At 69.8% G+C, this 57,671-nt stretch carries 52 protein-coding genes and 1 riboswitch (1 of these 53 running past the window's edge); of the genes, 37 read left to right on the top strand and 15 right to left on the bottom strand.

Annotated features, from left to right (window positions below; genetic code table 11):
• The 8 genes from ABZX02_RS40530 to ABZX02_RS40495 form a co-directional block, all read left to right on the top strand.
• A protein-coding gene (locus ABZX02_RS40530) for a DUF3558 domain-containing protein (RefSeq protein WP_355306866.1) crosses the window boundary here: on the top strand, positions 1-222 show its 3' end. 384 nt of this gene lie to the left of the window's left edge; the window shows 222 of its 606 coding nt (coding positions 385-606); its start codon lies beyond the left edge, outside the window; it ends in the stop codon at positions 220-222.
• Positions 219-1,508: a PPE domain-containing protein gene (locus tag ABZX02_RS40525; protein ID WP_355306864.1), complete on the top strand. Its 1,290-nt coding sequence runs from the start codon at positions 219-221 to the stop codon at positions 1,506-1,508. The genes ABZX02_RS40530 and ABZX02_RS40525 overlap by 4 nt, the downstream gene beginning before the upstream one ends.
• A gap of 3 nt (positions 1,509-1,511) precedes the next feature.
• On the top strand, positions 1,512-2,210 hold the full coding sequence (locus tag ABZX02_RS40520; RefSeq protein WP_355306862.1) for an ESX secretion-associated protein EspG: 699 nt from the start codon (positions 1,512-1,514) through the stop codon (positions 2,208-2,210).
• An 83-nt stretch (positions 2,211-2,293) separates the two neighbouring features.
• On the top strand, positions 2,294-3,802 hold the full coding sequence (locus ABZX02_RS40515) for an alkaline phosphatase D family protein (protein ID WP_355306860.1): 1,509 nt from the start codon (positions 2,294-2,296) through the stop codon (positions 3,800-3,802).
• Between the two features lie 21 nt (positions 3,803-3,823).
• Positions 3,824-5,059, top strand: coding sequence for a hypothetical protein (locus tag ABZX02_RS40510; RefSeq protein WP_355306858.1), 1,236 nt, complete (start codon positions 3,824-3,826; stop codon positions 5,057-5,059).
• A 103-nt stretch (positions 5,060-5,162) separates the two neighbouring features.
• Positions 5,163-10,562 carry a pullulanase-type alpha-1,6-glucosidase gene (pulA, locus tag ABZX02_RS40505; protein WP_355306856.1) on the top strand — a complete coding sequence of 1,800 codons (5,400 nt, stop codon included), beginning with the start codon at positions 5,163-5,165 and terminating at the stop codon, positions 10,560-10,562.
• A gap of 49 nt (positions 10,563-10,611) precedes the next feature.
• Positions 10,612-11,094: a MarR family winged helix-turn-helix transcriptional regulator gene (locus ABZX02_RS40500; RefSeq protein ID WP_355306855.1), complete on the top strand. Its 483-nt coding sequence runs from the start codon at positions 10,612-10,614 to the stop codon at positions 11,092-11,094.
• 40 nt (positions 11,095-11,134) lie between these two features.
• Complete coding sequence (locus ABZX02_RS40495) at positions 11,135-12,580, top strand: DHA2 family efflux MFS transporter permease subunit (protein WP_355306853.1); 1,446 nt, start codon at positions 11,135-11,137, stop codon at positions 12,578-12,580.
• A 46-nt stretch (positions 12,581-12,626) separates the two neighbouring features.
• Here the strand turns inward: ABZX02_RS40495 and ABZX02_RS40490 are convergent, their stop codons facing one another.
• On the bottom strand, positions 12,627-13,028 hold the full coding sequence (locus tag ABZX02_RS40490) for a hypothetical protein (RefSeq protein ID WP_355306851.1): 402 nt from the start codon (positions 13,026-13,028) through the stop codon (positions 12,627-12,629).
• A 115-nt stretch (positions 13,029-13,143) separates the two neighbouring features.
• The gene (locus ABZX02_RS40485; protein WP_355306849.1) at positions 13,144-13,761 is read right to left on the bottom strand and encodes a hypothetical protein; all 618 of its coding nucleotides are present in this window, start codon (positions 13,759-13,761) and stop codon (positions 13,144-13,146) included.
• Between the two features lie 135 nt (positions 13,762-13,896).
• Between ABZX02_RS40485 and ndk the strand changes: the two genes are divergently transcribed.
• Positions 13,897-14,307: a nucleoside-diphosphate kinase gene (gene ndk / locus ABZX02_RS40480; RefSeq protein WP_355306847.1), complete on the top strand. Its 411-nt coding sequence runs from the start codon at positions 13,897-13,899 to the stop codon at positions 14,305-14,307.
• A 62-nt stretch (positions 14,308-14,369) separates the two neighbouring features.
• On the opposite strand, the gene ABZX02_RS40475 is transcribed toward ndk, so the two are convergent.
• Positions 14,370-14,951, bottom strand: coding sequence for a GNAT family N-acetyltransferase (locus tag ABZX02_RS40475; protein ID WP_355306846.1), 582 nt, complete (start codon positions 14,949-14,951; stop codon positions 14,370-14,372).
• A 55-nt stretch (positions 14,952-15,006) separates the two neighbouring features.
• On the opposite strand from ABZX02_RS40475, the gene ABZX02_RS40470 reads away from it, so the two are divergent.
• Genes ABZX02_RS40470 through ABZX02_RS40450 form a run of 5 tightly spaced genes read left to right on the top strand, consistent with a single transcriptional unit; the run spans position 15,007 to position 19,977 of the window.
• The gene (locus tag ABZX02_RS40470) at positions 15,007-15,921 is read left to right on the top strand and encodes an ABC transporter ATP-binding protein (RefSeq protein ID WP_355306844.1); all 915 of its coding nucleotides are present in this window, start codon (positions 15,007-15,009) and stop codon (positions 15,919-15,921) included.
• Positions 15,921-16,694 (top strand): ABC transporter permease, encoded by a 774-nt coding sequence (locus ABZX02_RS40465; protein WP_355306842.1) that lies wholly within the window; start codon positions 15,921-15,923, stop codon positions 16,692-16,694. Before ABZX02_RS40470 ends, ABZX02_RS40465 begins: the two co-directional genes overlap by 1 nt.
• The gene (locus tag ABZX02_RS40460) at positions 16,691-17,533 is read left to right on the top strand and encodes an ABC transporter permease (RefSeq protein WP_355306841.1); all 843 of its coding nucleotides are present in this window, start codon (positions 16,691-16,693) and stop codon (positions 17,531-17,533) included. Before ABZX02_RS40465 ends, ABZX02_RS40460 begins: the two co-directional genes overlap by 4 nt.
• Before the next feature lie 45 nt (positions 17,534-17,578).
• Positions 17,579-19,540 (top strand): TIGR03960 family B12-binding radical SAM protein, encoded by a 1,962-nt coding sequence (locus tag ABZX02_RS40455; RefSeq protein ID WP_355306839.1) that lies wholly within the window; start codon positions 17,579-17,581, stop codon positions 19,538-19,540.
• Positions 19,537-19,977 (top strand): hypothetical protein, encoded by a 441-nt coding sequence (locus ABZX02_RS40450; protein WP_355306837.1) that lies wholly within the window; start codon positions 19,537-19,539, stop codon positions 19,975-19,977. Before ABZX02_RS40455 ends, ABZX02_RS40450 begins: the two co-directional genes overlap by 4 nt.
• A gap of 6 nt (positions 19,978-19,983) precedes the next feature.
• Here the strand turns inward: ABZX02_RS40450 and ABZX02_RS40445 are convergent, their stop codons facing one another.
• Complete coding sequence (locus ABZX02_RS40445; protein WP_355306836.1) at positions 19,984-21,414, bottom strand: S8 family serine peptidase; 1,431 nt, start codon at positions 21,412-21,414, stop codon at positions 19,984-19,986.
• A gap of 205 nt (positions 21,415-21,619) precedes the next feature.
• On the opposite strand from ABZX02_RS40445, the gene ABZX02_RS40440 reads away from it, so the two are divergent.
• From ABZX02_RS40440 to ABZX02_RS40410, 7 genes are all read left to right on the top strand, one after another.
• The gene (locus ABZX02_RS40440; protein ID WP_355306834.1) at positions 21,620-22,345 is read left to right on the top strand and encodes a TIGR03936 family radical SAM-associated protein; all 726 of its coding nucleotides are present in this window, start codon (positions 21,620-21,622) and stop codon (positions 22,343-22,345) included.
• A 212-nt stretch (positions 22,346-22,557) separates the two neighbouring features.
• On the top strand, positions 22,558-25,578 hold the full coding sequence (locus tag ABZX02_RS40435; RefSeq protein ID WP_355306833.1) for a translation initiation factor IF-2 N-terminal domain-containing protein: 3,021 nt from the start codon (positions 22,558-22,560) through the stop codon (positions 25,576-25,578).
• 255 nt (positions 25,579-25,833) lie between these two features.
• A complete protein-coding gene (rplU, locus tag ABZX02_RS40430) occupies positions 25,834-26,145 on the top strand; it encodes a 50S ribosomal protein L21 (protein WP_030479431.1) in 312 nt (103 codons plus the stop codon).
• Positions 26,146-26,159: 14 nt separating this feature from the next.
• Positions 26,160-26,417 (top strand): 50S ribosomal protein L27, encoded by a 258-nt coding sequence (gene rpmA, locus ABZX02_RS40425; RefSeq protein ID WP_053735607.1) that lies wholly within the window; start codon positions 26,160-26,162, stop codon positions 26,415-26,417.
• Between the two features lie 147 nt (positions 26,418-26,564).
• Entirely contained in the window at positions 26,565-28,022 is a 1,458-nt protein-coding gene (obgE, locus tag ABZX02_RS40420; RefSeq protein ID WP_355306832.1) for a GTPase ObgE, read from the top strand.
• Positions 28,023-28,025: 3 nt separating this feature from the next.
• Positions 28,026-29,153 (top strand): glutamate 5-kinase, encoded by a 1,128-nt coding sequence (gene proB, locus ABZX02_RS40415; RefSeq protein ID WP_355306831.1) that lies wholly within the window; start codon positions 28,026-28,028, stop codon positions 29,151-29,153.
• A 10-nt stretch (positions 29,154-29,163) separates the two neighbouring features.
• On the top strand, positions 29,164-29,562 hold the full coding sequence (locus ABZX02_RS40410; protein ID WP_355306829.1) for a VOC family protein: 399 nt from the start codon (positions 29,164-29,166) through the stop codon (positions 29,560-29,562).
• Here ABZX02_RS40410 and ABZX02_RS40405 read toward each other — a convergent pair.
• Together ABZX02_RS40405 and ABZX02_RS40400 are read right to left on the bottom strand one after the other, a co-directional pair.
• Complete coding sequence (locus ABZX02_RS40405) at positions 29,525-30,790, bottom strand: MFS transporter (RefSeq protein WP_355306827.1); 1,266 nt, start codon at positions 30,788-30,790, stop codon at positions 29,525-29,527. The two genes, ABZX02_RS40410 and ABZX02_RS40405, sit on opposite strands and share 38 nt — an antisense overlap.
• Positions 30,791-30,802: 12 nt before the next feature.
• A complete protein-coding gene (locus ABZX02_RS40400; protein WP_355306825.1) occupies positions 30,803-31,387 on the bottom strand; it encodes an alpha/beta hydrolase in 585 nt (194 codons plus the stop codon).
• A gap of 38 nt (positions 31,388-31,425) precedes the next feature.
• Between ABZX02_RS40400 and ABZX02_RS40395 the strand changes: the two genes are divergently transcribed.
• Positions 31,426-31,809: a VOC family protein gene (locus tag ABZX02_RS40395; RefSeq protein WP_355306824.1), complete on the top strand. Its 384-nt coding sequence runs from the start codon at positions 31,426-31,428 to the stop codon at positions 31,807-31,809.
• Here ABZX02_RS40395 and ABZX02_RS40390 read toward each other — a convergent pair.
• Entirely contained in the window at positions 31,791-32,690 is a 900-nt protein-coding gene (locus tag ABZX02_RS40390; RefSeq protein ID WP_355306822.1) for an AraC family transcriptional regulator, read from the bottom strand. The two genes, ABZX02_RS40395 and ABZX02_RS40390, sit on opposite strands and share 19 nt — an antisense overlap.
• Before the next feature lie 81 nt (positions 32,691-32,771).
• Between ABZX02_RS40390 and ABZX02_RS40385 the strand changes: the two genes are divergently transcribed.
• Complete coding sequence (locus ABZX02_RS40385) at positions 32,772-33,182, top strand: anthrone oxygenase family protein (RefSeq protein WP_355306820.1); 411 nt, start codon at positions 32,772-32,774, stop codon at positions 33,180-33,182.
• On the opposite strand, the gene ABZX02_RS40380 is transcribed toward ABZX02_RS40385, so the two are convergent.
• On the bottom strand, positions 33,160-34,344 hold the full coding sequence (locus ABZX02_RS40380) for a cytochrome P450 (protein ID WP_355306818.1): 1,185 nt from the start codon (positions 34,342-34,344) through the stop codon (positions 33,160-33,162). The two genes, ABZX02_RS40385 and ABZX02_RS40380, sit on opposite strands and share 23 nt — an antisense overlap.
• Positions 34,345-34,380: 36 nt before the next feature.
• Positions 34,381-36,465, bottom strand: coding sequence for a RecQ family ATP-dependent DNA helicase (locus tag ABZX02_RS40375; RefSeq protein ID WP_355306816.1), 2,085 nt, complete (start codon positions 36,463-36,465; stop codon positions 34,381-34,383).
• Between ABZX02_RS40375 and ABZX02_RS40370 the strand changes: the two genes are divergently transcribed.
• From ABZX02_RS40370 to ABZX02_RS40325, 10 genes are all read left to right on the top strand, one after another.
• Positions 36,455-37,894, top strand: coding sequence for a glutamate-5-semialdehyde dehydrogenase (locus ABZX02_RS40370; protein WP_355306814.1), 1,440 nt, complete (start codon positions 36,455-36,457; stop codon positions 37,892-37,894). The genes ABZX02_RS40375 and ABZX02_RS40370 overlap by 11 nt on opposite strands.
• Positions 37,895-37,910: 16 nt before the next feature.
• A complete protein-coding gene (locus ABZX02_RS40365; RefSeq protein ID WP_355306813.1) occupies positions 37,911-39,080 on the top strand; it encodes a cytochrome P450 in 1,170 nt (389 codons plus the stop codon).
• A 182-nt stretch (positions 39,081-39,262) separates the two neighbouring features.
• Positions 39,263-39,844, top strand: a complete 582-nt coding sequence (gene nadD, locus ABZX02_RS40360) for a nicotinate-nucleotide adenylyltransferase (protein ID WP_355306811.1) — start codon at positions 39,263-39,265, stop codon at positions 39,842-39,844.
• Positions 39,845-39,929: 85 nt separating this feature from the next.
• Positions 39,930-40,133: a cold-shock protein gene (locus ABZX02_RS40355; RefSeq protein ID WP_030468099.1), complete on the top strand. Its 204-nt coding sequence runs from the start codon at positions 39,930-39,932 to the stop codon at positions 40,131-40,133.
• A gap of 141 nt (positions 40,134-40,274) precedes the next feature.
• Entirely contained in the window at positions 40,275-40,658 is a 384-nt protein-coding gene (gene rsfS, locus ABZX02_RS40350; protein ID WP_355306809.1) for a ribosome silencing factor, read from the top strand.
• A gap of 8 nt (positions 40,659-40,666) precedes the next feature.
• A complete protein-coding gene (locus ABZX02_RS40345) occupies positions 40,667-41,272 on the top strand; it encodes a histidine phosphatase family protein (RefSeq protein WP_355306807.1) in 606 nt (201 codons plus the stop codon).
• A complete protein-coding gene (gene octT / locus ABZX02_RS40340; RefSeq protein ID WP_355306805.1) occupies positions 41,269-41,982 on the top strand; it encodes a diglucosylglycerate octanoyltransferase in 714 nt (237 codons plus the stop codon). The genes ABZX02_RS40345 and octT overlap by 4 nt, the downstream gene beginning before the upstream one ends.
• A gap of 20 nt (positions 41,983-42,002) precedes the next feature.
• Positions 42,003-42,896 (top strand): DegV family protein, encoded by an 894-nt coding sequence (locus tag ABZX02_RS40335; protein ID WP_355306803.1) that lies wholly within the window; start codon positions 42,003-42,005, stop codon positions 42,894-42,896.
• 87 nt (positions 42,897-42,983) lie between these two features.
• Positions 42,984-43,682 carry a ComEA family DNA-binding protein gene (locus ABZX02_RS40330; protein ID WP_355306801.1) on the top strand — a complete coding sequence of 233 codons (699 nt, stop codon included), beginning with the start codon at positions 42,984-42,986 and terminating at the stop codon, positions 43,680-43,682.
• 888 nt (positions 43,683-44,570) lie between these two features.
• Entirely contained in the window at positions 44,571-47,315 is a 2,745-nt protein-coding gene (locus ABZX02_RS40325; protein ID WP_355306799.1) for a DNA internalization-related competence protein ComEC/Rec2, read from the top strand.
• 61 nt (positions 47,316-47,376) lie between these two features.
• On the opposite strand, the gene thrC is transcribed toward ABZX02_RS40325, so the two are convergent.
• Entirely contained in the window at positions 47,377-48,633 is a 1,257-nt protein-coding gene (gene thrC, locus ABZX02_RS40320; RefSeq protein WP_355306797.1) for a threonine synthase, read from the bottom strand.
• Between the two features lie 11 nt (positions 48,634-48,644).
• Positions 48,645-48,790: riboswitch (SAM riboswitch) on the bottom strand.
• 87 nt (positions 48,791-48,877) lie between these two features.
• Here thrC and holA point away from each other — a divergent pair.
• The gene (gene holA / locus ABZX02_RS40315) at positions 48,878-49,846 is read left to right on the top strand and encodes a DNA polymerase III subunit delta (protein WP_355306796.1); all 969 of its coding nucleotides are present in this window, start codon (positions 48,878-48,880) and stop codon (positions 49,844-49,846) included.
• Positions 49,847-49,858: 12 nt separating this feature from the next.
• Here the strand turns inward: holA and ABZX02_RS40310 are convergent, their stop codons facing one another.
• The 3 genes from ABZX02_RS40310 to ABZX02_RS40300 form a co-directional block, all read right to left on the bottom strand.
• Positions 49,859-50,665, bottom strand: a complete 807-nt coding sequence (locus ABZX02_RS40310; RefSeq protein WP_355306794.1) for a class I SAM-dependent methyltransferase — start codon at positions 50,663-50,665, stop codon at positions 49,859-49,861.
• 94 nt (positions 50,666-50,759) lie between these two features.
• The gene (gene rpsT, locus ABZX02_RS40305) at positions 50,760-51,026 is read right to left on the bottom strand and encodes a 30S ribosomal protein S20 (RefSeq protein ID WP_355306792.1); all 267 of its coding nucleotides are present in this window, start codon (positions 51,024-51,026) and stop codon (positions 50,760-50,762) included.
• 125 nt (positions 51,027-51,151) lie between these two features.
• Positions 51,152-53,416, bottom strand: coding sequence for a glycoside hydrolase family 3 N-terminal domain-containing protein (locus ABZX02_RS40300; RefSeq protein ID WP_355306790.1), 2,265 nt, complete (start codon positions 53,414-53,416; stop codon positions 51,152-51,154).
• Between the two features lie 151 nt (positions 53,417-53,567).
• Between ABZX02_RS40300 and ABZX02_RS40295 the strand changes: the two genes are divergently transcribed.
• Positions 53,568-54,302: a PIG-L deacetylase family protein gene (locus ABZX02_RS40295; RefSeq protein WP_355306789.1), complete on the top strand. Its 735-nt coding sequence runs from the start codon at positions 53,568-53,570 to the stop codon at positions 54,300-54,302.
• Between the two features lie 3 nt (positions 54,303-54,305).
• Here the strand turns inward: ABZX02_RS40295 and ABZX02_RS40290 are convergent, their stop codons facing one another.
• On the bottom strand, positions 54,306-54,524 hold the full coding sequence (locus tag ABZX02_RS40290) for a hypothetical protein (RefSeq protein WP_355306787.1): 219 nt from the start codon (positions 54,522-54,524) through the stop codon (positions 54,306-54,308).
• Positions 54,524-55,456 carry an SPFH domain-containing protein gene (locus ABZX02_RS40285; RefSeq protein ID WP_355306785.1) on the bottom strand — a complete coding sequence of 311 codons (933 nt, stop codon included), beginning with the start codon at positions 55,454-55,456 and terminating at the stop codon, positions 54,524-54,526. The genes ABZX02_RS40290 and ABZX02_RS40285 overlap by 1 nt, the downstream gene beginning before the upstream one ends.
• A gap of 74 nt (positions 55,457-55,530) precedes the next feature.
• Here ABZX02_RS40285 and ABZX02_RS40280 point away from each other — a divergent pair, with 74 nt between their 5' ends.
• Entirely contained in the window at positions 55,531-55,965 is a 435-nt protein-coding gene (locus ABZX02_RS40280) for an NUDIX hydrolase (RefSeq protein ID WP_355306783.1), read from the top strand.
• A gap of 43 nt (positions 55,966-56,008) precedes the next feature.
• The gene (locus ABZX02_RS40275) at positions 56,009-57,349 is read left to right on the top strand and encodes a polysaccharide lyase 6 family protein (RefSeq protein WP_355306782.1); all 1,341 of its coding nucleotides are present in this window, start codon (positions 56,009-56,011) and stop codon (positions 57,347-57,349) included.
• Positions 57,350-57,671 lie beyond the last annotated feature (322 nt).

Here is a 57,671-nt window from a genome sequence, read left to right as displayed (position 1 = left end):
GAGCAGCTGCCAGCTGTTCAGGGCTACCCGACCTACATGGCGTTGGTTGCGGACAACCGCAAGGACGGTTACTGCACGGCCGTCATGGGCGTGTCCAACGAAAAGGCGATGCTCTTCTCGTTCCAGAGTTCGGCAGGCAGCCCGAAGGCCGCTGACCCGTGTGGCGCGGTCACCGAGTTCGCGAATCTCGTCATCACCACGATCAAGGCAGGTGCGAAATGACACGGCCCGCGCCCAGCTGCTTCACCGAGGACAACTCGAGAGCCGAGGGGCTCTCCGGAGCCGAGATCTACTCGCAGATGCACGGCGGACCCGGCACGGGTTCGGCGCAGATCGCGGCGACCGCGGCCAAGGAACTGGAGCGCGGCTACGCGACCATCGAGGCGCGGCTCAAGAAGGTCGGCGAGACCCTCGGCGAGGCGTGGAGCGGGGCGAGTGCGGACGCGGCCCAGGCCGCCGCCAACCCCATCAACCGGGCCATGATCCAGATGCAGGACGCGCTGCGGCAGGCCGACCACTCGATCTCGAACCAGATCTACCAGTTCAACCTGAACAAGAACCAGCTCAAGAACGTGCCGGCGGCCAAGCCGGAGACGAACCTCTGGGACGACGCGACTCCGTGGGACACCGACACCGAGGACAAGGTCAACCAGTTCAACTCCGAACAGGAGTACAACCGCCGGGTCTACAAGGAGTTCCAGAGCGCCAGCAACACCAACCGCGGTGAGCTGCCCAAGGAGTTCCCCGGAGTCATGACCGACACGCTCGTGGTCGAGATCGCCAACACCGGCGGCGACAACGGTGAGGACAAGACGGCCAACACCACCACCTCGCGGTCCACCGGCACGCCGAGCACCTCGTCGTCCACCGGCACGCCGCAGACCAGCGTCGGCACGCCGTGGACGGCGCCCACCACCCACGGCGACCAGGCCACGACCACCCCCAGTTGGTCGGACACGTCGAACAACACGAACACGAGCAACACCAACAACACCGGCCGGCCCGAGCACCTCACGGGCAAGCAGCCGGTCGGCAGCGTCATCGACCGGCCGCAGAACACCGGACTCCCGCCCATCGGCGTGCCCGTCCGCCCGACCACCAGCGGTCCGACCGGCCCCGGTGGCGGTGGCCGCGGCATCGGCGGGCCAGGGTCAGGGGCAGGCGGCGGCAAGTTCGGTGGCGGTGCCGGTGGCGCGGGCAAGTTCGGCGGCGGACTGAGCGGCGTCGGCGGCACGGGTAGCGGCACCGCTGCTCAGCAGCCCGGTGGCAAGGCCGGGGTGTTCGGCGGCATGGGTGAGACCGCCGCCGGAGGTCGTGGCGGTCAAGCGGCCGGTGCGCAGGGACGTGCCGGTGCGGCCGGCATGGGTGGGATGGGTGGTCACGGCGCGAAGGGTCAGGGAGAGGACGACCTGGAGCACAAGTCCGCCGACTACCTGATCACCGAGGAGAACACCAACGAGATCATCGGCGACATGCCGATGGTCGCACCGCCGACGATCGGGGGGTGACGAGTGCTGCGGTCGTCGATCCAACTGTCCGACCTCGCCTTCGACGTGTTGTGGAAACAGGAGAAGCTGGGGGAGTACCACCCGGCCCTGAGTGTCGACTCGCCCGGTGAGACCGAGGACGAACGCGTGCTCATCGAGCGCGACGTCATCGGTGAGCTGCGCCGGGTCGGGCTCGACCACCCGGACGTCCGGGGCACGCTGCGCCTGATCGCCAACGCCGAGCACGACTACTCGGCGTGGATCGGGATCACGCCGAACGAGACCAAGCCGGTGGTGGTCGCGGCGAACGCGCAGCACGGGGTGCTCGCGTTGCACGACAACGGGTTCGTGCAGCTGCACCCGATCCGGCCGGAGAACGCGCCGGAGGTCCTCGCCATGCAGCTGCCGGACGTGCCGGCGGGGCGCGGGGCGTCGATCAACGTGCGCGCCACCGAGATCAACGTGCACCAGCCCGGCAAGGCGTCGCCGTCGATCTCGCTGCGCCAGCTGCTCGCCCAGCCCCGCAAGGGCACGGCGAAGCTGTACGCGGCGAAGCGCAACGGCGAGGGCCGGCAGCGCGCCAAGACCTTCCTCACCACGATCGACTTCGAGGACGGCCGCTGGCTCGTGGTCAAGTACACCGACCAGAACCAGCAGACGTGGGTGCACGCCACGCCCGCGTCACGCCAGATCATCACCGACTGGCTCAAGCGCCTGACCTGAGTCACCGCTCCACGGCTGCAGGGACCTGCTGAAGTTCACCTCGGGTTCGGCCCCCGGCCAGAACCGGCGACTAGAAACCGCGCATGACCTTCGACCGTCGTACGTTGTTCAAGGCGGGCGCCCTCGGCACGGCCGCCGCACTGGTGCCGAGTGGCGTCGGCCTCGCGAAGACCGACCGCCCGATCCTCACCCACGGCGTGCAGTCCGGCGACGTCACCTGGGACGGCGGCATCGTGTGGACGCGCGCCGACCGGCCCTCGCGGATGCTCGTCGAGGTGTCCCACGACCCGAAGTTCCGGCTTGCACGGCGCGTGCGCGGCCCGCTGCTGACCCCCGAGACGGGCGGCACCGGCCAGGTCCGGCTGAACGGCCTCGTGCCCGGCCGGACCGCCTACTACCGCGTCACGGCCGAGGACCTGCACGGACGCACGCGCAGCGAACCCGTCACCGGCAGCTTCAGCACCGCCCCGATCGGCCGCGACGAGGTGAGCTTCGTCTGGTCCGGGGACGTGGCGGGCCAGGGCTGGGGCATCAACCCCGACATCGGCGGCATGCCGATCTTCCGGGCGATGGCCGACCGCAGGCCGGACTTCTTCATCCACAGCGGCGACAGCGTCTACTCCGACAACCCGATGCAGGCGAGCGTCACGCTCCCGGACGGCCGGATCTGGCGCAACGTCGTCACGCCGGAGAAGTCCAAAGTGGCCGAGACGCTCGACGAGTACCGCGGCCAGTTCGCCTACAACTTCCTCGACGACAACGTGAAGCGCTTCGCCTCGCAGGTCCCGGTCTTCGCGCAGTGGGACGACCACGAGGTCACCAACAACTGGTACCCCGGCGAGATCCTCGACAACCCGGCCTACACCGAGAAGCGCGTGGACGTCCTGGCACAGCGGGCTTTCCAGGCCTTCCACGAGTGGATGCCCATCGACCAGACGCGCGCGGTGGACGGCCGCGTCCACCGGAAGTTCTCCTACGGCCGCAACGTCGAGATCTTCGTGCTCGACATGCGCACCTACAAGGACCGCAACACCTCCCCGAAGGACCAGCCGGGCGTGATTCTCGGGGCCCGGCAAGCGAAGTGGCTCGTCGACGGGCTCAGCCGCAGCACGGCCACGTGGAAGATCATCGCGGCCGACCTGCCCATCGGTTTGACCGTACCGGACGGCACCGACATCGAAGGGGTGGCGAACGGCCTGCCCGGCGCTCCCAACGGCCGCGAGCACGAGATCGCGTGGGTGCTGCGGGAGCTCAAGCGCCGCCGCGTCCGCAACACGGTCTGGCTCACGGCGGACGTCCACTACACCGCCGCCCACCACTACTCGCCCGACCGCGCGGCCGTGGGCGACTTCGACCCGTTCTGGGAGTTCGTGTCCGGCCCGCTGCACTCCGGCGCGTTCGGCCCGAACACGCTCGACCCGACGTTCGGCCCGCAGGCCGTGTTCGTGCACGCGCCACCCGCCGCCAACACCACGCCGCTCGACGGGTTCCAGCACTTCGGCGAGGTCAAGGCGACGCAGCACGAGCTCACGGTATGGCTGCGCGACGCGACAGGCGCCTCGCTCTGGTCCAAAACACTGAGGGCCGCCTGAACGGAGACGTAGTGTCGACGGGTGCCCATCTCGTTCGACACCACCGGCTTCCAGCAGCTCGACCAGCACACCTGGCAGCACCCCAGCGGGGACCAGGCCCAGCTGACCTACTACGGCCTGGTCCCCGACCTGCCCGCCGGACTGGACGACCTGCCGAAGCTCCGGCACGACCTCGCCCTGGTCCACGGTGAGACCGGGTGCCTGATCGAGGCGCACGTCGTGCAGCTCGGCGGGGAACCGGCGTTGCTGCGGATCATCAAGATGCCGCTGCCGAACCAGCCGAACGGCCAGGTGTTCGTCGCGTCCTTCACCATCCCGAAGGAACGCAGCAGCGCCGTGTTGCAGCTCGGCGCGGTGGAACGCGGCATGACGGGCGCGCGCGAGGCCGTGCTCGCCGCCGAGATCGGGTTCGAGAACTGGGTCAAGCAGCACCCGTACGCGCCGGAGTTGCAGAGCGTCCTGCCGTTCCACGCGGGCGACGACCCCCGCCACGACCCGAGGTTCCCCGACCACCCGTTGACGCGCGTGCGCGCGTGGGCGCACCACGTGGTCCGCACGGGACGGGTCGATCCCGGGTTCGCCTCGCTGCCGCCGTTCCGCCCGCAGGCCCCGGCGGCACCCGTCGAACCGGGGCAGACGCTCTCGACCGCGCTGCCGAGCCTGCCCGTCCGGGACTTCGTCGGCCTGCGGATCGGCGAGGAGACCACGTACTGGCGGGTGAGCGACCCGAAGCTCGGCGAGATGCTCGGCCGCGGCCTCATGGGGCGCTCGCCGCTCGCCGAGGGCCGGTTCCGTGACATGCTCATGATCGACGTCGAGACCGGCGACGCGATGATCCCCGACCGCTACACCACCAACGGTCAGATGACCGCGCACAGCACGAGGATGCAGCAGGTCACGCTGCAGGAGGCGGATGCGGCGCTGTCCGACGACGACGTCATGAACGCCTTCAAGTGGGCGGGCCGGATGTGCGGCGCGGCGGCGGAACGAGGGGAGTTCCTGTCCCTGGAGCCCATCGAGAACGACGGCGAGCAGGCCGATCCGCACATCCTCCTGGCCGTGCAGCCGCACGAGGGACAGCAGGTGGTGATCGCCCAGTTCTCGCCGCCACCAACCGAGGGACCGCTCGCGGGGGCGACGAGCCGCAACGCGCCCGCCACCGCCGAGTCGGTCGAGGGCATCGGCGTGCTCGCCGGCCTGGCGGTCAACGAGTGGCGCTCACATCCGCTGCGGATGGCGATCACCTACCGGCACTGACCAGGCGTGCTGCAAATATTTGCAGAGCCCGACGTATTGTTTCCCGCTGTTTGTCGTGGTTTCGTGCAGCAACTCTGCAAGAAGTTGCGACAAGGAGGTCGCGATGCGTCGGGTCGTCGCCGCGCTCGCTGCACTGGTTCTGCTACCCCTCACACCGGTCCAGGCCGTTGCCGCTCCACCGCAACGTCTTGCCGTGGGCGAGGTGGTGGACATAGCGCCCGGTGTGCGCGACGGGGACGCGAGGCTCGCCTTGCCGCCCAAGCGCGACGACCTGCGGGGCGAGCGGTTCTACTTCGTGATGCCGGACCGGTTCGCGAACGGCGACCCGGCCAACGACCGGGGCCGCTCGAAGGCCGCCGAGCACGGGTTCGACCCCGCTGACAAGGGCTTCTACCACGGCGGCGACCTCAAGGGGCTGCGTCAGAAGCTCGAGTACCTCGACGGCATGGGCATCACGGCGATCTGGATGACGCCGATGTTCCTCAACCGCTGGGTGCAGGGCGACTCCGCCGGCTACCACGGCTACTGGACGCTCGACTTCACCAAGCTCGACCCGCACTTCGGCACCACGCAGGAGATGCGCGACCTGATCCGCGACGCGCACCGGCGGGGCATCAAGGTCTTCTTCGACATCGTCGCGAACCACACCGCCGACGTGATCAAGTACGAGGAAGGCAAGACCCAGTACGTGTCCACGGGCGCCCAGCCGTACCTGGACGCGTCCGGAAAGCCGTTCGACATCGCCGACTACGCGGGCAAGAAGAACTTCCCGAAGCTCGACGCGCAGAAGTCGTTCCCGTACACCCCGGTGAAGGACGGCCCGACGAAGTTCCCGTTGTGGCTCAACGACTCCACGCTCTACCACAACCGCGGTGACTCGACGTTCTCCGGCGAGTCGAGCGAGCAGGGCGACTTCTCCGGCTTGGACGACCTCATGACCGAGCACCCGCGCGTGGTCAACGGCATGAAGGACATCTTCACCAGCTGGATCGACACGCTGGACATCGACGGCTACCGCGTCGACACGGTCAAGCACGTCAACCTGGAGTTCTGGCAGGCCCTCGCGCCGCACGTGAAGCAGTACGCGAACCGCAAGGGCAAGAAGGACTTCTTCGTGTTCGGCGAGGTCTTCGACTCCTCGCCCGAGAACACCTCGAAGTACACGACGGCCGGCAAGATGCAGGCCACGCTCGACTTCCCGTTCCAGAGCAGCGCGCTGAGCTTCCTGTCCGGCAAGGGTTCCCAGCGCCTCGGCGAGGTGCTGCTCGACGACGACCGCTACACCGACGCCGACTCCAACGCCTCGTCGCTGCCCACGTTCCTCGGCAACCACGACATGGGCCGGATCGCGTGGATGATCCGCAACGACCGGCCGGGCATCTCCGACGCCGAACTGCTGGAGCGCCTCAAGCTCGGCAACCAGCTCATGTACCTGTGGCGCGGCAACCCGGTCGTCTACTACGGCGACGAGCAGGGCTTCGCGGGCACAGGTGGCGACAAGCTCGCCCGTCAGGACATGTTCGCCTCGAAGACGCCCGAGTACGCGGCGGAGAAGCTCGTCGGCTCCGACCGCACGGGCGCCCAGGACAACTTCAACACCGAGCACCCGCTGTACCAGCAGCTCAAGGCGTTGGCGCAGCAGGTCGACAAGGACCCGGTGTGGCGCGACGGCAACCAGGTGCTCCGGTACGCCGACGGTGACGTGTTCGCCTTCAGCCGGATCCTCGGCCGCGAGCACCTGGTGGTCGCGAACGCGGGCACCTCGCCCGCGACCGTGACCGTGCCGGTCTCGTCGGCCGGGTTCGAGGGCGCCCAGGTCCAGAACGGCCGCGTCACGGTGACCGTGCCCGCGCTGTCCTCGGTGGTGCTCAAGGGGACCAGCGACGTCGCCAAGTCCAAGCCGGCGCCGACCCTGGTCGCCCCGGCCGCCGGAACTGTGCTGGACGAGCGCGTCGAGCTCCGCGCGGACGGCATCAGCGCGCCCAACGCCGCCGCCACGTTCGCGGCCCGTGTCGAGGGCACGCGCGACTGGACCGTGCTCGGCACCGACGACGCCGCGCCGTACCGCGTGTTCGCCGACCTGTCGGCACTGCCGGGTGCGGCGGTCGGCAAGCGCGTCGAACTGCGGGTGGTCGCGAAGTCGGGGGAGATCGGCGCGGACGGCGCGTTCGTGTCGCTCGTGGCCGCACCGCCGCTGCCCGACCCCGGCACGAAGAACCCGGACTGGCTGGTCGTGCACTACGCCCGCGACAACTACGACGGCTGGGGCCTGCACGTCTGGGGCGACGTCGAGACGCCCACCGAGTGGAGCGCTCCTCTGCCGTTCGCCGGAGAGGACACGTACGGGCGGTTCGCCTGGGTGAAGCTGAAGCCGGGAGCCAAGTCCGTCGGGATCATCGCGCACAAGGGCGACGAGAAGGACACCTCCGTCGACCGGATCGTCGATCCGAGCGTCACGCCCGAGGTGTGGCTGAAGCAGAACGACCCCGCCGTGCACCCGTCCGAGCAGGCGGCCACCGGCAAGGCGGTCGTGCACTACGTGGGTGACGCCGCGGGGGCGTTCGTGCGCGTGGCCGGACGGGGTGACGTGCCGTTCACGAACGGCGTCGCGGAACTGCCGCCGACCACCGACTTCTCCGTCGTGCGCGGCACGACCGTGGAGGCCTCCGGCAAGTTCGCCAGCGGTCACGCGTGGGTCGCGAACGGCAAGGTGCACGCGACGAAGGCGGCCGCCGAGAACCGTGCGGTGATCCACTACAACCGGCCAGACGGCGACTACACCGACTGGACGATGTACCACTGGACGGGCTCCGCCGAGCCGTCACCGGGCTGGAACCAGTCGCGGGTGCCGGACGGCCGGGACCAGTTCGGCGTGTACTGGTCGGTGCCGCTGGCCGCCGGCGCGGCGGGCCTGAGCTACATCATCCACCGCGGCGACACCAAGGACCCGGGCCCCGACCAGTTCCTCGACCTGGGCCAGAAGGGCAACGAGGTGTGGCAGTTGCAGGGGAACGAGACCTACCTGCTCCCGCCGAACGCCGGTCCGGCCGCCGACGACGACCTGACCAAGGCCAAGGCGATCTGGATCTCGAAGGACCGGGTCGTCTGGGACGTGCCGTCGGTGCAGTCCGACGGCTACCGGCTCGAGTACGGCGCCAAGGTGCTGCGCCTGTCGCCGACGACCGAGGCGGTGCCCGCGCAGTTCCCGCACCTGAAGGGCAAGCCGGTGTTCGCCGTGCGCGGGTTCGTGGACGAGGCGTTGCGGGACAAGCTGTCCGCGGTGCACGTCGACGCGGGTGGCGCGATCCGGCACCGCACCAGCGTGCAGATCGCGGGTGTGCTCGATGACCGCTATGCCGCCGCGGCGACGAAGCTGGCGTTCGGGCCGGCCTTCGACCGCGACCGCGCGTCGGTCCGGCTGTGGGCTCCGACGGCGCAGAACGTGAAGCTGCGCCTGTTCGACGAGCCGTCCGGCGAGCCGAAGAAGGTCGTGCAGCTCAAGCGCGACGACGCCTCGGGCTCGTGGACCGGTGACGGCAACTGGAAGTACAAGTACTACCAGTTCGAGGTCACTAACTGGCAGCGCACGGTCGTGGTCACCGACCCGTACTCCGTGGCGTTGTCGGTGAACTCGACGCACTCGCAGTTCGCCGACCTGAAGGACAGCCGGACGATGCCGTCCGGGTGGGCGAAGGACGTCGCGAAGGGCATGGGCGGCGCGATCACCGAGCTGCACGTGCGCGACTTCTCGATCAACGACCAGTCCGTCCCGGCGGCCGACCGCGGCACGTACAAGGCGTTCACGCACCGCGACTCGACCGGCATGAAGCACCTGAAGGCGCTGGCCGCGGCGGGCATGGACACCGTGCACCTGCTGCCGACGTTCGACATCGCCACGATTCCCGAGAAGCGGTCCGAGCAGGCCACCCCGGCCTGCGACCTGCCGTCGCTGCCCGCCGACTCCGACCAGCAGCAGGCCTGCGTGGGCGCGGTCGCGGCCAAGGACGGCTTCAACTGGGGCTACGACCCGTTCCACTACGACGTGCCCGAGGGCTCGTACGCCACGGCGGACGCGCAGAACGGCGCGGCCCGGTCGAAGCAGTACCGCGAGATGGTGAAGTCGTTGCACGACAACGGCAACCGCGTGGTCGTGGACGTCGTCTACAACCACACGGCCTCGTTCGGCGACGCGGCGACGTCCGTGCTCGACAAGGTCGTGCCCGGCTACTACCAGCGGCTCAACCTCGACGGGTCGGTGGCGAACTCCACGTGCTGCGCGAACACGGCGACCGAGAACGCCATGATGGGCAAGCTCGTCGTGGACTCCGTGGTGCGGTGGGCGCGCAACTACAAGGTGGACGGCTTCCGGTTCGACCTGATGGGCCACCACCCGAAGGCGAACATCCTGGCCGTGCGTGCCGCACTGGACGCACTGACCGTGGAACGCGACGGCGTGGACGGCCGCAAGATCGGTGTCTACGGCGAGGGCTGGGACTTCGGCGAGGTCGCCGGCAACGCCCGGTTCGAGCAGGCCACGCAGGCGAACATGGCGGACACGGGCGTCGGCACGTTCAGCGACCGGCTGCGGGACGCGGTGCGCGGTGGCGGGCCGTTCGACGACGACCCGCGCGTGCAGGGCATCGGCTCCGGCCTCGCCGGGGACGTGAACTCCTCGCCCGCCAACGGGAACGTGGCTCAGCGGCTGGAGAACTACAGCGACCTGGTGAAGCTGGGCATGGCGGGCAACATGGCCTCGTACCGCTTCCAGTCGACGGCCGGGCCGGTCGTGGCCGGTCGCGACGTGCAGTACAACGGCTCTCCCGCCGGGTACACCGGGCAGCCGTTGGAGGCCATCACGTACGTGGACGCGCACGACAACGAGGCGTTGTTCGACGCGTTGATGTACAAGCTGAAGCCCGAGACCTCGATGGCCGACCGCGTGAAGATGCAGACCGTCTCTCTCGCGCCGGCGTTGCTGGGGCAGGGGCGTCCGTTCGTGCACGCCGGCACGGAGTTCCTGCGCTCGAAGTCGTTGGACCGCAACAGCTACGACTCGGGGGACTGGTTCAACGCCTACGACCCGTCGTTGCGCGACAACGGGTTCGGTCGCGGCCTGCCGCCCAAGGCGGACAACGAGGCGAAGTGGCCGTACGCGAAGCCGCTGCTGGGCCTCGCGAAGCCGTCGTCGTCCGACATGAGGGCCTCGCTGGACGCGACGCTGGAGCTGCTGCGGATCCGCCAGTCGTCGCCGCTGTTCTCGCTGGGCGACGCGGCGCTGGTGCAGCAGAAGGTGTCGTTCCCGGCGGCACAGCCGGGTGTGATCGTCATGCACGTCGACGACACGGTCGGACCGGACGTCGATCCGGCCCGGCGCGGCCTGCTCGTGGTGATCAACCCGTACCCGACGGACCAGGGGGTCGCGCTGCCCGCCGGTGACTGGAAGCCGGTGACCAGCGAGAAGAAGGTGGGCGCCGCGCGGTCGGTCGTGGTGCTGGAGCGATAGTCTCGCTCAAAAATAGTTTTGTTCCAGATCAGTTGGTACCTTGGTGCTCATGGGCACGAAGGGGTGTACCGACCTGATGATGCTGCTGCATCGGACGAGTCACGCACTGGAGACCGAACTGACGGCGAGGCTCGCGGAGATCGGACTGACTCCGCGAGCCCGCTGCGTGTTGTCCACCGCGCTGGACGCCGAGCTCACGCAGACCGAGATCGCCGATCGGGTCGGCATCGACAAGACGACCATGGTCGTGACGATGGACTCCCTCGAGTCCGCCGGTCACGCCGAGCGCAAGCCGTCGCCGACGGACCGCCGTGCCCGCGTCGTCGTCGTGACCGAGTCGGGCCGCGCGACCGTGGCGAAGGCGGACGCCCTGTACGAGGAGGTCGTCGCGGGCGTGCTGGGCTCGCTGCCGGATGACGAGCGAAAAGGCCTGGTGGGTGGCCTGACTCGGCTGGTGGAAGGTCGTCTGGGCACGCCCGTTCCGTGTGAGAAGCCTCCGCGCAAGCGTGCCGTGCGTCATGTAGTTGGGTAAGAGATAGTCCCGTAAAAAACTATCTGCTACGGTCTCTCTCATGACTTCAGGGGGATCGAGAACCGACGCGCGCTGGCTCGCGCTGATCGTGCTGTGCGCGGGGATGTTGATGATCGTGCTGGACCAGACGATCGTGAACGTCGCGCTGCCCGCGATCGCGGAGGACCTGCGGTTCGGTCAGGCCGGGCTGGCCTGGGTGGTGAACGCGTACCTGATCGCCTACGGCGGTCTGCTCCTGCTCGCGGGTCGTCTGGGCGACCTGATCGGGCACAAGAAGGTGTTCCTGATCGGACTCGGCGTCTTCACGGTGGCGTCGCTGCTGTGCGGGCTGTCGTTCAGCGCCGAGATGCTGATCGTGTCGCGCTTCGTGCAGGGCGCGGGCGGTGCGCTGGCCACGTCCGTGACGCTCGGCATGGTCGTGACGATGTTCCCCGAGCCCAACGAGCAGAGGCGTGCCATCGGCATCTTCAGCTTCGTGGCGGCGGCGGGCGCGTCCCTCGGCCTGTTGCTCGGTGGCGTGCTCACGGACGCCATGTCGTGGCACTGGATCTTCTTCGTGAACATCCCCATCGGCCTCGTGGCCGCCGTTGCCGCCGTGCGTCTCGTGCCCGACTCGGTCGGCCTTGGGTTGCGTGAGGGCGCGGACGTCATCGGCGCGCTGTTGATCGTGGCCGCGGTGATGCTCGGCGTCTACACGATCGTCAAGGCGGAGCACTACGGCTTCGGCTCCACACACACGCTCGGCCTTGGCGCCGTGGCGGTGGCGTTGTTGGTGGGATTCGTGCTGCGCCAACGAACTGCCGCGAAACCGTTGCTGCCGTTGAGGGTCTTCAAGTCCCGCAACGTGACCGGCGCGAACCTGGTGCAGATCTCCATGGTGGCCGGCATGTTCGGCCTGTTCTTCCTCGGCACCCTCTACATGCAACTCGTGCTGCAGTACACGCCGTTGCAGATCGGCCTCGCGTTCATGCCCGTGGCGGGCGCCATCGCGGTGTTCTCGGTGTCGCTCTCAGCGCGCCTCAACGCCCGCTTCGGTGAACGCAACATGCTGATCGTGGGCCTGCTGTTCATGCTCACCGGCATGCTGGTCTTCACGCAGGTGCCGGTCGACGGCTCGTACGTGGCCCACATCCTGCCCGCCGTGGCACCGCTGGGCATCGGGCTCGGGTTGTCGTTCCCCGCCTTGATGACGCTGGCGATGTCGGGCGCCTCGCACGACGAGGCGGGGCTCGCGTCCGGTCTGGTCAACACGACCGCGCAGGTGGGCGGCGCGCTGGGGCTCGCCGTGCTGGCCACGACCTCGACCACCTACACGTCGTCGTTGCTCGCCTCGGGGGTCGAACGGTTGGAGGCGCTGACGTCGGGCTTCCACCTGGCGTTCTGGATCTCGGCCGTGCTCGTGGCGGTGGCGCTGGGGCTGGCGGTGTTCGTGCTGAGGCAGGTCTCGGTCGACCGTGCCGCGGAACAGCCCGTGCTGGTGCACTAGTGGCTCACGGGTCGGCAGGCGGACCGCCTGCCGACCCTGGGGCTCGTCACGCGGCCGCGGCGATCGTCTCCTGGTACGAAGTCCAGGCGAGAGCCACGGCGCGCAGCGTGTTCGACAGCGCGTGGACGTTGGAGAAGTCCATGTAGAACGCGCTTCTCAGGAACAGCGAGTCGTTCATGACGACGACCCCGACCGTCGCGAACGGCTGGACGGCACGCAGCGCCTCGACCAGGTGGTCCGTGTCGATCTGGACGAAGACCTGGAAGTAGATCTCGTTGATCCCGTTGTCCGCGAGCAGCTCCACCGGCGCGCCGCCCTCGACGGAGACCGTCACCTTCCAGAGCGCGGCCGGTCCTTCGATGCGCTCGAGCGCGACGACGTCGTTGTCGTGCCGCATGATGAAGTCGAGTTCCGACCGGCTGAGCCCGGCGGGGAATTCGCTGGCCACAGGCAGACCTCCGTTGTGTGGCGCGGTGCGTACAACGGGGTTGTTCGCCTGCCCGCGGCACCTCGTTACCGCCTGCGGGACTTTGTCCAGTGCGTGCGGAACCGCCTGTCCGCTTTCAGTGGTCGGCCAGCTCTTCTCGCTTCAGGACCTCGTCGGTGCGGAGGATCGCGAACTCGCGGTCCTCCGCCTTGAGGACCTTGAGGAAGCCCGGACTCGTCTCGAACACGTAGACCTCGTCCTTGTCGTTGATGCGCTCCTTGGGCACCCACGGCGTGCTGACGATCGCGGCGACCGCGAGCGCCGAACCCGCGAGGATCCACGCGAACCACTTGAGGAGCCAGCGGGCGTTGCGGAGGGCGAGCACCATGACCGCGCCGATCGCCACGGCCCCGGCGGACAGCCACCAGCGGTGGTAGGTCAGCGTGTGCGACACCATCAACGCCACCAGCACGATCAGCGTCAGGAGTGCCGTCGTGTGCGCGCGTTCCGGGTCCTTGCGGGTGCGCAGGTAGAAGAAGAACGTCGCCGGGGTCACGATCATCAGCAGCACCGTGCTGATGCGGTCGTCGGCCATGAACGTGCCGAGGAACAGGCCGGGCGCGTCGTCCAGTTCGAGCGTGTGCAGGAGGGCGAACGCGGTGTGCCAGTCGTAGTGGGCGACCGCGAGGAGCCTGAGCAGGACGAAGAGGACGGCGGCGCCCGTCAGCGCGGAACCCGTGTGCTTTGCACTCACGGGCGGAACTATGTCGCATCGGACCCCGATGAGATCTCGGAGTATCCCCGGTCACAGCCCTCCGGACGGCCGCCGCACGAGCGCGGTTACCCTTGTCCGCACATCCCGTACCTGTTTTCGAGGAGTCACACCGTCGTGTCCGAGCGCACCCTGGTTCTCGTTAAGCCCGATGGCGTCGCCCGTGGTCTCGTTGGCGAGGTGATCGCCCGCATCGAGCGCAAGGGCCTGAAGCTCGCCGCCCTCGAGCTGCGCACCGCCGACCGCGCCACCGCCGAGCAGCACTACGCGGAGCACGACGGCAAGCCGTTCTACGGCGACCTGGTCGACTTCATCACCGGTGGCCCGCTGGTCGCCATCGTGGTCGAGGGCGTGCGCGCGATCCCCGCGTTCCGCCAGCTGGCCGGCGGCACCGACCCGGTCGAGAAGGCCACCCCGGGCACGATCCGCGGCGACTTCGGCACCGAGGTCCAGTACAACCTGGTGCACGGCTCCGACTCGGCCGAGTCCGCCGAGCGCGAGATCAAGATCTGGTTCCCGAACCTCTGATCTTCGGCTCCACGGAACGGCCCCGGCGTGCGCGCCGGGGCCGTTCGTCGTTCCCGGCCGGTTCACCCCCGTCGAGGACTGCTCCCCAGCCCGCCCGGCGCGGCGCCGTTCAACGTCGTCCCCTCCGGATAACCGAGCGGCAGGTACATCCACACGTCGTCCCACCGCTCCGCCCCCACCGCGATCGCGTTGGGCATCCGCCCGCACTCCCGGAACCCGATGCGCTCGTACAGCTCGATGGCACCGTGGTTGTTCCCCCGCACCCCGAGCATCACGATCTCGATCCCGGCCTCGCGTGCGTGCGCGACCAACCCCTCCACCACGAGCTTGCCCAGCCCGAGCCCCCGCGCGGACGGGTGGGCCATGATCTGCTGCACCTCGGCCCGGTGCTGGAACACGGCGGTGGAACCCCGCCGCCACAACCCCACCGCGCGCACCAAACCGTCCACAACGGCCGTGCAGAACGCGGCGTCGCCGTCCCGCACCTGCTTCAGCACCCCGTCGAGCCAGGCGGAGATGCGGTCGTACGTCGGCGGTGAGTGGTAGCCGACCGCGCCACCTGCCGCGACCACGTCGTGCACGACCGCGTGGATCTCGGCGCGGAGGGTGTCGTCGGCTTCGGTCGGCCAGCGCAGCTCGGGCATGGGGCGATCGTAATTGCGTCGAGAATTGTCAGACCCCTTCGTTACCGTCGGGCGGGTGGACAACCTGGTGAAGGCCAAGGCCCTGACCAAGCACTTCGGGTCGTTCGAGGCCGTGAGAGGCATCGACGTCGAGGTGCGGCGGGGCGAGGCGTTCGGGTTCCTCGGGCCCAACGGGGCCGGGAAGTCGTCGACCATGCGGATGATCTCCTGCGTGTCGGGGCGGACCGGGGGTGACCTGTTGGTGCTCGGGATGGATCCCGGGACCGAGGGCCCCAAGATCCGGGCGCGGCTCGGGGTGGTGCCGCAGCTCGACAACCTCGACACCGAGCTCACGGTCCGGCAGAACCTGCAGATCTACGGGCGGTACTTCGGGATGTCCCGGCAGAGGTGCCGGGAGAAGGCCGCGGAGCTGCTGGAGTTCGCGCAGCTCGCGGACCGGGCCGAGCACGAGGTCGAGCCGCTCAGCGGGGGCATGAAGCGGCGGCTCACGATCGCGCGGTCACTGGTGAACGACCCGGAGCTGCTGCTGCTCGACGAACCGACGACCGGACTGGACCCGCAGGCGCGGCACCTGTTGTGGGACAGGTTGTTCCGGCTCAAGCAGGACGGCGTCACGCTCATCATCACCACCCACTACATGGACGAGGCCGAGCAGCTCTGCGACCGGCTCGTCGTGATGGACGGCGGGCGGATCGCGGCCGAGGGGTCGCCCAGCGAGCTGATCAACCGGTACAGCACCAGGGAGGTGCTGGAGCTGCGGTTCCAGCCCGGCGCGGAGAAACCGGACCTGGAGAGGTTCGCCGACCGCGTCGAGGTGCTGCCGGACCGGCTGCTGCTCTACACGCGCGACGGGGAGGCGGCGCTCAAGGCCGTGCACGAGCACGGGGTCCAACCCGTGCAGAGCCTGGTGCGGCGCAGTTCGCTGGAGGACGTGTTCCTGCGGCTCACCGGCCGGACGTTGGTGGACTGATGCAGACGTTGAGGGCTTCGTGGTTCGCGTTCGAGAAGACCTGGACGTGGTACCGGCGCAACTGGCGCGCCACCGCGGTGTCGGGCTTCCTCACGCCGGTGCTGTTCCTGCTGGCGCTCGGACTGGGGTTCGGCTCGCAGGTGCAGTCCACGGCGTTGATCGGCGGCGTGCCGTACCTGCAGTACCTCGCGCCCGCGCTGGTCGTGGTCACGGCGGTGCAGGGCGCCACGTTCGAGTCGACGTTCCCGGTCATGTCGCAGTTCATGTGGCAGAAGTCGTTCATCGCGATGGTGGCCACGCCGATCACGCCGGCACAGGTCCTCTACGCGCAGATGATGTGGGTCGGCTCGCAGCTGCTGCTCAGGGCGATCGTGTTCGTGGGTGTCGCCGCCGCGCTGGGGGCGGCCGCCGGGCCGGGCATCCTGCTCGCCATCCCCGTCGCGACGCTCGCGGGCCTCGCGTTCAGCGCGCCTCTCGTCGCCTACAGCGCGACGCTGGACAAACCGGACGCGTTCAACAACATCTTCCGGTTCGTGCTCATGCCGATGACGTTGTTCACCGGCGCGTTCTTCCCGGTCAGTCAGCTGCCGGACTGGTTGTTGCCGGTCGTGTGGCTCACCCCGGCGTGGCACGGCATCGAGCTCGCGCGTGGTGCCACGTTCGGCACGTTGGACCTCTTACCCGCGTTGGGCCACCTCGCGTACCTGGGCGCGTTGGTCGCCGTCGGGATCGCGCTCGGCGTGAAGCACTTCCACCGGAGGCTGGCGGTATGACGCAGACCCTGGACCGGGCACAGGCGAAACCCGCCAGTGTCGGACTGCTGTGGCGGATCATCCCGCCGGGCCTGTACGGCAGGCGGGCGAGCATGCTCGTCGAACGGTCCGCCGTGGTGAACCGGCGGGCGTGGTTCGTGCTGGTCGGCGGGGCTTTCGAGCCGATGCTCTTCCTGTGGTCGCTGGGCCTCGGGTTCGGGCAGATGGTCACGTCGGTCGCCGGGCCGGACGGGCGTCCGGTCAGCTACGCCGCGTTCGTGGCGCCCGCGCTGCTGGCGGCGAGCGCGATGAACGGCGCCGTGTACGACGCGACGTTCAACGTGTTCTTCAAGTTCAAGTACGCGAAGCTCTACGACGCGATGCTCACGACGCCGATGGGGCCGATGGACATCGCGATCGGCGAGATCTCCTGGGCGTTGCTGCGGGGCGGCCTGTACTCGGCGGGCTTCCTCGGCGTGATGCTCGGGATGGGCCTCATCTTCTCGCCGTGGGCCTTGCTGGCCTTGCCCGCGGCGCTGCTGGTCGCGTTCGCGTTCGCCGCGGTGGGCATGGCGGCGACCACGTTCATGAGGTCGTGGCAGGACTTCGACCTGGTGCAGCTCGCGGTGCTGCCGATGTTCCTGTTCTCGACGACGTTCTTCCCGCTGTCGGTCTACCCGGGCTGGTTGCAGGCCGTCGTCACGTGGACGCCGCTGTACCAGGCCATCGAGATGATGAGGGGCCTCACGCTGGGCGTGGTCGACTGGGGCATGCTCGGCCACGTCGCGTACTTCGCGGTGCTGGCGGCCTTCGGAACAGTGGTCGCGGCCAGGCGATTGGGGAGGTTGTTGCTGGACTGAACCCGCGATTCGGCCTCCGCCTGTGGGGGCCGTTACTCTGGTCGTGTGAGTGTCGAGTCTGTTTTCCCCAGGTTGGAGCCACTGCTGCCGCGGATCTCCAAGCCGGTGCAGTACGTCGGCGGGGAGCTCAACGCGACCGTCAAGGACTGGGACGCGGCGTCCGTGCGCTGGGCTTTGATGTACCCCGACGCGTACGAGGTCGGCCTGCCCAACCAGGGCGTCATGATCCTCTACGAGATCCTCAACGAGCTGCCGGACGTGCTCGCCGAGCGCACGTACGCCGTGTGGCCGGACCTCGAGGCGTTGATGCGCGAGCACGACGTCCCGCAGTTCACGGTCGACGGGCACCGCCCGCTCAAGGCGTTCGACCTGATGGGCATCAGCTTCGCGACGGAGCTGGGCTACACGAACATGCTGACGGCGCTGGACCTCGCCGGCATCCCGCTGCACGCGGCCGACCGCACCGAGGACGACCCCATCGTGGTCGCCGGCGGGCACGCGGCGTTCAACCCGGAGCCCATCGCGGACTTCGTGGACGCGGCGGTGCTCGGCGACGGCGAGGAGGCCGTCCTCGAGATCACCGAGATCGTCAAGAACTGGAAGGCCGAGGGCTGCCCCGGCGGCCGCGACGAGGTGCTCACGCGCCTCGCCGAGACCGGCGGCGTGTACATCCCGCGCTTCTACGACGTCGAGTACCTGCCGGACGGCCGCATCCAGCGCGTCGTGCCGAACCGCGACCGCGTCCCGTACCGCGTGTTCAAGCGCACCACGATGGACCTGGACGCGTGGCCGTACCCGAAGCAGCCGCTGGTGCCGCTCGCCGAGAGCGTCCACGAGCGGATGAGCGTCGAGATCTTCCGCGGCTGCACGCGCGGCTGCCGCTTCTGCCAGGCGGGCATGATCACCCGCCCGGTGCGCGAGCGGTCCATCGAGGGCATCGGCGCCATGGTCCAGAAGGGCCTCGAGGCCACCGGCTTCGAAGAGGTCGGGCTCCTCAGCTTGTCGAGCGCCGACCACAGCGAGATCGCCGAGATCACCAAGGGCCTCGCCGACCGCTACGAGGGCACCAACACGGGCCTGAGCCTGCCGAGCACCCGCGTCGACGCGTTCAACATCGACCTGGCCAACGAGCTGTCCCGCAACGGACGGCGCTCGGGCCTCACGTTCGCGCCCGAGGGCGGCAGCGAGCGGATGCGCCGCGTCATCAACAAGATGGTGTCCGAAGAGGACCTCATCCGGACGGTGTCGGCCGCGTTCTCCAACGGCTGGCGGCAGGTGAAGCTCTACTTCATGTGCGGCCTCCCGACCGAGGAGGACGAGGACGTCCTGCAGATCGCGGAGATGGCGAAGAACGTCATCCGCGCGGGCCGGCAGGCGAGCGGCCGCAACGACGTCCGCTGCACCATCTCGATCGGCGGGTTCGTGCCCAAGCCGCACACGCCGTTCCAGTGGGCCCCGCAGTGCGACCCGGACGTCGTCGACGACCGGCTGCGCAAGCTCCGCGAGGCCGTCAACGCCGACCGCAGCCTCGGCCGCAACATCGGCATGCGCTACCACGACGGCAAGCCGAGCCTCATCGAAGGCCTGCTCAGCCGGGGTGACCGCCGCATCGGCAAGGTCATCGAGGCCGTGTGGCGCGACGGCGGCCGGTTCGACGGCTGGAGCGAGCACTTCAGCTACGACCGGTGGACCGCCAAGGCCTCCGAGCAGCTCGAACCGCTCGGCGTCGACCTCGCCTGGTTCACCACCCGCGAGCGCGAGGAGCTGGAGGTCCTGCCCTGGGACCACCTCGACTCGGGTCTCGACAAGGAGTGGCTCTGGGCCGACTGGCAGGACGCGCTCGACGAGCGCGAGCAGGACGACTGCCGCTGGACCCCGTGCTTCGACTGCGGTGTCTGCCCGGCCATGGGCACGGACATCGAGGTCGGGCCGACGGGCCGCAAGCTGCTGCCGATCTCCCCGGTCGGCGTCGGCTCGCCCGTGAAGAACCCCTCCCTCACGCCTTGACCGACGCCGAGGTCCTGGACCAGGTGCTCGGCCTCCTCCGCTCCGACGTGGAGTGGACGGAAACCGGCCTGGCCAGGGCCGCGACGGACCTCGACCTCGGCGAGGTGACGTCGACCGTTGCCGACCACGACGGCACGATCGTCTGGGAGTTGACGTTCGAGCTATGGGAGCTGGACCTCGACGACGAGCGCCACAGCGACTACGAACGGCTGGAAGAGCTGGCCAGGCCGCGCCTGGACGCTCTGCGGGAGCTGTTCGAGCACCGAGCGGCCGGCTGGCTGCCCGGCGCGCTCCCCGTCCACGAGCTCGACGAGTGGTACCCGTACGGCTACGTCCGCGGCTGGCACTCCGGTGCGCGGTCCGTGCAGATCGGCTACCAGGTCCACGACAACGGCCTGCCGCTGATGGTCCAGCTCAGGGCCTACGCCACGCCCTGAGGCCGACTACTTCGTGACGGCGGCGAGCGCGTCCACGAGCCCGTGCCCGTAGAACGAGTTGTACTCCGAGTACCCCGTGCAGAACGCGTCCTGCACGCCCGTCCCGTTCAGGTCGTAGTCCTCGGGGCACGCCAGGGTCTGCGCCTGCGCGTTCAGCATCCGGCCGAGCGACACCGCGTCGGTGTCCGGGTGCGTCGACGCGATCAGCGCCGCCACCCCGGCCGCGTGCGGGGTCGCCATCGACGTGCCGCACGAGTGGTCGTAGCCGGTCGGCACGGTCGACAGCACGCACCCGTTGGGCGTCCGAGAGTCGCCGCCGGGAGCCGTCACGTCGATCGCGCCCAGTCCGTACGAGCTGTACCCGGACTTGGTCTTGGTCGAGTCGACCGCCGACACGCCCACCACGTTCTTGAGCTGCGCGGGCAGCACCACGCACGTCGAGTCGACCGGACGGGTCTGCGCCTCGCCGTTCGTCGGCGACTGCGAGTCGCGGCCCGGCCGGGACAGGTCCGCCGCCGCGTTGCCCGCCGCCGCGACCGTCAGCACGTTCCGCGAGGTCGCGTGGTCGACGGCTCGGCGCACCGCCTCGTAGACGACCCGCTGGCCCGGCGCGCTCTGGCACGTGAACAGGTACGGGTCGATGAAGTAGCTGTTGTTGGTGATCGTCATCTGCTGCGCGGCGGCCCACATGAAGCCGCACACGGCGTACTCGGGGTAGATGAAGCCGTCGTCGTCCACGACCTTCACGGACGCGATCCGCACGCCCGGTGCGACGCCCGTGGTGCCGCGGCCGTCGTCCGCCGCGGCGATGGTGCCGGCGACGTGCGTGCCGTGCGGCGACGTCGTCGGGGCCCACGCCGAGGGCGACGTGTCGGGTTTGCCGGTCAGGCAGCCCGCGGACAGCTCGGGGGCAACCGCCTGCGCCAGGTCGGGGTGGCGGGCGTCGACGCCGGAGTCCAGCACGCCGACCACGACGGACCTGGAACCCGTGGTGATCTCGTGCGCGGCCGGCGCGTTGATGAGATCCATGTCCCACTGCTCGGCCGAGCGGCCACCCGAGGGCCGGAACAGCTCCGTGTCGTCCTTCTTCCGCTTCACCGACCGCTTGGCGATGCTCTCGGCCTGGGCGCTGTACGCGCGCTGCGGGCCGATCCGCTCGAGGAAACCGGGGTCCGGCGAGGTGGCCACGGCGACCGAGATCTGCGGGTAGTAGACGGTCGTCAGACCGCACGCCCCGGCGATCTCGGAGTTGGCCGTCTCAGCGGGTGTGGCCTGCGGGAACACCACCAGGTACCGCAGCAGCGGACCCGGCTGGATGCACGCCGGGGCCTCCGGCGTGGCGACCGGTTCCGCGCCGGCGGGCAGGGACGCCGCCAAGCACCCGGTCACGAGCAACGCGGTCATCGCCGCCGCTCGCGCGCGGTGGGGCAGAGGCACCAGGGACCTCCAGGTAGGCAGGGCGTCCAGTCGACCGGACCGTAGCCACGCGCAACGATCTAGACAAGCTGAACGTTCTGTATCAGGTTCACGGTACCGTCCTCATGGACGAACAGCCTGCGCCGATGGGACCGCTCACCCGTCGGAACACCACTCGGGAGCACCACTGAGCCGCAACCTGCCCAACAACCCCTCCGCCGCGGCGGTGCAGAAACTGCGCCTCCGCTACACCAAGCGGGGGAGGCTGCGATTCACCTCGCACCGCGACATCGCTCGCACGTTCGAACGCGCGCTGCGCCGGGCAGGCGTACCCATGGCGTACTCCCAGGGGTTCAGCCCTCACCCGAAGGTGTCGTGGGTCGGCGCCGCGCCGACCGGCGTGGCCAGCGAGGCGGAGTACGTCGAGGTCTCGGTGGTCGAGAAGGTCGACCCGGTCGCGCTCAAGGCCGCGCTCGACGAGGCGTTGCCACCCGGCATCGACGTCGTCGACATCGTCCAGGCGCACGGGGGCAACCTCACCGAGCGCATCGACGCGAGCGAGTGGCGGATCGAGCTCGACGGGGTCTCCCCGGACGAGCTCGCGAAGGCGGTCGAGGTCTTCCTCGCGGCGGAGTCCGTCGAGGTCGAGCGGCTGACCAAGAGCGGGACGAAGATGCTCGACGTGCGGCCCGCCGTCGTGTCGGCGCTGGTCGAACCACGTTCGAGCGACGCCGGACACGATGAGGCCGCATTGTCACAACCGTGTGGGATACTCATGACGGTCGTGCGGCAGGTAACGCCTACCGTGCGACCCGACGACGTGCTGAATGCGCTTCGCGTCGTGGCCGATCTCGTACCGCCGGTACCTGCGAAAGCAACCCGGATGGCGCAGGGACGCCTCGACGGCGAGGGCAGGCTGGTCGACCCGCTCCAGCAGGACAGAGAGTCCTGACGAGCGCCGGACGCACAGCCGCGACGCGCAAACAGGAGGAGCGGCGCTGACAGCGGCGTCGTCGTGGGACCTGCGCAAGCGTGCGCCCGGTGAGGCGCCACGCCACTGCGCGCGAGGCAAGGATTCCCGCCGCGAGCAGCGGTGGAGAGACAAAAGAGAGGCCCCTGCGCGGCCGCGTCCTCACGGGACGCGCCCGGGGGTGGAGGAGCTGCATGTCGAACAAGGAACAGCCTGCCGGTGGGACCGGCGGGCAGGGCGTGGTTGCCGCACGCCCTGAACTGGCGGACCTGCCGGACAAGTTGCGGGTCCACGCGCTGGCGAAGCTGCTGGAGGTCAGCAGCAAGGACGTGATGACGGCGCTGGCCGACCTCGGCGAGGTCGCCCGCAGCGCGCAGTCGAGCGTCAGCCGCGACGTGGCGCTGAAGGTCGCCGAGACGCTCCTGGACTGGGACGACGTCGTCACCGGTGAGGTCACCGAGGACTACGAGGCGCCCGCGATCCCGGCGTTCGAGGCCCCGGCGCTCGCGCCGGTCTTCGCCGCGCCGAGCGCCGTCTTCCTGCCGCCGACGCCGGTCGAGCGCCCGAAGGCGCCCGTCTCGCCGTTCGTGGTCGAGGAGACCCCGGTCGTCGAGGAGAAGTCGGTCGGCGAGATCGCCGCGGACGAGCTCGACGCCACCGAGGCGGAGGCCGACGCGGACGCGGACGCCGATGGAGACGACGAGGGCGACAGCCGCCGTCGCCGCCGCCGGGGCCGTCGTGGCCGCGGTCGTGGCAAGGGCACCGACGCCGAGGCCGGCGACGAGTCCGACGAGGTCACCGGCGAGGAGGCCGCGGAGGGCACCGAGTCCGACGAGGCCGCGGAGGCCGAGGACGAGGGCGACGAGAGCTCGACCCGTCGTCGTCGCCGTCGCCGTCGCCGCAAGACCGGCGCCGACGAGGACGTGACGTCCGAGGACGACCCGCCGAACACCGTCGTGCACGTGCGCGACGCACGCGACGACAAGGCCGACTCCGAGGCCGCGCAGAGCGAGGTGCGCAGCATCCGCGGCTCCACGCGCCTGGAGGCCAAGCGCCAGCGCCGCCGCGACGGTCGCGAGGCCGGCCGCCGCCGTGCCCCGGTGCTGACCGAGGCCGAGTTCCTGGCCCGCCGCGAGGCCGTGGCCCGCACGATGGTCGTCCGCGAGCGCGGCGACCGCACCCAGATCGGCGTGCTGGAAGACGGCGTGCTGGTCGAGCACTTCGTCACGTCGTCGGGCTCCGGCTCGATCGTGGGCAACGTGTACCTCGGCCGCGTGCAGAACGTGCTGCCGAGCATGGAGGCCGCGTTCATCGACATCGGCCGCGGCCGCAACGCCGTGCTCTACGCCGGTGAGGTCGACTGGGACGCCGCCGGTCTCGAGGGCAAGTCCCGCAAGATCGAGCAGGCGCTCTCGAGCGGCGACTCGGTGCTCGTCCAGGTGACCAAGGATCCGGTCGGCCACAAGGGCGCCCGCCTGACCACCCAGATCAGCCTCCCCGGCCGCTTCCTGGTCTACGTGCCGGGCGGCGGTGCCACGGGCATCAGCCGCAAGCTGCCGGACAACGAGCGCAAGCGCCTCAAGGACATCCTGAAGAGGGTCGTCCCCGAGGACGCCGGCGTGATCATCCGCACCGCCTCGGAGGGCATCTCCGAGGAGGAGCTCGGCCGCGACGTCACGCGTCTGCAGGCCCAGTGGAAGGTCATCCGGGAGAAGGCCGACAGCACCTCCACCAAGGCGCCGACGCTGCTCTACGAAGAGCCGGACCTGCTGGTGAAGGTCGTCCGCGACCTGTTCACCGAGGACTTCGCGCAGCTCGTCGTCCAGGGCGACGAGGCGTGGGAGGTCATCGACTCGTACGTCCGCCACGTGGCGCCGGACCTGCAGGACCGCCTGAAGAAGCACGTCGGCAACAACGACGCGTTCGTCGAGTACCGCATCGACGAGCAGCTGCTCAAGGCGCTCGACCGCAAGGTCTGGCTGCCGTCGGGCGGCTACCTGATCATCGACCGCACCGAGGCGATGACGGTCATCGACGTCAACACCGGCAAGTTCACCGGGTCGGGCGGCAACCTCGAGGAGACCGTCACCCGCAACAACCTGGAGTCGGCGGAGGAGATCGTCCGCCAGCTCCGGCTGCGCGACATCGGCGGCATCATCGTCATCGACTTCATCGACATGGTGCTCGAGTCGAACCGCGACCTGGTGCTGCGCCGCCTGACCGAGTGCCTCGGCCGCGACCGCACGCGCCACCAGGTCGCCGAGGTCACCTCGCTGGGTCTCGTGCAGATGACCCGCAAGCGGGTCGGCACCGGCCTGCTCGAGGCGTTCAGCCAGACGTGTGAGCACTGCCGCGGCCGTGGCGTCGTCGTGTCCACCGAGCCCGTGCACTCGCACGGCGGCGGTGGCAACGGTGGCGGCCAGCAGCAGGCCCAGGGCAGCCGCAAGTCGCGCCGCAACAAGGGCGGTGCCGAGCAGGCGCCCGAGACCACCGAGGTCGTCGAGGCCGTCGTCGAGGCCCCCGAGGCGCCGGCGGAGCCCGTGGTCGTCGAGCCCGGCGAGCCGGAGGACGTCTCCGAGGACGCGGTCGCGGCCGACCAGGAGCACGAGGGCCACGGCCGTCGTCGCCGCCGTCGTCGTGGCCGCGACAAGGAGCCGCAGGCCGTCGTCGACGCGGTCGTCGTCGAGGAGCAGGCGGTCAACGGCCACGTGCCGCACGACGTCGCCGAGGACCCGGCGCCCGTCGAGCTCGAGCCCGTGATCGAGGAGTCGGTCGAGGAGCTCGTCGAGCCCGTGGCGCAGGAGCCGCCGGCCGAGATCGCGAAGCCCGCGCTCACCGGTCGCATCGGTTCCCAGCGGCCCGCCGTGACGGGACGCATCGGCGCTCAGCTGCCCGTGGAGCCCGCAGAGCCCGCTGAGGCGGTGCAGGAGACCGAGACGGCCCCGCAGCCGGTCTCGGCGCCCGAGCCCGTCGCGGAGGCCCCTGTGGCACCCGTGGAGGCCCCTGCGCCCGTCGTGGAACCGCCCGTCGCCCGTCCGCGGCGTCGTGCGGCCAAGCGCGCCGCTGGTGCCCCGGTCGCGACCGAGGCGCCCGCACCGGTCGTGGTCGACGTGCCGAAGCAGCCCGAGGTCCAGATGCCCGCACCGGTGGTCACCACCACCCGCAGGCGCCGCGCCGTGTCGCGGCCCGCGGGACCGCCGGTCCAGGAGGACTGACGCGAGGAAGTGAGACCGGGGCCGCCCTCTTGGGTGGCCCCGGTTTTGCGTTGTGGGCAACCGCACAGCCTGCGCAAACGTGTTCCGGGCACCCCAGTTTGCTCCTGCGGTACCCACTCCCGTAACCTTGACGACGGCCCGCCATCCGACGGGTCCTGTCGTGTGCCTCCTCTGGTGCCAAGTGGTGGAAACACCGTTCCCAGACTGGTTGGCGCATGGCCCGTCACCATCGAGTAGCAGGAGACTTCCGTCCTGATGTACGCGATCGTCAAGACCGGCGGCAAGCAGTACAAGGTCGCTGTCGGCGACATCGTCGAGGTCGAGAAGCTCGAGGGCGAGCCGGGCACCGAAATCTCCCTCCAGGCGCTGCTCGTGGTCGACGGCACCGACGTCACCGCTGACGCGGCCGCCCTGGCGAAGTTCTCGGTTACCGGCAAGCTGGTCGAGCACACCAAGGGCCCGAAGATTCGCATCCACAAGTTCAAGAACAAGACCGGCTACCACAAGCGACAGGGTCACCGTCAGAAGCTGACCCGCGTCGAGGTCACCGGCATCACCGGTAAGTGAGGACCTGACTTCTCATGGCACACAAAAAGGGTGCATCCAGTTCCCGCAACGGCCGTGACTCCAACCCCCAGTACCTGGGTGTGAAGCGGTTCGGCGGTCAGGTTGTCAAGGCCGGCGAGATCCTGATCCGCCAGCGCGGCACCAAGTTCCACCCCGGCGTCGGCGTCGGCATCGGCAAGGACGACACGCTGTTCGCCCTGCTGCCGGGTGCGGTGGAGTTCGGTACGAAGCGCGGTCGCAAGACCGTCAACATCGTCCCGGTCGCGGTCTGAGGACCGTTTCCGCGACGTAGTTAGACCTCTGCGAGGGGCGGAACCGGTCACCCGGCTCCGCCCCTCGTTTTTTGTCGCTAGACGCCGCTTTGCGCCGCTTTGCGCAAACCGGCCGCACACCTGCATCGCTTGAAAGGAAGTAGTTCCGTGGCCCGCTTCGTAGACCGGGTGGTGATCCACGCTGCCGCCGGCAACGGGGGCAACGGTTGTGCTTCAGTGCACCGCGAGAAGTTCAAGCCCCTCGGCGGCCCTGACGGCGGCAACGGCGGCAGTGGCGGCAACGTCATCCTCGTCGTCGACTCGCAGGTGCACACCCTGCTGGACTTCCACTTCCGCCCGCACGCCTCCGCCACCAACGGCAAGGCCGGTGCCGGCGCGCACCGCGACGGCGCCAACGGTGAAGACCTGATCCTGCGCGTCCCGGACGGCACGGTCGTGCTGACCGAGTCGGGCGAGATCGTCGCGGACCTCGTCGGCGAGGGCACCCAGCTGATCGCGGCGGCCGGTGGCCGTGGCGGCCTGGGCAACGCCTCGCTCGCGTCCAAGGCCCGCAAGGCGCCCGGTTTCGCGTTGCTCGGTGAGCCGGGCGAGACGCGCGACCTGGTGCTGGAGCTCAAGTCCGTCGCGGACGTCGGCCTGCTCGGCTTCCCGTCGGCCGGCAAGTCGTCGCTGATCTCCGTGCTCTCCGCCGCGAAGCCGAAGATCGCCGACTACCCGTTCACGACGCTCGTGCCGAACCTCGGCGTGATCACCGCGGGCGAGACCATCTTCACGATGGCGGACGTCCCCGGCCTGATCCCCGGCGCGTCGCAGGGCAAGGGCCTCGGCCTCGACTTCCTGCGCCACATCGAGCGCACCGCCGTGCTCGCCCACGTCGTCGACTGCGCGACGTACGAGCCGGGCCGCGACCCGATCGCGGACATCGACGCGCTGGAGAAGGAGCTCTCCGAGTACACCCCGGCGCTGGGCGGCAACTTCGAGGACCGCCCGCGCGTGGTGATCCTCAACAAGGTCGACATCCCGGACGCCCAGGACCTCGCCGACATCGTCCGCCCGGAGATCGAGGCCCGCGGCCTGCCGGTCTTCGAGGTGTCGACGGTGTCGCGACAGGGCCTGCGGGAGCTGTCGTTCAAGCTGGCCGAGGTCGTGCGCGAGTACCGCGCCGCCCAGCCGAAGAAGGAATCGACCCGAATCGTGCTGCGGCCGACCGCCGTGGACGACCAGGGCTTCACCGTGACCGAGGACCCCTCGGTCGAGGGTGGCTTCATCGTGAAGGGCGAACGCCCCGAGCGCTGGATCCGCCAGACCGACTTCTCCAACGACGAAGCCGTCGGTTACCTCGCGGACCGCCTCAACAGGCTGGGCGTCGAGGACAAGCTCGTGAAGATGGGCGCCATCCCCGGCTGCCAGGTCACCATCGGCGACCTGGTCTTCGACTGGGAGCCGACCACCCCGGCGGGCATCGCGATGACGATGTCGCCGACCGGCCGTGGCACGGACGCCCGCCTCGAGCGCAACGACCGCATCGGCGCCCACGAGCGCAAGGCCCTGAAGAAGGCCCGCCGCGCGCCCGGTGACTACGGCGACGACTTCGACGAGGAGTAAGACGTGACGGCCCCCGCGGTCTCACAGGCTCGACAGGCGGTCGCTTCGGCGCACCGCATCGTGGTCAAGGTCGGTTCTTCTTCTTTGACCACCGCGGAAGGTGGCCTCGACCCGGCGCGTCTCGACGCGCTGGTCGACGCCCTCGCCGCCCGTGCGGCGGCCGGCAGCCAGGTCGTGCTCGTGTCGTCGGGTGCGATCGCCGCCGGCCTCGCGCCGTTGAAGATCTCCCGCCGCCCGCGCGACCTCGCGACCCAGCAGGCCGCCGCGAGCGTCGGGCAGCTCACGCTCGCGCACGCCTACGCGAACTCGTTCGGGCGGTACGCGCTGACGGTCGGCCAGGTCCTGCTGACCGCCGACGACGTGGTGCGCCGCTCGCACTACCGCAACGCGCAGCGCACGTTCGACCGCCTGCTCGCCCTCGGCGCGGTGCCGGTCGTGAACGAGAACGACACCGTTGCCACGGAGGAGATCCGCTTCGGCGACAACGACCGCCTAGCCGCTCTGGTGGCGCACCTGGTCGGTGCCGACGCGCTATTCCTGCTGTCCGACGTGGACGCGCTCTACTCGGGCGACCCGCGCAAGCCGGGGTCCGTCCGCATCGCCGAGGTCGCATCGGCGTCCGATGTGGACGGTGTGAACGCCAGTGCGCCCGGCGCCTCGGGTCTGGGCACCGGCGGCATGGCCTCGAAGCTCGCCGCCGCCCGCCTGGCCTCCTCCGCGGGCATCCCGGTGCTGCTCACCAGCGCCACCGAGGCGGGTCGCGCCCTCACCACGGCCGACGTCGGCACCGCCTTCGCCGCCACGGGGTCGCGCCTCACCGCCCGCCGGTTCTGGCTCGGGTACGCGACCGACGCCAACGGCCGCCTGCACCTCGACGACGGCGCGGTCGCCGCGGTCGTCGGCCGGCGCCGGTCGCTGCTGGCCGCCGGGATCACCGGCGTCGACGGCGACTTCGAGGCCGGTGACGTCGTCGAACTGCTCAGCCTGGCCGGCGAGGTCGTCGCCCGCGGCGTGGTCGGGTACGACTCGGCCGAACTGCCGTCGCTGATCGGACGCAAGAGCCACGACCTTCCGGAGGAACAGCGCCGCGAGGTCGTGCACGCCGACGATCTGGTGCCGCTGCACCGCTAATGTCGGGTGCATGGCCCGGATGCACGACGTCGTCATCGACTGCGCCCATCCCGCGTCGCTCGCCCGGTTCTGGGCTCAGGCGCTGGACGACCACGAGATAGCGCCGTACGACGACGCCGAGCTCACGCGGCTGCGGGCGATGGGGATCGACGACCCGGAGGACGACCCGTCGGTGTTGCTCGACGGGTCGCCGCGGTTCTTCTTCAACCGCGTGCCGGAGTCGAAGACCGTGAAGAACCGGGTGCACGTCGACCTGTGGTGCGACGACGTCGAGGCCGAGGTGGCCCGGCTGGTCGCTCTCGGGGCCTCGGTGCAGAGCCGTGACGGCGTCTGGTTCGTGCTGGCCGACCCCGAGGGCAACGAGTTCTGCCTCAGCTCAACCGCACACCCTTTGTCTCCGGAAGCGTGAGCACCACGAGGAACGTGATCACCGCGCTGACCGCGACGTACCAGAAGAAGACCGTGCCGCCGACGGCCTGGATGACCAGCGGGGCCGTGCCGCCGAACACCGCGACGGTCAGGTTGTACCAGGCACCGATGCCGAGCCCGCGCAGTTCGGTCGGGAACAGTTCGCTCATGATCGCCGGTGCGATCGACGTGACCGCCGTGTAGAGCCCGAGCCCCACGGCGAACACCACCACGAGGTTCGCGAGCCCCGGTTTCACCAGCGCCGACAGCGGCACCACGAGCAGCGCCATCGCCCCGGCCCACACGAGCATCTGCGGCTTGCGCCCGTACCGGTCGGCCATCCAGCCCATCGGGTACTGCAGCGCGATGAACACCACCGTGCCGATCGACAACGCCAGGAACACGTCGATGTCGTTGGCGCCCTTGGACTTCACCGCGAACGGCGTCAGCGCGCTGAAGAACGTGTAGAAGCTCAGGGTCGACAGCAACGTGACGCCGATGAGCTGGCCGACCGCCTTCGGGTGCTCTTTGAGCGTCATCATCAACGGGTTCTTCAGCTTCTCGGCCTTGGCCCTGTTGTCCTCGAACTGCTCGGTCTCCTTGAGCTCGCGCCGCAGCCACAGGCCGATGAGCCCGAGCACGCCGCCGATCAGGAACGGCACACGCCAGCCGTACGAGGCCATGGCGGCCTTGTCGAGGTTGCGGGACAGGAAGAACCCGAGCAGCGACGCGATCAGCACCGCCGCGCCCGTGGAGATGTAGAAGAACGACGAGTACCGGCCGCGGTGGCTCGCGGGCGCGATCTCCGCGAGGTACGCGGACGCGTTCGACACCTCACCGCCGAGCGCCATGCCCTGCGCGATGCGCGCGAGCACCAGCAGGACCGGGGAGAGCCAGCCGACCTGGTCGAACGTCGGCAGCAACCCGATCGCGACCGAGCCACCGGACATCAGCACGATAGTCAGCAGCATCGCGGTCCGGCGGCCCTTGAGGTCCGCGAACCGGCCGAGCAGGTAGCCGCCGAGCGGGCGGAAGAAGAAGGCGAGCGCGAACGTCGCGAACGTGCTCAGCAGCGCGGCTGTCTCGTTGCCGGACGGGAAGATCTGCGTGGCGAAGTAGATGCTGAACGCGGTGTAGATCCCCCAGTCGAACCACTCCACGGCGTTGCCGGCGCTGGACGCGACGAGAGTGCGCACGGGCAGTCGATGCGTTTCCGATGTAACCGCCATGGACGCACCCTGTCACATACGGCGACGAATCGGTGCGTATGTCTCGACCGGTCCGTTGGACAGGAAGTCGACGATCATCGTGTTGCACAGCGCGGGCTTCTCGTGCAGCAGGCCGTGGGAGGTGCCGGGAACGACCGCGAGCTCGGCGTTCGGCAGTGCCCGGTACATGCTCGTGGCGTGCTCCAGGGTCACCTCGTCGTCGTCGCCGATCATGATGAGCGTGCGGTTCTGGAGCTTGGTGAGGTCCGTGGTCGTGAGTGACGGCGAACGGCGGTGCATCGGCGTCAGTTCCGTGGCCGGGTCCCAGCCGTCGTGGTGATAGACGCCGCACACGACCACAAGGCGGTGCACGAGATCAGGTCTGAGCACGGCGGTGAGGAGTGCGACCGTGGCGCCGTCGCTGCAGCCGAGCAGGTGGGACGGTCCGATCCGGTCGAGGAACTCGATGGTCTCGTGCGCCATCTCCGTGTGGTCCTGAGTGGCCTGGTTCGTCCGGTGCGGTGCGTGCAGGGCGAAATCGGCGAGGGCGTCGAGCTGTGGTCCGAACGCCGAGGGGTCCGCGCCGCCGGGGTGCAGGAGCACGAGTGAGTCAGCCATGTGGGAGTGGACCTCTCTCGTCGTCGATACTCATCGCCGTGCGATCAATTGGTTTGGTGACGTTGGTGGTCCGCGACTACGACGAGGCGATCCGCTTCTACGTGGAGGGACTCGGGTTCACGCTGGTCGAGGACCTGCCTCAGGGCGAGAAGCGCTGGGTCGTCGTGTCGGCGGGGGAGGGGACGTCGTTGCTGCTGGCACAGGCTGACACAGGACAGCAGCAGGCACGAGTGGGCGACCAGACCGGTGGCCGCGTCGGGTTCTTCCTGAACACCGACGACTTCGACCGCGACCACGCCCGCATGACCGCCTACGGCGTGCACTTCCGGGAGGAGCCGCGCGACGAGGTCTACGGCCGCGTGGCCGTGTTCGAGGACCTCTACGGCAACCGCTGGGACCTGCTTCAGCCCGCCCGCGCCTGACCCGGCGACACCCCGACGATCCGCTTGAACGCCCGGCTGAACGCCGCCTCCGACTCGTAGCCGAGGCCGCGGGCGATCTCGCTGACCGTGGTGTCGCGGTCCTTGAGACGGTTCATCGCGACGTGCATGCGCCACCGCGTGACGTACCGCATGGCCGGCTCACCGACGAGCTCGGTGAACCGAGCCGCGAACGCCGACCGTGACATGGCGATCTGCTGCGCGAGCCGTTCGACCGTCCACGGCTGCGCGGGGTCGCGGTGGATCAGCGCGAGCGCCTGCCCGATCTGCTGGTCCTGCAACGCGCCGAGCCAGCCGGTGCGCGCGGCCGGGTCGTTGGCGAGCCACGAGCGGATGGTCTGGATCACCAGCACGTCGGCGAGCCGGGTCACGACCGCCTCGCCGCCGGGACGCACAGCCTGCGACTCGATGGCCAGCAGGGCGATCGTCGCGCGCAGGTCGTCGGCGCGCCGCACGTACAGCACGTTCGGCAACACGCTGACGAGGTGCTTCGCCGCCGGGTGGTCGAACCGGACCGCACCGCACACGAGGTGCGTCACCGCGCCACCGCCACCGTGCCGCAGGATCGCGTAGTTCTCGGTCTCGAACTCGTGCGGCAGCGTCGTGACGAGCGGCGTCTCCGCCTCGCCGTGGAACAGCCGGTGCCGCTGCCCACCCGGCACGAGCAGCACGTCGCCGGGTTCGAGCGAGGTGACCTGGCCGTCGACCTCGACGTCGCAGCTGCCGCTGGTCAGCACGTGGAACCACAGGCAGTCGCCCATGTCGGGCATCGTCGCGCCCCACGGCGCCGTGAGCTCGTTGCGGCAGTAGAACGTGCCGGACATCCTCAACAGGTGCAGCGCTTCGCCTAACGCGTCCGTCATGTCACCAGTCTGGACGAATGAGCAAGCCTGCGCGATGAATTGTCATTGAGAGTCCGTGGCGGACCGGTCAGAGTTGGCGCCATGGGGATACTCACGCTGACCACGATCATCGCGACCGGCCTGATGGCGGGCCTGTTCTTCGCGTTCTCCGTCGCCGTCATGCCCGGCCTCGCCGACCTGCCGCCCGAGAACGCCCGCGGCGCGATGCGCCGGATCAACGCGCGCATCCAGAACCCGGTGTTCCTGCTGGTGTTCCTCGGCACCGCCGTGCTGTGCGTCGTCGTCGCCTTCCAGGGCAGGATCGTCGGCGGCCTGCTCTACCTCGTCGGCTGCCTCCTCGTGACGATGGCCGTCAACGTGCCGATGAACAACCGCCTGGAAAGCTCCAGTGACTCCTACTGGCCGGAGTACCTGCGCAACTGGACGCTCTGGAACCACGTCCGCACCGTCGCCTGCACCGCGTCGACGGTCATCCTGCTGCTCGGATTCTGAGGCCGTTCCTCGGACGCATCGCGGCGAGACCGGTCGGCGTCAGGAGCTGGGGGAGCAGCTCGGGTTTCGGCCGCTCCAGCAACACCTTCAGCATCACGGTCAGCTCGGTCGTGGCGAGCCCGGCACCGACGCACCGGTGCGGACCACCACCGAACGGCAGGAACTCGTGCGGCCCCGGCTTGGACTCCCACCGGTCCGGGTCGAACCGGAGCGGGTCCGGGAACACCTCGGCCAGCCGATGCGTGACGTACGGGCTGTACAGCAGGAACGTGCCCTGCCGGATCTTCTTCCCGGCGAACTCGAACTCCCGCGCCGCCACCCGTGCCGACACGACCGCGGGCGGGTAGAGCCGCAACGTCTCGCTGACGACGTTCGCGAGGAAGTCGTCGTCCTCCCGCGCTCGTTCCCAGACCCCGTTGTGCCGCAACAGGTTGAACACGGCCCACGCCATCGCGCCGCTGGTCGTCTCGTACCCGGCCGCGATCAGCGTGACGATCTGGTCGCGCACCTCCAGGTCGCTCAACCCGTCACCCTGCACCAGAGCCGTGAGCACGTCACCGGCCGTGCTCCCCTGACGCGTCTCCTCGATCGCCCGGTACACCCGAGCGTCCACGGCCCGGCGCGCCCGCATCGCGTTGCGCCACGCCGGCGCCCGCAAGGTCCTCAGCAGCGTGACGACCGCGGGGTTGCGGTCGATCAGGTTGATCAGCACCTGCAGGTGCGCGCCGAAGAAGTCCGAGTCCCGCGCCAACTCCTCGCCGAACAACGCGTGGATCGTGCTCCGCCGGATGGCCCGCCGGAACTCCTGGTACGCGTCCACGGTCTGGCCGGGCCGCCACGCGTCGACGGCCGCCTCGGCGTTGCTCCGCATGACCGGCACGTAACTCGCGATCTGCCGGTGCGCCAGCGCGGGCTGCACGACCCGCCGCCGCCGCTTGTGGTCCTCGCCGTCGCTCACGATCAACGACGTGGGCCCGTCCACCGGCACCAGCGACTGGAACGCCCGCTCCACCTCGAACAGCTCCGGGTGCGCGAACACGAACCGGTTCGCCTCGGGCCCGAGCAGGTAGGTGTACGGGCCCAGCCGCACGACCGGTCCGAACCGCCGATACAGGGTCGCGAGGAGATCGGCCTGCCGGTACCGCACGACGTCCGGAGTCATGCCGCTGACAGTGCCACAGCGGACCGGGATTTCAGGTCAGTTCGTCACCGCCAGCGCGAACGGCAGCACCGCCGGCACCCCCTCCTTCCTGAGCAGCCGAGCCGCCACCGTCATCGTCCACCCGGTGTCGACGTGGTCGTCCACCAGCAGGACCGGACCGTCCACACTGGACACGTCCGGGACCTCGCCGGCCCGCACCAGCCCGGCCAGCCGCTGGGCGCTGTTGGCCCGGTGCGTCGACTCGCCGAGCCACACGGTGCCCAGCAACGGCAGCCGCCCGATCGAGGCGATCTTCTGGCCGAAGCTGCCGACCAGCTGCGGTCGCCGCCGCGACCCGACCGTCACCACGCCCACCGGCCGTTCGTCCCAGCCCCACGCCGTCAGCACCTTCACGCACGCCGCGAACACGTCGTCCGGGATCTCGTGGTCGGTGCCGTCCGCGAGCAGGTCACGCAACCGGTTGCCCCAGCCGATGTCGGTGAGCCGGCCGAGCGCCCGGCCGGTGGCCGCCACCTCGGTCGCGGGGATCTTGCCGGACAGCGGGACGCCGATCGCGGCCATGCCCGTCGGCCACATCTTGCGCGGCGCCACGTCCAGTCCGGGACGCAGCAACCGTTCGCGCGCGGCCTCCGCCGCCACCTCGGACACCTCGACGGACAACCGCTCGCCGGTGCAGTTGTCGCAGCGCCCGCACTCGTGCGAGGTCGGGTCGTCGAGCTGGTCCTGCAGGAACTTCATCCGGCACGCGTCGGTGCGCTGGTACTCGATCATCACCCGTTGCTCGGCCTTGCGCGCCTCCGCGATGCGCGCGTACCGCTCGCCGTCGTACTCCCACGGCCGCCCCGTGGACTCCCAGCCGCCCTTCACGCGCCGGACCGCGCCGTCGACGTCCAGGACCTTCAAGACCACCTCGAGCCGCCCGCGCGACAGCTCGACCATCGGTTCCAAAGCGGCGGTCGAGAGCGCCCTGCCCGCACCGTCGAGCGCGGACAGCACCTGCCGCACCACCACCTCGGGCGGGAACGCGAGCGACGCGAAGTACGCCCAGATGTCGCGGTCCTCGTGGCCCGGCAGCAGCACCACCTCGGCCCGTTCGACACCGCGGCCCGCACGACCGATCTGCTGGTAGTACGCGATCGGCGACGACGGCGCGCCCACGTGCACGACGAACCCCAGGTCCGGCTTGTCGAACCCCATGCCCAGCGCCGACGTGGCGACGAGCGCCTTGACCTTGTTGCCGAGCAGGTCCTCCTCCGCCCGTTCCCGTTCGGCGGGCTCGGTCTTGCCCGAGTACGAGGCCACCGCGAAACCGCGCGAGGCGAGGAACGCGGCGATGTCGTCCGCCGCCGCGACCGTGAGCGTGTAGATGATCCCGGACCCCGGCAGGCGGTCGAGCTGCTCCGCGAGCCACCCGAGCCGCGACTCCGCCGTCGGCAGCACCGCCACCGACAACCGCAGGCTGTCGCGGTCCAGCGGCCCGCGCAGCACCAGCGTCCCCTCGTCGGCACCGAGCCCCAGCTGCTCGGTGACGTCGTGGACCACCCTGTCGTTGGCCGTCGCCGTCGTCGCGAGCACCGGCACGCCCGGCGGCAGCTCCGTCAGCAACGTCCGCAACCTGCGGTAGTCAGGCCGGAAGTCGTGCCCCCAGTCCGAGATGCAGTGGGCCTCGTCGACGACGAGCATGCCCGCCGACGCTGTCAGCGACGGCAGCACCGCGTCCCGGAAGTCGGGGTTGTTCAGCCTCTCCGGACTCACCAGCAGCACGTCGACCTCGCCGGCCGCCACCTGCTCCTGCACCGCGTCCCACTCGCCGGGGTTGGCCGAGTTGATCGTCACCGCGTGCACGCCGGCCCGCGCCGCCGCGTCGATCTGGTTGCGCATCAACGCGAGCAACGGGGACACGATGACCGTCGGCCCCTCACCGAGCTGGCGCAGCAGCGCCGTCGCGATGAAGTAGACGGCCGACTTGCCCCAGCCGGTGCGCTGGACGACGAGAGCTCTGCGGCGCTGGGCCACGAGGGTGTGGATCGCGGTCCACTGGTCGTCGCGCAGCACGGCCTGCGGGCCCGCCAGTGCCCGGAGCCGTTCCTCGGCCAGTTCCCGCAACGCGATGTCGTCCATGGGAGAGAGCTCGCCAGCCTGTCCTTGTCGGCCGCTGCCCCGCAGCGGCGGCGAGTTCGCCGGGAAGTCGTTCATCCGGTGCGAACTCGCGTGGTGGTCGTGGCAGTCAGCTTGCCAGGCCACTCTGACAATTGTGATTGTCGCAGGTCGTAAGCTGTGTGGCGTGACTGATGACCTGCGCGACCAGGTACACGCAGCAGCTCGCCGCGCCCGCGTCGCCGCCGACGAACTCGTCCTCGCCACCCGCGAACGCAAGGACACCGCGCTCCTCGAGATGGCCGCGGCGCTCCGCAAGCGCGCGCCAGAGATCATCGAGGCGAACCAGGAGGACCTCGACGCGGGCAAGGCAGCGGGTCTCCCGGACAACATCCTCGACCGCCTCACGCTCACCGAGGCCCGCATCGAGGGCGTCGCCTCAGGCCTCGAAACCGTGGCGGGACTCGCCGACCCGGTCGGTCAGGTGATCACCGGCGGCATCCTCCCGAACGGCCTGGAGCTCAAGCAGGTCCGCGTCCCGATGGGCGTCGTCGGCATGGTCTACGAGGGCCGTCCGAACGTCACGGTCGACGCCGCCGGTCTCGCGCTGAAGTCGGGCAACGCCGCTCTGCTGCGGGGTTCCTCGACCGCCGAGAACTCCAACACCAAGCTCGTCGAGGTCCTGCGCGAGGCACTCGAAAGCGTGAACCTGCCGACCGACGCCGTGCAGCTGCTGCCGTGCCACGACCGCGCGTCCGTCACCCACCTCATCACCGCGCGCGGCCTGGTGGACCTGGTCATCCCGCGCGGCGGCTCGGGCCTGATCAACGCCGTCGTCGAGCAGGCCACGGTGCCCACGATCGAGACCGGCGTCGGCAACTGCCACGTCTACGTCGACGCGCACGCCGACCTCGACATGGCCGAGTCGATCGTCCTCAACGCCAAGACGCGGCGCACGAGCGTGTGCAACGCGGCGGAGTCCCTGCTGGTGCACAAGGACGTCGCGCACGAGTTCGTGCCGCGCATCACCAAGGCGCTGCAGCAGGAGAGCGTGACCATCCACGGTGACGAGCAGTTCGCGCAGCAGGCGGACGTCGTGGCGGCCAACGACGACGACTGGGGCACCGAGTACCTCAGCCTCGACATCGCGGCGAAGGTCGTCGACTCCCTCGACGACGCGGTGAAGCACATCGCGACGTACGGCTCCGGCCACAGCGAGGCCATCGTGACGAACGACGTCACGGCTGCACGCAGGTTCACGGCCCGTGTGGACGCCGCGGCGGTGTTCGTCAACGCTTCCACGGCCTTCACCGACGGCGCGGAGTTCGGCATGGGTGCGGAGATCGGCATCTCCACGCAGAAGCTGCACGCCCGCGGTCCGATGGGCCTGACCGAGCTGACGTCCTCTAAATGGGTCGTGTGGGGCGAAGGACACACGCGCCCCAAGGCGTAGCTCTACGTTCGGAGACATGGCTCCCACCTACCCGTTCTCCGAAGCCGACGGCCTGACCCTCGATCCGACCTATGAACGTCTACGGCGCGAGGAACCCGTCTCGCGCGTGACGTACCCGTACGGCGGCGAGGGTTGGCTCGTCACGTCCTACGCGGAAACGAAGTTCGTCCTGGGCGACCCGCGCTTCAGCCGTGCGCTGACGGTCAACCAGGACGTGCCGCGGATGCAGCCGCTCATCGCGCCGGGCGGCTCGATCCTCACGCACGACGGCGAGGACCACTCGCGCATGCGCCGGCTGGTGTCCAAGGCGTTCACGGTGCGCCGGATCGAGGAGCTGCGGCCGCGTGCCCAGCAGATCACCGACGAGCTCCTCGACCGCCTGCCCAACCCCGGTGACCTGGTCGAGGGCTTCAGCATGCCGTTCCCGATCACGATCATCTGCGAACTGCTCGGCGTCCCCTTCGAGGACCGCGACGAGTTCCGCACGTGGTCGAACCAGGTGCTGTCCACGGTCGGCGGGCACACGCCCGAAGAGGCGATGCACGGCATGCTCAAGCTGCACGGCTACTTCACCGAACTGGTCGCCAAGCGCCGTGCGCACCCCACGGACGACTTGATGGGCGCTCTCGTCACCGCACGCGACAACGATGACCGGCTGAGCGAGGACGAACTCGTCCGCTTCGGCATCACGCTGCTCGTCGCCGGGCACGAGACGACGGCGAACATGATCGCCAACAGCGTCGTCACGCTGTTCGAGCACCCGGACGCCATGGAGAGCCTGCGCGAGAACCCGGACAAGCTGCCCAACGCCATCGAGGAGTTGCTGCGCTACATCCCGCTGGGCAGTGGTGCCGGCTTCACCCGCATCGCGACCGAGGACGTCCAAGTCGGCAACGCGCTCGTGAAGAAGGGTGACGCCGTGCTCGTGGTCGCGTCGTCGGCGAACCACGACGAGACGATGTACGCCCACGGCGCCAAGCTCGACATCGAGCGCGAGGTCGGCCAGCACCTGCAGTTCGGGCACGGCATCCACTTCTGCCTCGGCTCGCAGCTCGCCCGGATGGAATTGCAGGTCGCGCTGGGCGCGTTGCTGCGCCGCATGCCCGGTCTGCGGCTCGCCGAACCCGTCGAGTTCCGCAAGGGTTCGCTGGTCAGGGGCCCTGTCAGGCTCGTCGTGGCCTGGTGAAGAAAAATCTTGGGCGAACCGCGTAATGGGGGAGCGGGCCGCGCGTTCCTCCAGTGCGCGCGGCTTTGCTTCGGGGTGAGCCGCGACCCGCACGGCCCGTCCTCCCCCTGGGCCGTTCGGTGTGATCAGCACGACCGGCGCTGAGTCTCGGGAGCGGCTCGGCGCCGGTCTAGGCTGGCGCGATGCGCATCGGCGTCATGGGTGGCACGTTCGACCCGATCCACCACGGTCACCTCGTGGCCGCCAGCGAGGTGCAGGACAGGTTCGACCTGGACCGCGTGATCTTCGTGCCGACCGGTCAGCCCTGGCAGAAGGCGTCGCGCGAGGTCTCGCCCGCCGAGGACCGCTACCTGATGACGGTCATCGCCACGGCCTCCAACCCCCGGTTCTCGGTCAGCAGGGTCGACATCGACCGCGAGGGCCCCACGTACACCGTGGACACGCTCACGGACCTCAAGAAGCAGTACCCGGACGCCGAGCTGTTCTTCATCACGGGCGCGGACGCGCTGGAGCAGATCCTGTCCTGGAAGCGCGCCGCGGACGCGTTCGAGCTGGCCCACTTCATCGGCGTCACCCGTCCGGGCTACACGTTGAACGACCGCCACCTGCCGCCCGGCTCCGTGTCGCTCGTCGAGATCCCGGCCATGGCGATCTCCTCCACGGGCTGTCGCGCGAGGACCGCCTCCGGTCAGCCGGTGTGGTACCTCGTACCCGACGGGGTCGTCCAATACATCGCGAAAACAGGCCTGTACTCCGAGTCGTAACCACGTTCGAGTGGATTTTGCGTGCATCCGAGCGCGCGGGGAGCAACAATCAGCGGGTTGTTGCTGGTTCGTGGAAGGCAAGACTTTGGCTACAGGCACCGTGAAGTGGTTCAACGCCGAAAAGGGCTTCGGGTTCATCGCGCCCGACGACGGCTCGGCAGACGTCTTCGTGCACTACTCGGAGATCCAGTCCAAGGGTTTCCGGTCGCTCGAGGAGAACCAGAAGGTCGAGTTCGAGGTCGGCCAGGGCCAGAAGGGGCCGCAGGCCCAGCAGGTCCGCCCGCTCTAAGCTTCGGCGCAGGTGAAGGCCACCTCAGGGCGCTGAGGTGGCCTTCGTCATGCCCGCGTGTGAAGTACCTGTTGGCGGTCGCCGGTACCCTCAGTAACTCGTGTGGGCGTATCGACGCCCGCCGGAAGTCAGAGGAGTGACGTGGCAGCCACCGACGAGGCACGACGGCTGGCGCTGGTCGCGGCGAACGCAGCGGCCGACAAGAAGGCGCACGACGTGACGGTGCTCGACGTCTCCGACCAGCTCGTGATCACGGACGTGTTCGTGATCGCGTCCGCTCCCAACGAGCGGCAGGTCGGCGCGATCGTCGACAACATCGAGGACAAGCTGCGGGAGGCCGGCAAGAAGCCGGTGCGCCGCGAAGGGGCCCGGGAGGGCCGTTGGGTGCTGCTGGACTTCGTGGACCTCGTGGTGCACGTGCAGCACACGGAGGAGCGCAGCTTCTACGGCCTGGAGCGGCTGTGGAAGGACTGCCCGCGCATCGAGTTCGAAGCGGACGTCCCCGCCGAGTCCGCGGCCGAGTGAGGTAGCTGATGGCCCTGAGCCGGCTCGTGCTGTGGCGGCACGGCGAGACCGACTACAACGCGACTGGCCGCTTGCAGGGTCATCTGGATTCGGCGCTCACCGAGACCGGCTTGAACCAGGCCCGGTTCGCCGTCCCGGTGCTCGCCGGGTTCGAACCCGAGATCGTGGTGGCCTCCGACCTGCAACGCGCGCGCAACACCGCCGGGGTGTTCACCACCTCGACGGACGTTCCGCTGCGGATCGACGAGCGGCTGCGCGAGACCCACCTCGGCAAGTGGCAGGGGCTCACCGTGGCCGAGGTGGAGCAGGAGTGGCCGGGGGCCGTCGGGGTGTGGCGCACCGACCCGACTTTCGTGCCGCCGGACGGCGAGTCGCGCGTCGAGGTCGCCGAGCGGGCCATCAAGGTCGTGCACGAGGTCGACGCGGAGTTCTCCGGCACCGTCCTGCTGTGCGCGCACGGAGGCCTGATCAGCGCCCTGACCGGGCGGTTGCTCGGCCTGCCGGTGGAGAACTGGTCGCAGCTCGGGGGCATCTCGAACTGCCACTGGACCGTGTTCACCCGTCGCAACGACTTCTGGCGCCTGACCTCGTACAACGCGGGCACCACCCGTTGAGACTGCTCGTTCTCGGGGACTCGCTGTCGTTCTTCGGGCCCTCCGGGCCGTTGCCCGCCGACCACCCGAAGCTGTGGCACAACCTCTGTGCCGCCGAGCTGGGTGGGGCGGCGGAGCTCGCCGCGGGGTTCGGGTGGACGGCGCGGGACGCCTGGTGGGCGTTGACCGGGGATCCGCGGATCTGGTCGTTGCTGCCGCGCACGGACGTGCTGGTGTTCGCGGTGGGCAGCATGGACACGCTGCCGTCGCCGTTGCCGACGTACCTGCGTGAGGGGCTGCGTTATGTGCGGCCGGACTGGCTGCGGCGTTGGGTTCGTGCGCGCTATCAGGCCGTGCAGCCGCGGTTGGCGCCTTACACGCGCGCATCGCTGCCGCCTGCGCTGACGGCGCGTTATCTGCGGGACATGTTGCAGTCCGTGCGCAATCTGCAGTACACGATGCCGGCGGTTGGGATCGTGCCGTCGGTGCACCGCGCACCTACGTACTCGTTCGCGCATCAGGGGCACGCGGCTGCGGTCGCGGCCGTGCGTGGCTGGGCCGTGGATGCGGACGTGCCGTTGCTCGACCTGCCGGCCGTGATCGGGGACCACGTGCGGTCCGGCGCGGGCAATCCGGACGGCATGCACTGGGGCTGGGAGGGGCACGAGCTCGTGGGCAAGGCCATGGCCGCCTTGATCTCGTCCGTGGCGTTGAGTCCCTCGGAGGAGTGAGCCCCGTAGGCTCGTCGCTCGTGCGCATCTCCATCGTCACCGACTCCACGGCATACCTGCCCGAGGGGTTCGCGAAGCGCCATGCGATCACCGTGGTGCCGCTGCACGTCGCGGTGGACGGTGCCGGACGCCTCGACGGCGTCGACTTCGGTCCGTTCGAACTGGCCGCCGCTCTCGCCGAGCACCGCCGGGTCACCACCTCCCGTCCCACGCCCGGCGAGATGGCCGCCGTGTACCGCGAGGCGCTGTCATCGGCGGACGCGGTCGTGTCCGTGCATCTCTCTCGTGAGCTGTCTGGGACGTGGGAGGCCGCACGGCTGGCGGCGGAGGAGGTCGACGCGTCACGGATCCGCGTCGTCGACTCGCGGTCGACGGGCATGGGGCTCGGGTTCTCGGTGCTGCGCGCGTGCGCGGCCGTGGCCGAAGGTCGCTCGCCCGCCGAGGTCGAGGACGCTGCCGCCGAGGCGGCCCGGCGGACGCGGATGTTCTTCTGCCTCGAGACGCTGGACCACCTGCGCCGGGGCGGCCGGATCGGCACGGCGGCGGCCCTGGTGGGGACCGCGCTGGCCGTGAAGCCGTTGCTGCACATGGACGACGGCCGGATCGTGCCGCTGGAGAAGGTGCGCACGATGGGCCGGGCGGTGGGACGGCTGGTCGACCTGGCGGCGGCCGCGGCGGGTGACGGCCCCGTAGGACTGGCCGTGCACCACCTCGCGGCCCCCGAACGCGCCGCCGAGCTGGCGACCCGCCTGGACGAACGCCTGCCCGGCTCGACCGGGTGCGTGATCTCGGAGGTGGGCGCGGTGATCGGCGCGCACACCGGACCGGGCGTGCTGGGCGTCGTGGTGCTGCCGGGAGGACCCGACAGCTTCCCACAGACCCCCGACAATTCCCCGTCCCCGAAGCCCGAGTGATCGCGACCTGTCCACAACCCGCGAGTAATCCACAGCCCCGGAGCTCACCCCACCTCCCCACCGGTCCCGCTCCGTAACGTCCCTCGCATGTTCCCCCGCTCCCACCCGGACCCCCTCCCGACCGAACGCCTGGCCGCCCTGGCCGACAAGGTGAGAGCCGACCCGACCCTGGTCTACGCGCGATCAGAGGACTCGGACGAGCACGGCCCTCCCCGCCGCCGCTTCCGCCTGCCTCCGCTGCCGCGCCGAGGCCTGCTCGCGCTCGGCGTGGCCGTGGCCTGCGCCGTCATCGGCCTGGGCAGCTGGTGGCAGAGCCCGGCAGCCGAACCAGCCCCGGACCTCGCACTGGTGAGCACCTCGTCCCCGGCCCCCGAACTGGTCGTGAACGTGGTCGGCGAGGTCGCCACCCCAGGCCTGGTCACCGCGCCGTCGGGCGCCCGCGTCGCCGACGCCCTCCGCCTGGCCGGCGGCATCAAACCAGGCACCGACCTCCACAACCTGAACCTGGCCCGCAAACTCACCGACGGCGAACAGATCGCGGTGGGCATCCCGCCCCCGCCCCAGATCGGCGCACCCCAGGCAGGCGGAGCCCAGCCGAAGCTGAACCTCAACTCCGCCACAGCGACCGAGCTGGACGCCCTCCCCGGCGTGGGCCCGGTGACAGCGCAACGCATAGTCGACCACCGCACCCGCAAGGGCCCGTTCGCCTCAGTGGACCAACTCCGCGACGTGGAGGGCATCGGCGAATCGAAGCTGGCCAAGCTGACTGACCTGGTCCACACATGACCTTCGCCGCCAACGCCTTGGCCCTCTACCACCGCACCAGGGCGCACTACCGCCACCTGACGGGCACACCCCCGCTACCCGCAGACCACAACCACCTGCCCCGCCCCCTGACAGTCACCCACCCGCTCCACCGCCGACACACCCCACCCCGCCGCCCATTCCGCCCAACCAAAGCCTTCCGCCGCCTGCTGACAGCAACCCTGCCCCCACCTCCAGTCCCAACTCCGCCACCTCCGCCCGCAGCCTTGCCAGCCACCCTGCAACGGCCGTGCCGAATCTGCGCAGCAACCGTGCACCGCCCCTAAAACCGCCACCGCACCAACAACCCAGGGCGGGCCGCCCGCCCGCCAGTCAGCGCTACACGTACGGCCACGGCCGCGCGGGCCCGCCCTCGCGCCCAACGCCGCGCACCCCAACACTCGCTCACCTTTGGCGCCGCCCTCTTCCCCGCCCGCCTCCCGCCCTATCCCGCACTCCGCCTACCGACCCATGGCGCGGCGTCCCTCGCCAACGGTCACGACCCGGCGCCCGCGCGTCCCACCCTCGCCCGCTACACCCGCCCCGCACCGCCCGACCCCGCCAGTCGCGCCCCGACCATCGCACCTCAGGCCCCGCACGGCCTCTCCGCCTGACCTCGGCGAGTCGCCCTGCCCTCATTGCCTGCTCCCACCGCCCCAACACCACACCCACTCACCGATCGGAGTCCGCCATGCCCTCGGTCCGCATCACCCGCCACCCGCACATCGACACCTCCTGGCACCACCCCACCGCCAGGCCCCCGCAGGTCCAGCCGCACCCTCTCCCACACCGCAGACCACAGGTCCCGCACCCGCGCCGAGGCAGCCCCAGCCGTGACCCGAGACCTCCCACCCCAGACGGGAGGCCACGATGGTTCGCAAACACCCCCTAACCCACGACTTCCGACTAGTCCCGGCCGCAGCCGCGGTCTGGGCCACCGCCGTGGCGGGACTGTTCCTGAGCTGGCAGGCAGCAGCGCTCACAGGACTGACCGCCGGCATCATCGGCCTCCTGGCGTGGCGCCGCGCCTGGTGGACCAGGACCTGCGCCATCGCCCTGCTGATCTCGGGTCCAGTCGCCGCCGCCTGGGTAGGCGGACACGTCCTGCGGGCCGAGACCCACCCGCTCCGCCTGGCCGCTGAACAAGGCCGCAGCACCACCCTCACCGTCGAGCTCACCACCAGACCGAAGGGAATCCGGGCGGCAGGGTTCGGCGGGACCCAGGCAGGCGTGCAAAACGTCGTCATCAGAGCGACGACGGACGGTGCCCAGGTGGTACTGCTGGCCCCGGCGGAGAAGTGGCGGGACCTGTTGCCCGGCCAGGAAGTCACGGCCAAGGGCACGCTCGCGCCGCCCCGTGGCGGCGATCTCGCCTCGGCGTTGCTGCGGGTGCGGGGGCCGCCGCTGGATCCTCAGCCGCCGCCGGTCTGGCAGGCGTGGGCCGACGAGCTCCGGGACGGGCTGCGCGAGGCCAGCAGGGTTCTCGACGCCGAGGAGGCCGGGTTGTTGCCGGCCCTCGTGGTGGGCGACACCGAGCAGATGGTGCCGCGCATCGTGGAGGAGTTCCGGACGGCCGGGCTGTCCCACCTGCTGGCGGTGAGCGGGGCGAACCTGGCGATCATCTGCGGAGCGGTCTACCTGCTGGTCAGGCGGCTCGGTCCGCGGGTGGCGGCGGGTGCCGCGCTGGTGGCGCTGGTCGGGTTCGTCGTTCTCGCCGGGCCGGAGCCGAGTGTGCTGCGGGCGGCGGTGATGGGTGCCGTCGCGTTGCTGGCGTTGGTGGTGGGGCGGCAGCGGTCTGCCGTGCCGAGTCTCGCGGTCGCGGTGCTCGTGCTGGTGGTTCTCGATCCGGCGCTGGGAGGTGATCCGGGGTTCGCGTTGTCCGTGGTGGCCACGGCGGCGTTGGTGCTCGTGGCGCCCCGGTGGGCGCAGGCGCTCAAACGGCGCGGTGTGCCCAACGGGCTGGCCGAGGCGATCGTCGTGCCGATGGCGGCGAGCCTCGCGACGGCGCCGGTGGTGGCCGGGTTGTCCGGGCAGATCAGCCTGGTGTCGGTGGTGGCCAACCTCGTTGCCGGGCCGGTGGTCGCGCCGGCGACGGTGCTCGGGGTGGTGGCGGCTGCTGTCGCGCCGGTGTCCGGCGGGGTGGCGGAGGTCGTCGTCCACGTGGCCGGTCCTGCCGTGGGGTGGTTGATCACGGTGGGGCGGCAGGCGTCGGCGGTGCCTGGTGCCGCGGTCGGGTGGCCGGACGGGTGGGGCGGCGCGCTTGCGCTCACTGCGGTGTGCGCGGTGGTCGTCTTGTTGTTGCGGTTCAAGAAGACGCGGACGTTGGTCGTCGCTGTGCTCGTCGGTGGGTTCGTGGTGCTGGTGCCGTTGCGTGTGGTGGCACCGGTGTGGCCGCCGGACGGGTGGAAGGTCGTCAGTTGCGACGTCGGGCAAGGCGATGCGCTGGTCCTCGCGACCGATGACGCCGACACGGCGGTGCTCGTCGACACCGGGCCCGACCCCGGTGCGGTCGACCGCTGCCTGAAGACGTTGGGGATCAAGAGGATTCCGCTGGTGGTGCTGACGCACCTGCACGCGGATCACGTCGGCGGACTGGAGGCCGTGCTCACCGGGCGTGCGGTGGGGGCGGTGGCGGTCGGTCCGCTCAAGGAACCCAGGTGGGCGTGGAGGGAGGTCGGTGGACGGGCTCGCGCGGCCGGTGTTCGGGTCGTGGAGCCGCAGGCGGGCGAGCGGTTCGCCTTGCCAGGACTCGAACTGGAGGTGCTGGGGCCTCGGCGAGCGCCGGTCGGTGGTGTCGAGAACACGACGGTGAACGACTACTCGCTCGTGCTCCGGGCGCACACGAGGGCCGGGCGGGTGCTGCTCACCGGTGACGTCGAACTGGCCGGCCAGGCGGCGTTGCTGGGGGAGCGGGACCTGAGCGCCGAGGTGCTCAAGGTGCCGCACCACGGGTCGCGTTCCTCGCTGCCCGCGTTCCTGAATGCAGTGCGGCCTCGGGTGGCGCTGGTGAGCGTGGGCGAGGGCAACAGGTACGGGCACCCGAGTCCGCACGTCATCGACGTGCTGCGGACGGGAGGTGCGCTGGTGTTGAGGACGGACAGGGACGGTGACCTGGCGGTGTTGCCGGGAAACCGAGTCGTACGAAGGAGAAGAGATGGTCTGGGTCAGGTTGTTCAACGCGCGCTACCCGATTCCCGGTGGCACGCCGGGGCTCGCGTGGGCGTTGTGGCAAACCAACTACTCGGCCACCCCGTGGCCGCACGACGAGCTGAAACCCGATTTCGGTTACTACATCTGCGAAACACTCGACGACGGCACCCGCGCGGTCACCTACAGAGCGACGGCCACGCATGTGCTGCCGCCGACGGAGGCGGAGTCTGCCGAGGAGGCCTACGACCTCGTGGCGGAGCGTGTGTTCGACGACGAGTTGCGGGTCGCGCCGAACGTCTGGCACGACTACCACTACAACGCGCTCAAGGCGGAAGCGCCGTGGCCGCAACGGATCGTGGCGTGGCGGGCGGGTGTGGAGCCGGTCGGGCCGCACGTGGTGGACGGCTTGCGGCGCTTTCCGCGCACCGGGTGGCTCAAGACGGACGCGATCTCGTTGTGAAGTAGCGCAACGGCCCGGCGACGCGGGTGCGTCACCGGGCCGAAGGGAGGTGAGTTATCGAAGTGTCTAGCCCAGGGCCTTGATGACGGCCTCGGCCGACGGCGGCACCGTCGCGCGCGGGCCGATCGTGTCGCCGAGCGCGTCGAGGGTCTTGAGGCCGTCGCCGGTGATCAGCAGCACGGTCTCGGCGTCCGGGTTGAGCTGGCCCGTCTCGATCAGCTTCTTCGCCGTCGCCACGGTCACGCCGCCGGCGGTCTCGGCGAAGATGCCCTCGGTGCGGGCGAGGAGCTTGATGCCCTCGACGACCTCTTCGTCGGTGACGTCCTCGATGGCTCCGTTGGTGCGGCGCACGGCGTCGAGCACGTACGGGCCGTCGGCCGGGGCGCCGATCGCGAGCGATCGGGCGATGGTGTCCGGGCGGACCGGGCGGATGACGTCGTGGCCCGCCTTGAACGCGGCGGAGATCGGGGAGCAGCCGGTGGCCTGCGCGCCGAACACCTTGTACGGCGTGGCTTCGACGAGGTCGAGCTGGCCGAGCTCGCGGAACGCCTTGTCCACCTTGGTGAGCTGCGAGCCGGAGGCGATCGGCACGACGATCTGGTCGGGCAGGCGCCAGCCGAGCTGCTCGGCGACCTCGTAGCCGAGGGTCTTCGAGCCTTCCGCGTAGTACGGGCGGACGTTGACGTTGACGAACGCCCAGTCCTCGTTCTCCGCGGCGAGCTCCTGGGCGAGGCGGTTGACGTCGTCGTAGTTGCCGTCGACGGCGATCAGGGCGCCTTCGTACACCGCGCTCATGAGGATCTTGGCGCGCTCGAGGTTGGAGGGAACGAGGACGACGGACTTCCAGGCCGCGCGGGCGGCGGCCGCGGCGACGGCGTTCGCCAGGTTGCCGGTGGAGGGGCAGGCCAGCACCTTGAAGCCGAGTTCGCGGGCGGCGGCGAGCGCGACGCCGACGACGCGGTCCTTGAACGAGTGCGTGGGGTTGCCGGTGTCGTCCTTCACCCAGATCTTGCGGACGCCCAGGGCCTTGGCGAGGTTGTGCGCCTCGACCAGGCGGGTGCCGCCGGGGTCGGTGTTCGGGTGCTGCTCCACAGTGGACGGAACGGGGAGGAGGCCGCGGTAGCGCCAGATGGACCTGGGGCCGGCCTCGATGTCCTCGCGCCGGATCTTCCCGAAGTCGTAGGCCACTTCCAACGGCCCGAAACACTCGAGACAGGCGTACTCAGGAGCGAGAGGGGTTTCGTTTCCACACTCACGGCACAACAGCGCACGGGCGGGGCCGAGGTCGAACTTGGTGCTCGTGGGCACACTGACAGCAGTCATCGCGAGGTATCTCCTCATCTGTCCCGCGAAATCGAACGGGTCGGAATTGGCACCGTGATCGTCTGCACTCAGATGCGCGCACAGGTCTGTGCACACAGCGCTGACGCCGGTTGCCGGGGCTTCTTCGGGCCGGTCCCTCTGCCCCTCTGGATGAGCGGTGTTCAGTTGTGGTCACCAAGCTACGGCATAGCTCGGTTTCCGAGCCACAGACGCCCACGATCCGGGACGTGGGAGGATGCGGAGCGTGAGCGCACCGGAGTCACTGCACCTCGTCGTCGGCGAGGAGGAGCTGCTGGTCGAACGTGCTGTTCGGGCGGCTCTCGAGGCCGCGCGGAAGGTCGATCCGAACGCCGACCTGACCCGCGTCCAGGTGACTGATCTCACGCCTCCCGAGCTCGCCGAGCTGGTGAGTCCGTCGCTGTTCGCGGAGGGGCGCGTGATCGTCCTGCAGAACGGGCAGGACATCGGCAAGGAGGTCGCCGACACGGTGCTCTCCTACGTGAAGGCGCCCGCGGACGGAGTCACGCTCGTCGTCGTGCACACGGGCGGTGGTCGCAGCAAGGCGGCCAAGGACCTGCCGGGGCAGCTGAAGAAGGCCGGTGCCGTCGTCACGGAGTGCGCCAAGGTCACCAAGGCGAGCGACCGCGAGGCGTTCGTGCGCAACGAGGTGCGGCGGGCGGGCGGCAAGATCGACCCCGAGGCCGTCGCCACGCTCATCGACGCCGTCGGCACGAACCTGCGCGAGCTCGCGGCGGCCGCGTCGCAGCTCGTCTCCGACGCCGACGGCAAGGTGACGGTCGAGGAGATCCGCCGCTACCACCAGGGCAAGGCCGAGGTGACGGGGTTCGCCGTCGCGGAGAAGGCCGTGACCGGGGACCGGGCGGGTGCGATGGAGGCGTTGCGCTGGGCCATGCAGCTCGGTGTGCCGCACGTGCTGGTCGCGGATGCCCTGGCGGACGCGGTGCGGACGGTCGCGCGCGTGTCCGCGGTTGGACGCGCCGACCCGTTCAGCCTGGCCGGGCCGCTCGGCATGCCGCCGTGGAAGATCAAGAAGGCGCAGGCGCAGGCCCGCGGCTGGGACCAGACCGGGCTTGCCGACGCGATGCAGGTGGTCGCGGGGCTCAACGCCGACGTGAAGGGCGTGGCGGCCGACGCCGACTACGCGCTGGAACGCGCCGTGCTCCGGATCGTGGCCGCGCACAGCCGTCGTTAGGTCGCGACGCCGTCAGGGCCTCGGGATCCCGATCAGGTACTGGGCTCCGGTGAAGCCGGGTTCGACGCCGATCGTCCACTCGAACGACTCGGTGGCGTCCAGGCCGTCGACGAGCCGCCGCAGCTCCGCGCGCCCGTACATGCGCAGAAACGACACCACGCTGTCGAAGTACATCATGAACGGCAGCACCGGCACCACGTAGGTCAGCGCCAGCCGCAGCAGGTAGCGCGGCGGGCGGTTGGGCTGGAACGGCGCGGCCAGCAACACCGCCAGCGTGAGGAAGAACGGGAACACCAGCACGTAGAGCCACGACCGCTTGGTGTCCACGACCACGAGAGGCTGCCGCGTGTCGACGGCGTTCTGCAGCATGCGCGCGGCCAGCGGGGGCGGGAAGTGGTGGAACGCGCCGTAGATCGTGCGCGTGCCCTCCAACCGGCAGTCGGTGGCGTCGACCGGCGTGGGCACGTGGCCGACGGTGCAGCACGGGTCGGACAGGCGTCGGCGGTTGCGCGCCGCGACCCGCTCGAACGCGGGCACGTTCGGCACGAGATCCGTCAGCGTCACCCGGGTGTGCACGCCCTGCGCGTGCAGGCGGCGCTGGATCAGCGGCACCGGTCCGCCCGAGCCCGCGCACAGGTCGACGATCCGGTGGTCCGCGCCGGACCGCAGCGCCAGGGCGAGCGGGCGGGAGTACTCGCGCGCGGCGTCCGTCAGCCGGTAGATCGTCATGATCGACTCGGTGTGCAGCGTCCGCAGCACCGGCGGAGTGCCGTCGAGGTCGTGCAGTTCGAAGAAGTCGACGCGCGGCAGCGATTCCATGGGCTCTACGCCTACACCAGGAACGCGAAGGGGCTCCACCTCCGGCGGGAGGTGGAGCCCCTTCGACTGAAGCTGGAAAGCTCCGCGTGCGGAATCAGCCCTCGAGCTGGTTCGCGCGCAGCGCCATCGCCGACTTCTTGTTGGCGGCCTGGTTGGCGTGGATGACGCCCTTGCTGGCGGCCTTGTCGAGCTTGCGGGACGCGTCCTGCAGCAGCTCCAGGGCCTTCGCCTTGTCGCCGGCCTCGGCAGCCTCGCGGAACTTGCGGACAGCCGTCTTCAGGGACGACTTGACCGACTTGTTGCGAAGGCGGGCCTTCTCGTTGGTCTTGATCCGCTTGAGCTGGGACTTGATGTTCGCCATGCGACATCACCCTTCTTGTCGAAACCGGGGTTCGTGACGCGCTTGGTCGGCACCGGTCACGAGGACCGGGTCTCCTCCACGGCGGAGAGCCGCGCGTTCACGACGACGAAGGATATCAGGCCAGCTCAGCGCACCGTGAAGGCGGCCTTCTCGGCACCCACCACGGCCTCGTAGCCGCCGCGGGCCACCTCGCGCCGCCCGTCGCCGTCCACGTCCCCGACGGTCAGCGCCAGCTGCGAGAGCTTGAACGACACCTCGACCTGCTTCGACTGTCCCGCAGCGAGTTCGACGCGCGTGAAGCCCACCAGACGGGCGTCCGGGGTCAGCACCGGCGAGGCCGGCTGGCGCACGTAGACCGGCACCACCGCGACACCCGTCCGCGCGCCGGTGTTCGCCACGGTGAACTTCACCACGCCGTTCGAACGGTCCACCGACACCGACGGTCCTGAGGTCGTGAACGACGTGTAGGACAGCCCGTGCCCGAACGCGTAGAGCGGATCGTACTTCGCGCCCGCCGAGGTGTTCGCGCCCGGCAGCTGGTCGTAGGTCAGCGTCGGGTCGCCCAGCGCCTTGGGCCACGAGATCGGCAGCCTGCCGCTCGGGTTCACCGCGCCGAACAGCACGTCCGCGATCGCCCGGCCGCCCTCGCTGCCCGGCAGCCAGCCCGCGACCAGCGCGTTCGCGTCCGCAGCTGCCCCGAGCACCTGCGGCCGCGCGGTCAGCAGCACCACGACCACCGGCTTGCCGGTCGCCTGCACCGCGTCCACCCACGCCTGCTGCTCGGGCGTCAGCACCGGGTTCTCCGTGTCGGCCGGTCCCTCCGCGCCGGGCTTCTCACCCAGGACCACCACGACCGCGTCCGCGTCGGAAGACTCGGACACCGCCGCGGCCTGGGTCGGCGCGTGCACCACGGCCGCACCCGGCGCCGCCTCGCGCACACCCGTCAGCACGGTCGCGGTCGGCGGCAGCGGCGAGTCGTCCGGCACGCCCTGCCACTCGATGGTCCAGCCGCCGAGCTGACGACGCACGTCGTCGGCCGTCTCACCGGTCACGACGATCTTCTTCGCGGACGTGGACAACGGCAGCACGCCGTCGTTCTTCAGCAGCACGGTGCCCTCGGCGGCGGCCTGGCGCGCCAGGTCCCGGTCCACGTTCACCACGTTGCCGTCGGCCTTCGCCGGGTCCACGTACGGCTTCTCGAACAGCCCGAGGTCGAACTTGAGCTTCAGCACCCGGCGCACCGCCTGGTCGATCCGCCCGCGCGACACGGACCCGTCGCGCACGTTCGCCAGCAGCAACGACGTGAACTCCGCCGCGTTCGACGGTTCCATCGCCATGTCCACACCGGCGTTGACGCTCATCGCGATCGCCGTCTTGTAGTCGGGCGCGACCTTGTGCCGGTCGACCAGGTACCGCATGTCCTGCCAGTCCGAGACAGCGACGCCCTTGAACCCCATGCGGTCGCGCAGCTGCGTCTGCAGCATGTACTTCGACGCGTGCACCGGCACGCCGTTCAACGACCCCGAATTGATCATCACGGTCTTCACGCCCGCGTCGAACTGCGCCTGGAACGACGGCAGCACCACGTCCTGCAGCTGCCGGATCGGGATCTGCGCGGCCGCGCGGTCGTGCCCGTTCGCCGGCGCCGAGTACCCCGCGAAGTGCTTCGCCGTCGCGGTCAGCTGCGCGGTGTCGTCCACCTTCGCCTGCTGGCCGCGCACGTTCGCCGCCGCCAGCTGCCCGGACAGGAACGGGTCCTCGCTGTACGTCTCGTAGTAGCGGCCCCAGCGGGTGTCGCGCGCGATGTCGGAGACGGGCGCGAAGTTCCAGAAGACACCGGTGGCGCGCAACGCCTTCGAGGCCGACACCCCGATCTTCTCCTGTAGCGACGGGTCCCACGTCGCACCGAGCCCGATCTGGTGCGGGAACATCGTCGCGGAGATGACGTTGTTGTGCCCGTGCACGCCGTCCGAGCCGTAGATGACCGGGATCTTCAACCGGTTGTTCTCCAACGCGTAGCGCTGGATCGCGTTGTTCATCTCGGCCCACGCCTTGGGCGTGTTCTCGAGCGGTGCGTCGCCACCGCCGGACAGGATCGAGCCGACGTGCGCGTCCGCGAGAACGGCCTTCAGACAGGAGTCGACCAACGGGCCGTTGGCGTTGTTGCAGTCACCGCGCAGCTTCCCGACGCGGATCTGGGCCATCTGCCCGACCTTCTCCTCGAGCGTCATCCTCCGCAGCAGGTCCTCGACCCGCCGCTCGGTCGACGCCCGGCTGTCCAGGTAGATCTCTCTGCCCGCCGCCAGACCACCCGCGGGTGTCAGCGACGCGATCAGCACAGCAACGCCCAGCACGCCCAGACCGGCGCGCTTGCGGGAGAACAAAGACAAGACTCCTCCACGTTCCCGGTGCGCCCGCCGGACACCATCGCGCAGGCGGAGTCGGGCGAGGAACCTCCGAACGGAGGAACTCGATGACAGCGTTTTCATGCAGGTGAAACGCCTGATCAGCCGCCCCCGCCGAAAGGAGGAAAATGGCGGGATGACACTCCCCGCGTTACCCGAGGAGACGTTCCGCCGGGTGCTCTGCGTCGTTGCGCACCCCGACGACATGGAGTACGGCACGTCCGCGGCCGTCGCCCGCTGGACCGCCCGCGGCATCGAGGTCGGCTACCTCCTGCTCACCAGGGGCGAGGCCGGGATGCCGAACCCGCCGGAGGAGACGGCCCGGCTGCGCGCCGCCGAGCAACGAGCGGCCTGCGACGTCGTCGGGGTGGAACGGCTGACGATCCTCGAGCACCCGGACGGCGTCCTCGTCTACGGACTCGACCTGCGCCGCGACATCTGCCGCGAGATCCGCCGGTTCAAGCCGGACGTGGTCTTCGGCAGCTCGTTCGCGGTCGAGACGCCGTGGGGCTTCGACCAGGCCGACCACCGCGCCGCCGGTCTCGCGACCCTCGACGCGCTGCGCGACGCGGGCAACCGCTGGGTCTTCCCCGACCAGGTCGACGAGGGGCTCGAACCGCACTCCCCGCGCTGGTACCTGGTTCCCGGGATGGGGGACGAGGCGACGCACGGCGTCGACGTGACGGGGGAGCCGTTGCGACGAGGCGTGGCCTCTCTCGAGGCGCACGCCGCCTACCTGGCCGCGCTGCCCGGCCACCCCGCGCCCGCGGACTTCATCCCGAAGTTCACCGCGATGGGCGGCCAGGCCATGGGCGTCGAGCACGCCGTGCTCTTCCGCGCCCACGACCTCGAGGCACCACCGGACCTCTGACCCCTATTCGTCCGGGTCGTCTTCCGCGGGCTTCTTGGGCGGGCGGCCCCGGCGAGGCATCTTCTTCGCCTCGCCGGGCAGCCGGCCCGCGTCCGCCAGCGCACGTCGCAGCAGGAACTCGATCTGCGCGTTGGTGCTGCGCAGCTCGTCGTTCGCCCACCTGCTCAACGCGTCGTGCACCGCCGGATCAAGCCGGAGCAGAACGCTTTTGCGATCCGCCATCAGGTGTAGAGCGACCCGGTGTTCACCACGGGCTGAGTGGAGCGGTCACCGCACAGGACGACGAGCAGGTTCGAGACCATCGCCGCCTTGCGCTCCTCGTCGAGCTCGACGACGTCGTGGTCGGCCAGGCGCTCCAGCGCGAGCTCGACCATGCCGACGGCGCCCTCGACGATCCGGGTCCGTGCCGCGACGACCGCGCCAGCCTGCTGCCGCTGCAGCATGGCGTGGGCGATCTCCGGCGCGTACGCGAGGTGCGTGAGCCGGGACTCGATCACCCTCACGCCCGCGGACTGCACCCGTGCCGCGATCTCGATCGCCAGGGTCTCGGTGATCTCGTCCGCGTTCTCACGCAGAGAGAGACCCGTCTCGTCGTGGTTGTCGTACGGGTAGCTGTTCGCGATGTGCCGCACGGCGGTTTCCGTCTGGATGCCGACGAACCGCACGAAGTCGTCGACCTCGAACCGTGCGCGCGCGGTGTCCTCCACCTGCCACACGACCACGGCCGCGATCTCGATCGGGTTGCCGTCGGCGTCGTTGACCTTGAGCGTCGCCGTCTCGTGGTTGCGGATCCGGACGGAGATCTTCTCGCGCGTGGTGAGCGGGTTCGCCCACCGCAGACCGTCCGTGCGCGCCGTCCCCACATAACGGCCGAGGAACTGCAGCACGCGCACCTCGCCGGGCGCGACCGTGAACAGCCCCTTCCAGATCACCGCGGCGGCCAGGAACACCAGCACCCCGGTGAGCAGCAGCCCGGCCGCCGGGTCGCCGTCGGCGGCGTCGGTCGCCTTGATCCCCTCGATGATCGTCCACACGCCCACAGCGAGCACCGCCAACCCAGCGAAGAACATGACGAGACCGGGCAGCTCCCGCGCCTGCTTCTCGCGGACGACCGGTGCCGGCATCTGGACCGTCGTTTCGATGGATGCACTCATCCAGGACCCCCTAGCGAAGTAGTATCTAAGTGATATCACTTTTTTCGCGGTGATCGCAAGTTACGCTGCGTCGCATGAGGGCGAAGAAGCAGCGCGTGGCGGCGTACGGGGTGTGCATCAACGAGCGCGACGAGATCCTGCTGGCGCGCTGGCTTGGCCCAAAGGGCAAACGTTGGATCCTCCCCGGCGGGGGCATCGACCACGGCGAGCACCCGTACGACGGGGTCGTCCGCGAGGTCGAGGAGGAGACCGGCTACGCGGTCGAGGTGGTCCGCCTGCTCGGCATCGACTCCGAGCTCCGGGAGGAGCCGGACCGCGACTACCACGCCCTTCGGATCATGTACGAGGTCCGGGTCGTCGGCGGCGAACTGCGCAACGAGGTGGGCGGCACGACCGACCTCGCGCAGTGGTTCCCCGTCGCAGACATCGGACAACTGGACCGCGTGCCCTCGCTCGACACGGCCCTCGGGTTGTACCGGACCGCCCCGCCTGCGGGAATCTTGCGCTAGCGTGGATCCACCGCCGCCGACGACCCAACACCGGAGTTGGCGAATGATCCGATCACTGGCCGTTGTCGGCACGGCCGCCCTGCTGTCGTCCCTCGTCCAACCGCCTGCTTTCGCTGCTGTCGTCGGCGTGTCCAGCGTGTCCTCCCTGCAGGCCGCGATCGACACCGCCCGACCCGGTCAGCGCATCGTGCTGGCCGAGGGCGTGCACACCGCCGAGCAACCGATCAAGATCACCAAGTCGGGCATCACCGTGGCCGCGGCGAACGCGGGCCGCACGGTGTTCACCCGCGGCGGCTTCGAACTCGGGGCCGTTCGAGACGTGACCGTCGAGGGGTTCGTCTTCAACGGAACCAGCACGATGACCGTCCCGGTCGAGGCCCAGGCCACGCGCATCACCCGCAACACCTACAACGGCAACAAGGACGGCGCCTCGCTCACCGTGAGCGCCAACGATGTGCAGGTAGACCACAACACGTTCTCGAACCGCAGCAACGAGGGCGTCTACCTGCAGATCACCGGGCCGGGCAGTGAGATCGCCCAGCGGACCTGGGTGCACCACAACTACTTCTACAACCACAGCTTCAGCGGCTCGAACGGCGGCGAGTCCATCCGGCTCGGCTACAGCCACAAGCAGTCGAAGTCGGCGTACGCCGTGATCGAGCACAACCTGTTCGAGAAGGCGAACGGCGACCCCGAGGCCATTTCCGTGAAGTCCTCGGACAACACCGTCCGCTTCAACACGATCCGCGACAGCAAGGGCTACATCGTCCTGCGCCACGGCAACCGGACGACGGTCGAGGGCAACGTGCTCCTCGGCAGCGGTATCCGGTTCCACGGGAACGACCACAAGGTGTTCAACAACTACGTGCAGAACACCGGCGACCGCGCGATCGTGTTCGGGAAGGGCTCGGAGACGGACAGCGGGCCGACCTCCACCTCGCACGACCGGCCCGACCGCGTGACGGTCGCGTTCAACACCCTCGTCGGCGCGGGCGCGGTGGTCGACAGCGACACCGGTACCTACGCGCCGAAGGACTGCGTGCTCGCGAACAACGTCATCCAGGGCTCGTCGTCGAAGCTCGTCGACATGATGAGCGGCTCGACGGTGAAGTACGAGGGCAACATCGTGTGGGGAGGCACCGCCGGCATCCCGTCCGGATACCGGTCGGTGGACCCGAGGCTTGTGCGGGACGCGAACGGACTGCTGCGCCTCGCGTCGGGAAGCCCCGCCGTCGACTCGTCGGCGGGCACCTACTCCTACGTGACGCGTGACTTCGACCCGCAGCCGCGCTCGGGCAAGCCCGATGTCGGTGCCGACGAGTACAGCTCGTCGGCACTGCGGAAGCCGCTCACGAAGGCCGATGTCGGGGTCTCCGCGCCCTGACGAACGCATTTGTCCTGGTAGCCGCCGGTGTGGCGGTTACCAGGACCCCCCGATTTGGAGATCGAAACAGGCCCGTGTAATGTTCTCCATGTCAGAGCGAAGCGGGCCGGAAATACCAACCGGAACGGGCCTGGCCAAAAAACCGGAAGACAAAGAGCCTCCAAGAGGCCGATTTGACACCGGAGAGCAACACCAAATAAGCTTCAAACACAGCCCCGAGAGAGAAACTCCGGAAACGGAGTGAGGATCCGGTGAGCGCGTGTTCTTTGAGAACTCAACAGCGTGCCGAAACACAGCCAGTAATATGAATACCCCTCGTCGG

Source organism: Lentzea sp. NPDC003310 (assembly GCF_040610935.1).
Lineage (GTDB): Bacteria > Actinomycetota > Actinomycetes > Mycobacteriales > Pseudonocardiaceae > Lentzea.
This window is presented reverse-complemented; position numbering and strand designations above follow the sequence as displayed.

Coding starts and splice junctions, on each gene's coding strand:
- ABZX02_RS40475 (WP_355306846.1), bottom strand. CDS start 14,951: ATGCCCGAGCTGCGCTGGCCGACCGAAGCCGACGACACCCTCCGCGCC.
- ABZX02_RS40375 (WP_355306816.1), bottom strand. CDS start 36,465: ATGGACGACATCGCGTTGCGGGAACTGGCCGAGGAACGGCTCCGGGCA.
- pulA (WP_355306856.1), top strand. CDS start 5,163: ATGCGTCGGGTCGTCGCCGCGCTCGCTGCACTGGTTCTGCTACCCCTC.
- rplU (WP_030479431.1), top strand. CDS start 25,834: ATGTACGCGATCGTCAAGACCGGCGGCAAGCAGTACAAGGTCGCTGTC.
- ABZX02_RS40325 (WP_355306799.1), top strand. CDS start 44,571: ATGGTTCGCAAACACCCCCTAACCCACGACTTCCGACTAGTCCCGGCC.
- ABZX02_RS40500 (WP_355306855.1), top strand. CDS start 10,612: ATGGGCACGAAGGGGTGTACCGACCTGATGATGCTGCTGCATCGGACG.
- ABZX02_RS40365 (WP_355306813.1), top strand. CDS start 37,911: ATGGCTCCCACCTACCCGTTCTCCGAAGCCGACGGCCTGACCCTCGAT.
- ABZX02_RS40435 (WP_355306833.1), top strand. CDS start 22,558: ATGTCGAACAAGGAACAGCCTGCCGGTGGGACCGGCGGGCAGGGCGTG.
- ABZX02_RS40405 (WP_355306827.1), bottom strand. CDS start 30,790: ATGGCGGTTACATCGGAAACGCATCGACTGCCCGTGCGCACTCTCGTC.
- ABZX02_RS40385 (WP_355306820.1), top strand. CDS start 32,772: ATGGGGATACTCACGCTGACCACGATCATCGCGACCGGCCTGATGGCG.
- ABZX02_RS40330 (WP_355306801.1), top strand. CDS start 42,984: ATGTTCCCCCGCTCCCACCCGGACCCCCTCCCGACCGAACGCCTGGCC.
- ABZX02_RS40280 (WP_355306783.1), top strand. CDS start 55,531: ATGAGGGCGAAGAAGCAGCGCGTGGCGGCGTACGGGGTGTGCATCAAC.
- ABZX02_RS40390 (WP_355306822.1), bottom strand. CDS start 32,690: ATGACGGACGCGTTAGGCGAAGCGCTGCACCTGTTGAGGATGTCCGGC.
- ABZX02_RS40345 (WP_355306807.1), top strand. CDS start 40,667: ATGGCCCTGAGCCGGCTCGTGCTGTGGCGGCACGGCGAGACCGACTAC.
- ABZX02_RS40290 (WP_355306787.1), bottom strand. CDS start 54,524: ATGGCGGATCGCAAAAGCGTTCTGCTCCGGCTTGATCCGGCGGTGCAC.
- ABZX02_RS40410 (WP_355306829.1), top strand. CDS start 29,164: ATGGCCCGGATGCACGACGTCGTCATCGACTGCGCCCATCCCGCGTCG.
- ABZX02_RS40515 (WP_355306860.1), top strand. CDS start 2,294: ATGACCTTCGACCGTCGTACGTTGTTCAAGGCGGGCGCCCTCGGCACG.
- ABZX02_RS40465 (WP_355306842.1), top strand. CDS start 15,921: ATGCAGACGTTGAGGGCTTCGTGGTTCGCGTTCGAGAAGACCTGGACG.
- thrC (WP_355306797.1), bottom strand. CDS start 48,633: ATGACTGCTGTCAGTGTGCCCACGAGCACCAAGTTCGACCTCGGCCCC.
- ABZX02_RS40310 (WP_355306794.1), bottom strand. CDS start 50,665: ATGGAATCGCTGCCGCGCGTCGACTTCTTCGAACTGCACGACCTCGAC.
- ABZX02_RS40400 (WP_355306825.1), bottom strand. CDS start 31,387: ATGGCTGACTCACTCGTGCTCCTGCACCCCGGCGGCGCGGACCCCTCG.
- ABZX02_RS40460 (WP_355306841.1), top strand. CDS start 16,691: ATGACGCAGACCCTGGACCGGGCACAGGCGAAACCCGCCAGTGTCGGA.
- ABZX02_RS40380 (WP_355306818.1), bottom strand. CDS start 34,344: ATGACTCCGGACGTCGTGCGGTACCGGCAGGCCGATCTCCTCGCGACC.
- rpsT (WP_355306792.1), bottom strand. CDS start 51,026: ATGGCGAACATCAAGTCCCAGCTCAAGCGGATCAAGACCAACGAGAAG.
- ABZX02_RS40525 (WP_355306864.1), top strand. CDS start 219: ATGACACGGCCCGCGCCCAGCTGCTTCACCGAGGACAACTCGAGAGCC.
- ABZX02_RS40275 (WP_355306782.1), top strand. CDS start 56,009: ATGATCCGATCACTGGCCGTTGTCGGCACGGCCGCCCTGCTGTCGTCC.
- ABZX02_RS40285 (WP_355306785.1), bottom strand. CDS start 55,456: ATGAGTGCATCCATCGAAACGACGGTCCAGATGCCGGCACCGGTCGTC.
- nadD (WP_355306811.1), top strand. CDS start 39,263: ATGCGCATCGGCGTCATGGGTGGCACGTTCGACCCGATCCACCACGGT.
- rpmA (WP_053735607.1), top strand. CDS start 26,160: ATGGCACACAAAAAGGGTGCATCCAGTTCCCGCAACGGCCGTGACTCC.
- ABZX02_RS40495 (WP_355306853.1), top strand. CDS start 11,135: ATGACTTCAGGGGGATCGAGAACCGACGCGCGCTGGCTCGCGCTGATC.
- ABZX02_RS40295 (WP_355306789.1), top strand. CDS start 53,568: ATGACACTCCCCGCGTTACCCGAGGAGACGTTCCGCCGGGTGCTCTGC.
- ABZX02_RS40370 (WP_355306814.1), top strand. CDS start 36,455: ATGTCGTCCATGGGAGAGAGCTCGCCAGCCTGTCCTTGTCGGCCGCTG.